This is a genomic window from uncultured Paraglaciecola sp. (assembly GCF_943787955.1).
Lineage (GTDB): Bacteria > Pseudomonadota > Gammaproteobacteria > Enterobacterales > Alteromonadaceae > Paraglaciecola.
Genome location: NZ_CALSOK010000010.1, coordinates 407948 through 465618, shown reverse-complemented (window position 1 = coordinate 465618; position 57671 = coordinate 407948). Strand labels below are relative to the sequence as shown.

Sequence of the window (57671 nt, the reverse complement as noted above, 5' to 3'; positions counted from 1 at the left end):
ATACCGCGCCTCCCCAACAGTTGTCAGAAATAATAACAAAATCTTTGTTTTTTAATAATTCTTGTTCTTTTTTAACAATTTCTTTTTTTTGAAACACTCTAATTTTACGAAGGAAGTAGGTGTTCAAGTTTCTTATAAAATTCATAAATTAGCATTTCGTATGTATGTATGCAGAATAATCGTAACACTGATTTCATCACTCAAGGTTTTATTTCTTAGCTATTCTTTTATGAGTCCGCTATCAAGTATTAAATAAAACAAGGTTCATAATTTAAAATTTATCGTTTGTGTTAAAAATACTTTAGCTGTAACGATAAAAAGCATTATTGATATATGCTCACCCTAGAAAGAGTTGGCACATTTCCTAGCAAAACCAGACTTAACTGGAGATAAACGCCAAAAGGGTAAAGGTGACACGTCATGTGACCATTAACACCACTATTCTCGAGTACTTATCTTGGAGCAATGTTGCACCATGACTCAAGTCGACTTAAGTGTGTAGCATGTGAAGGGCGATGGATCATTCGCCCTGACATTTTCATCAACTCGCTAAATAGCGGTTGAGCCACCATCAACAGGTAAAGTTACCCCAGTGGTAAAACCTGCTGCGTCAGAGCTTAAATACAATACAGCACCCACCACCTCGTCCACTTTACCTATTCGGCCGACAGGGTGCATCGCACCAATCGCAAGGGCTTTCTTTGCGTCACTTGCCACCGCACGACGATACATATTGGTATCAATTACAGCTGGGCAAATAGCATTGACTCGGATATTTTTTTTTGCATATTCAACTGCTGCTGACTTAGTGAGTCCCACTACAGCGTGTTTACTCGCAGCATAAATACTCATCTTCGGCGCAGCACCTAACCCGGCAATAGAAGCAGTATTGACTATCGCACCACCGCCAGTTTTAAGCATCATTTGAATTTCGTGTTGCATACACAACCATACCCCTTTGACATTAACGTTCATAATTTTGTCAAAAACGTCCTCACTGCCATCTGCCAATTTACCTGACTCGATATCAATACCCGCATTATTAAACGCAATATCTAGACGACCAAATGAGGTCTGGATAAAGTCGAAAAGGGCTGTCACCGATGATGCCTTACTGACGTCACAGGCATAGAAAGCGGCTTTGTAACCTTGGGCACAAAGACTCTTTGCCACTTGTTCTCCTTCCTTGTCTATATCTGTCAATACCACCTTGGCACCTTGTGCTGCAAAAGCCCGAGCGGCAGATTCACCAATTCCAGCGGCAGAGCCTGTGACTAATACAACCTTGTCTAAAAACCCATTCTGATTAACCATTTATGCATTCTCAATTTTTTAGTAGTCTGAAGACTATCAAGTCGAACCTAAAACAAAAAATTGGTTTTCTAGATGTTGTCCTATCAATAGAATGAATGCTTGAAAAATGCTTAATCACATAACTGATAACGTTGGCAGATAAATAACCGCTTATTAGGTTTAATCTGGTTGAGCATTTGCTCACCTTTTTGCTGAAATGTCTCCGCAAACTTTATGACTCGATTAGCATAGCTTTTTAACAATCTTTGTTTATTTTCCTCATCGATAAAACTGAAGGTTAATGAGTTTTCACCTAAACTAATCAACTCCTGCCATGATAAATTAAACTCCTTTACAGCCACATAGTATTCGTCTGTCATGGTCGAGTCCCACATGCCTCTGTCGTCGGTTGATAGTGCTACGGGTATACCTGTTCTTAAATATTCAGGGAAAGGGTGCTGATTGTATTGGCTGACAAACTCAAGTAATAAATTACTGATCAAATTAATTTCAACTAAATATCTATTGTCGCGCATTAATAACATAGTCTGAGGATCCGTAATCAGATTAACGCCATGACCGATACGGTCTGCGCCTAAGAGTAAAGTATCACGCACATGAAAGTTAGGCTCATCCACCTCCCCTGCATGAATGGCTAATTTGACTGCAGGTATAGTTTGTCGAAGTTCACGCAAGGTCTTTAAAAAACGCAATGGATAACCTTTATCATTGTCTTCTCTGCCAACCATATTAAGACCCACCAGCACATCTCGATTTCTATCAGCCAATCGATATATGCGCTTTAAGTTTTCTTCTGCATCGGGTGTAAATCTTAATAATGAATGTTGCAATCTTGCTGTCACACCAGATTCAACAGCATCGTTTTTCGTTAACCGCTGGCGAAATAAGTCTATAACGTCATCACCTCCATAAACACTGCCATCAGGTTTAAGTTGGTTAAATGCACTAATTTGAGTTTCTAAATAAGTCAGGCCCTCATCAGCAAAAGCCTGCATATTTTTGACTAACATTTCAGCCAGTAACGTGGGGTTACGCCCTAAATCATTAAGTCTTAACCAGTGCTTCTCAAAAAATTCTGAGCGTCCTTCAAAGGTCTTATCCAAGCGGATACTATGTAACCATGCTGTTTTTTGCTTATGATTTAATTCGCTCAACAAGTGGTACTCAGATTTTTCACACTGGCTTAATGCGTTGTAATGACTGTGTTGAATATTACGAAACAGTAAAGATTGCGGCGCCGAACCAAATTCATTTGTACCATAACCTTTACAATGCTTTATAACGGTGCGCGTATAATAACGATACCCCCCGTTTTGTTCAGGCTGAGTGGCCAATTCATACCACCACTCACTGAAGTTGGAGCCTCCTAGATGATGATGTAAATCACCACCTTTTGGCAGCAAATACAAAAAATTATAAAGCTGTTGGGGAGTAGCTGTTTGTTTAAATTCAGTAAACCAGCGGTCTGAATTGTTACTCCTCACGGAGCTAGAAAAAATAACCAAGACTAGGCTCAAAATACACAACATCAACTTTTCACTTCGCTGCTGCATTGCTCTTCCTGAAGTCAACCAATCATAAAAAAAAATGACCATGACATTATCCGTTCTCTGTAAGTCTATTCATTAATCTAAGCAAAAATTTGACCCATGAGTCAAATAACTTCAGCAATTTCTATTCTACTTTCCCTTTCACCATGCATTCATGGAACGCTTCATCGGCTGATGTTAGTGTTAATCCAACAGCCTATAAAGTGAAAGCATTAAAGATCGTCAGGTTACTGACACCAATTAAAATAGCTATATATTATTACGCATCATGAAAGTGTCGGCATTGGATATCAGTTGTATACCCGACACCGAAATTCCAACATGATCAGCTGAGCCTAGTTTAATGGTGGTTGGCACAAGACTGCGAAACATATCTTTAACGTCTAAGGCTATAAAATCTTGCATATAAGTTAAAGTCTTGGGCTAGATACTGTGTTTAGAAGCACTGTTACGTTATAAAAGCCATGGTGTTTTATTAATGAAGACATGAGTCATAGCTGAATCGTCTTATACCCTAGCTAGATAAGGCGTATTGGTCATCTGAATATTGTTATGATCTGTCATTGAATAATACACTCGGATAAGCGAAAAAATGACAACTATTCAACGCAAAGAAACCAAACCACGCATGAGCCGAATTGTTATCCACCAAGGCACTATTTACCTTTGTGGACAAGTGTGTGCCGACGCTGCCCAAGACATTGAACATCAAACCCAAACAATGCTCGATAAAGTAGAGCGCCTACTAGTAGACGCTGGTAGCGATAAACAACACATGCTTTCAGCCACAATCTACATCAAAGATATGCAGGACTTTCCGGCCATGAATATGGTGTGGGACAACTGGGTACCTGAGGGTCACGCACCTGCAAGAGCTTGTGTTCAAGCATCCATGGCTAGACCTGAATTATTAGTTGAAATATCTGTCATTGCCGCGAAAAAATAGACAGCAGGTTCACCCTGATATTTTTGTCATCTCAATAACATTTTGTGAGATCCATCACCGACGGTTAAACGATTGACACGGCCCTTATGCCAGCCCCCTATCTTATGGCTAGAGCGTGTGTTGGATAGTGAGGTTAGTACCGGGAGCGGGGTGAGTTTATTGGCTAATTTGTCAATGAAGAAAATTGAACTCGTCGGCTTAGACCTGCTTTTTTAGCCACCATAATGTATACCAACCAACAACCAAGCCTGACAGTACATTGGCCGCAGCAATAGCGACATAAACCGATTTAATATCAAAATACATACCAGCTATGACACTCAGTGGCACATACAACAGTGCCGTTCTAAATAAGTAGTAGCCTAATGAGCTGATCGGTCGGCCTAGCGCATTAAACGCAGCGGCTGAGACAATCACAATGCCATATCCCCACAGTCCAATTGTGGCGATACCAAGATAGCTAGAAGACTCTTTTGCAATACCAGCATCGGAGGATAATGTTTGACTGATAGGCTCAGCCAAAAAATATAATAACGTTAATATAAAGGCTGACCAAATGCAGCACATAAGGTAACAAAACTTCACAGCTTGCAGTACCCTGTGCTTTTTATTCGCCCCCCAATTTTGCCCCACTATGGGCGCAATAGAAGCAGACAATGCAAACATTGGGATACAAGCAAAAGTCTCAATTCGCGTAGCCACACCAAAAGCAGCGACTGTCTCAGCCCCAAAAGTTGCAATAACACCAGTAACGATAGTCACGCCAAAAGGATTAACAGCACTGCCAAGACCTGCTGGTATTCCCACTTTTAATACTTTTTTACAGGATTGAATCATTTCAGATAATGCGGGCACCAACAAAACAATCATTTTTTCGCGGTAGTAGGCAATGTATAAGGCCAATATCAAAGAAAATACTCTTGCGATAAGAGTGCCGTATGCTGCACCTTCTATATTAAAAGCAGGAATGGGCCCCCAGCCAAAGACTAAAATAGGCGTCGCGATGATATTGATTACAGCAGCACCGATCATGATAATACTTGGCCATACTGCATCACCTACCGCCCTAATAATTGCATGGGCAACCATAGGGATGACCAAAAACGGCATGGAGATGTACCAAATCCACATATAACGTTCAATCATCAAAAGCACCTCACCTTGCGCCCCCAAGACCATAAACAGAGGTTCAATAGTCAACAACCCAATTATTGAAATAACCATCACAATTAACGTTGCAATAATTAAACTATCAGTCGAGAGGCGTTTAGCTTGTTTCTCATTTTTAGCACCCATCGCTTGCGAAACCACAGCCGCGGCTCCTGCACCTAAGCCTATGGCTAAACTTGCGATGGTTATAGTAATAGGGAAAGTAAATGACAGTGCAGCAAGTTCGTTTGTGCCAAGCTTACCTACAAAGTAAGTATCAACAATAGACACAGACATAGTCGCCATAATGCCCACTATCATAGGCAAGGTCATAGCAGCAATAGCAGTCCACAGAGACCCTATGGTTAAATCACGCGAAGATTGACTCATGGAGTTCCTTGTATTTTTCTGAACAACCCACTTGTCTTACTACAAAATGAGCAATGATCGTAGTTACGTAGTTAAACTCAAATAGGAGGCTTTATTTGGTAAATCATTTTGTAAAGGCACAACTCTCCTTTTTAGCTTAATTTTTGCAGACACCGCATTATCCAGTTTTTTAACTGTGACTCACTTAAGCCACCAGAAATACTATCGACCTCTTTACCATGATGAAAAAACACCAAAGTAGGAAGACTGCGAATAGTCGCTTCCGATGACACTTGCTGCGCTTTTTCAGTATTCACTTTAGCAAATAACAAACCTTCAGACTCTTTTGCAACAGCACTAAAGACCGGTGCCATTGTCTTACAAGGGCCGCACCAGCTTGCCCAAAAATCGACAACGACAGGCAAGTCATTTTTTTCAATGTAGCGATAAAAAGAAGCATCAGATAATTCAATTGGACTCGAAGAGTAGGCCGCTTTTTGACATTTACCACATTTAGCCTGTGTATGACTTTTATCTTCTGGCATACGGTTTATCGCGAGGCAATGAGAACAAACTATGTGCATTGATTTTCCTATAAGTCGTCTATTAAAATTTAATGGAATGGTGATTTCAATCACACAATACCAATTTATTGTTCACTCTACTGACTCTTTTTTTAATATCGAGCTGCATACTATTAAGTCCACCAACTGATTGTAAAAAAGCATCAACTGATAACTTCTGTTTGCTATCGAATTGATGGTAGCAGTCTAATATTCGCTGCACTTTCCACTGATGAAACGTACCAATGGCCCGCTTATGTGTCGTATCTCCAATAGTAAAATTGTGTTCACCTATGGTTCTGGGAATTTCGGCAATATGCGGGTTTTGGTCAATCCACGTATCTAAACGCTTCACTGTGTTAGACAACACTGGCCATTGTTCTTTAAACATACGATTAAGCAGCTCAAGCAAAGTATCAGGTATGACATCATCATCTAAAAATACACCTTCAATGTCTTGGGGTTGATTCATCCTTTCAACCCATTTAGCCACATTAGGTGCTATTTTTCTCATTATGGCTGCGGGTGCAGGATCTCGATATAAATGTGCATATAAGGGCCCCATCAACCCAAAATCACCTAAACAAGGCTTACTCCCTAATAGATAATCATGTTCGCAAAAGTGTTTATCCAGCAGAGGTAATACATGATTTTCATACCAATTTTCAATTGCAGGAATGCTCTTATCCGTTATCCCTAACAAAGGTACAAAACCCTTGAATTTCGCACCAATTTTTTTGCCTATAAAGGCGCGGATAATCTTTGGCATATTCGGCGTAATGACTTTACCAAACTCCTGATAAACAAACGGGAAATTGGCCTTATTCCAACGATAATGCATAGCCGGTATGACTAGCCATTCATCTGCCCAAGTTTCAAATAAGTAAGAAACCAACTTCTGTTTAGCGGTTGTGGGCATAACCGAACGTTGTGGATGACGTTGCTCTAAAGTGTCGATAATATTTGAAGTGTCTTGTAAATACTCATTACCTGGCGTTTTCAGAACAGGCACAAAGCGCACCCCTGTTTTGGGCACAATAATACTTTTGTAGATCTTAAGTGAAGAAAACACTTCGCTATAAGGCAAATTTTTAAAAATCAAATAGGCTCTTGCTTTACCTGTGTACAAAGACATAGGCGCACCATAAAGTGTGTATTCATTTGACATAATTAACTCATCGGTTGGTTAAAATAGGTAACTAAGAATTAACCCAAGCATAGCTATTTTACTTGCAAACAATGGCATTTCTTTAGTTGATGGTTAACTATACAGTCTGCACAATCATTTCATGAGCGGCAACCAGAACAGCTCCTGATTTTTGGTGTGGCGATCAAACATTGCCACTTTAAATATACCTTTGGACATTCTGACAATCTAGGCCAACCAGTTCTTCTGCCAGCCACTTGACAAGTGCATTTTTTATCAGAAAAATTGATAACCCAAAGTATAACAAGACACGATTTATGTTTAACAGATGAGGATAGAACTTAATACGTGCTCAAAAACTGCTTCAAAGAGCCTAACATTTCTGCATGTTTAGGGTTGGCTTTGGGTACATTACAAGATGAAACGTGTTCCGGTATTGATGTGTCAAATTGCATATCAGATAATTGCTCTTCGTTTATCACCACATCTGCATGGCAGACATCCGCATCCAGAGAAATTTCAAATAATGTATCAGGGCCTGAGTTGACTGCAATAAGGTTTTTAACACCTATTATCGGCGTAGTTATATCTGCCATTGAGTGAGCTGCAAAAATCGGTAGGTTGAGCGGCGCACCTTTTTCAATTAAATCTCGAACTGAAAAGATAACCTCAGTTAATTCAAATGCTGAAAAACGCGCAACACTTGGATACTTGTAGGGATTGGGTCCCTGGGTTGCATAGTCGCCATCTAACACTTTAGCCAACTTCTGTATTCCCCAGATATTGGCTATTGACTCTACACTTGATTCAAGCGCTAACGCGCCAGAAAATAACATTAACCCTTTAACTGATTGTGGATTTTGTAAAATATACTCAGTGGCCAAAGCTCCGCCTGTGGAAAAACCACCTAAGTAACGTTGTTCACCTAAACTCGCTGCATACTCATTCACCTCCAACACATGCGCTCGCCAGCGGTCTGCTAATCCAGAGTCTTGCATATCTGCATCGGCTTGATTTTTACCATGGCCCGGTAGCAAGACAACAATCACGTTATTGCCTTGCTGGTGAATGGATCGAGCAATAGAACGGAAAAAAAATGGTGAGTCACTTAACCCATGAAACAATACCACCACTTTTTCTGTGACTTTATTATGATGTAAAATATAAGGGGCGTTACCGTCATTTTTTAAGCTATCAGAACAAACCCTAAACACATTCTCTTCAGGGGTAAGACAGCCACGAGTGGTGCCAAGTTGACCTTGGTAAATAGCATCAAATTTATCAAATTCGAGCTTAATAGATACGGAAGTTGCAGAAGATACAACAAAAGAATAGGTGTTAGCCACCAATATCAGCAGCGGTAAAAGTAACTTCATTTTGTGAAAATTTTATTATTTAATATCCTCATACTATATCCATTCGCCTAGCAATTTACTAATTTGTCAGCAAAAAAATGGCGCTTGTAAGCGCCATTTTTAATTTGAATAAAACTTATGCGAAATAAGCTTCTAAATCGTCAGTACCGCCGATTAACTTGCCACCAATAAATACTTGAGGCCAAGAATCGTTGCCAGATAGAGCTTTTAGTGCAGTAAATGAAACGTCTTTACCCATAATCAATTCTTCATACTCAAAACCTTTTGCATCAAGCAATGCTTTTGCTTTAGTACAAAAAGGGCAACCAGACTTAGTTAAAATAGCCGTCGCTACAGAAGCCTTAGCATCAGGTGCAACATAGGCTAGCATGGTATCAGCATCTGATACTTCAAAAGGGTCGCCTGGTAAGTCTGGCTCAATAAACATTTTATCTACTATGCCGTCTTTAACCAGCATAGAATAACGCCAGCTGCGTTTACCAAACCCGATTTCAGATTTATTGACTAATAAACCCATACCATCAGTAAAATCACCATTTCCATCTGGAATAAGCATCACATTATCTGATTCTTGTGCTTCTGCCCATGCGTTCATAACAAATGTATCGTTTACAGACACACACACAATCTCGTCTACACCATTAGCTTTAAAGGTTTTAGCCAATTCATTGTAACGAGGTAAATGAGTAGAAGAACAAGTAGGAGTAAAAGCGCCAGGTAAAGAGAAAACAACGACAGTTTTACCTTTAAATAACTCGTCTGTAGTGATTTTAACCCACTCGTCGTTAACACGAGCAGCAAAAGTACATTCTGGTACTGCTTGTCCTGATTTATCTGCAAAATTTGGGTTAGACATATTGGTCTCCTATCTAGGGTTAATAAAATTAATTTTTCTAATATACATACTGTTTTTAATCATTCAAAATAATTATTATCGATTAAGGCAATCTATTAAATTAATCAAGAGTCTATTAATTAATCACTCTTTAAAAAAATCTTCAGATTGCTCACTTAACATTGCCTCAATATCTTCAATATCAAAGTCAGACAGTTTAATTATTTCCTGATCTTTGTTCGCACCACAAGGAATGGACTTTTCCTCGTCGGCCCACTCACCTAAATCAATTAACTGACATAATTTACTGCAAAACGGACGAAAAAGATTACTTTGGATCCATTCCACATGTTTTTTACAATTGGGGCAGTTGACTTTATTTGTCATGAGAGTAAATCACCTCGATCAGGTCAATGGAAACATTTAGCAACACGCTAACTTAAAGCTCACTTTACTGTCTACAGATGCGCTACCCTGCATAGTAGGGGTAAAAAAAGTAAAACGAATAGCATAGCGATATTTATTTCCTGACAACATTGGGAAATATCCGTCGTCAGTTGAACTCAAAACTCGAATCAACTCATTTTTATCTTCAGCAATACCTTGATAAAACCCTTTTTCCGCTTCAGCTGCACTAAAGCGTCCTCTTTCGCGCAAAAAAGACAGGGTCATTTCAATCGCCTGCTGAATAGGCGTGAGTTCCTGGAGCCAAATATTGATATCTCGCAGTTTGTTTTCACTCGGTAGATGCAACCAATAGTGTAAGTTGGGTAAATCAAAACTACAGGCCCCCCCAGGAATTGAGAAACGCTGCCTTATAGACGCCAGAAACCGGTCTTCTTTGAGTTCTGCACCCACTTTTTTATTGCTTTTTAACGACTCACGTAAACGAAGAATTTTGCGTAATGCAAATTGTAAGGCATCGTCATCAATATTTGGATGTTGCGACCATATAACTAAGTTTTTTTCGTGAGACTCAATATCTTTAAGTACGTCGTTTCGCAAATCGATGCGTTCTGACAAATCGAGTAAGGTAAAAAGACAGTCTAGAAAATTAATATACTGCCAATCCTCACTGGCCATTTTACCTTGCTCGAGCTGCTTAAATAACTGCTCAAACCTAAGGTAAGTGCGTACCTTTTCATTGAGTGGAAATTCGTAAATTGCTTGAGACATGGTGACCTGTTTATATTGGTTGTACTGCGAGGCTTAGATTAAACAAACATTGTAAAGAAGTTTTAGTCAAATCAATAGACCAAAATCAATTTGTCTTTAACAAGCCTATTCTTTTTGCTTAGCCATTTGCAGATACCTTTTGTGTAATTGCGCAACTTGTGTAGCTAAATCATTAACTTGACCGTTATTATCAATGATATCGTCTGCCACAGCCAAACGCTGCTGCCTAGTTGCCTGAGCACGCATAATTGCAAGGATTTGTTGTTCATTTGTTTTATCACGTAACAGGGTTCTTTGTAGTTGGGTTTGTTCATCTACATCGACAATAACCACCCTGTCGACTTGCTCATATAATTTACTTTCAACCAATAATGGCACACTTAAAAGACAATAAGCCGATTTGGCTTGTTTAGTCTGTAACAACATTTGTTGCCTGATGGCCGGATGCAAAAGTTGATTGAGCCAATTTTTGGTTTCGATGTTGTTAAAGACTAAATTACGGAGTTTAGCTCTATCCAAAGTACCTGAAGATGATCCACCTGACTCATTTAAAACAAACTGACCAAACTTATGAACTATGGCTTTTAGTGCTGGCGAACCTGGTTCTACCACTTCTCTGGCAATCACATCAGCATCAATCACTTCAATCCCATACTTTGCAAACAAATCAGTAACAGTGGTTTTACCACTACCTATCCCACCACTGATACCAACAACATAATTACTCATGCCAAACACCACTCACTGCAACATCCACTGCCAATACTGCATAACAATCCAATCGCCATATAACAAAGTTAACCAGCCAGCAGCAGCTAGATAAGGGCCAAAGGGAATGGGTTGATCTTTGTCTTTACCTTGTATTGCCAGCAGACTCACTCCCACAACCGCACCCACAAATGAAGACAGTAATATCACTACGGGCAAATGTTGCCAACCTACCCAAGCACCTATTGCAGCCAGTAATTTGAAATCGCCATATCCCATACCCTCTTTACCGGTCAGTAATTTAAACGCCCAATACAAGCTCCACAAGCTTAAATAACCCACAGCAGCGCCAATCAACGCATCTTGGCTCGACACAAAAGGACTTTCGATACTGAGCAGCAAGCCTAACCATAACAACGATAAGGTTAATTGGTCTGGCAATAACATAGTATCTAGGTCGATAAAAGTCATAGCAATCAGTAACCAAGTGGCTAGAACAGCGGCAAGGCCCACCAAACCAAAACCAAAATGCCAGGCGACCAAAGTAGATAGCAGGCCAGTGGCCAATTCAACCAAAGGGTAGCGACTTGAGATGGGATTTTTACATTGGCTACATTTTCCTTTGAGCAGAAACCAACTAATTAAAGGAATATTTTCCCAAACTCTGATTTTATGTTGGCATTTTGGGCAAGTTGAATCAGGTTTAACTAAATTGAATGGCGGCTCTTTGGGACGGCCAGTCAAAGGCGAGGCTTGATTTTCTAAAACCGTATACTCAGCTATTTCCGCTTTCCACGACCGTTCCATCATAACGGGCAAACGATAAATAACCACATTCAAAAAACTGCCTACCATCAAACTGATAATAAACACAAAACCCATAAAAAAGGCAGGCGAGTCAGCCATTAATTGAAACGATGCGTGCATAAATTAACTTATAAAAAATGAGTGATACTTAATAAATGACACCAGCTTGCCAGAATTTCAGCTGGCATGCCATGGCAGAGGTAATAGTAACTTAAAAAGATTAAAATGACTTAAACCACATTACCCATTTCAAATATGGGCAAGTACATGGCGACAATCAATCCACCAATCACTACGCCCAAGACTGCCATGATCATTGGTTCCAGTAAACTGGTTAACCCATCAACCATATCGTCTACCTCTGCTTCGTATATGGTAGCCACTTTGCTTAGCATCTCGTCAACCGCGCCGGCTTCTTCACCTATCGCTATCATCTGTACCACCATTTCAGGAAATACAGAAGTAGAACGCATACCAACATTCATAGGAATTCCAGCTGACACTTCCTTTCTAACAAATAAAATCGCATCACGAAATACCGCATTACCTGCCGCCCCTGCCGCAGAGTCCAATGCCCCCATTAGAGGGACACCTGCCGCAAAAGTGGTGGCTAAAGTACGCGTAAACCTAGCAACAGAGGCTTTTATAAGAATGTCGCCAATCAAGGGTATCTTTAGAATTTTTTTATCGACAGCATCTCTGAGTTTTAGAGATTTTTTATGGGCTCTGGCAAACAAAGTCCCAGCAGCAAATATCACACCGGCAATAATCAAGCCGTAGTCTTGCATCCCTCTAGATATACCCAAAACAAACTGCGTAAAGGCAGGTAGCTCTGCGCCAAAACTAGAAAATATTTCTTCAAATTGGGGTACCACAAATATCAGTAGAATAGTCGTAACAATAAAAGCCACGACAACCACCGCAATGGGGTAAAACATGGCTTTTTTAATTTTAGATTTAAGGGCTTCAGATTTTTCTTTGTAAATTGCAATTCGGTCGTAAATCGTTTCTAAGGCACCGGATTGTTCGCCGGTTTCTACTAAGTCGCAATATAAATCATCAAAATAATCAGGGTATTTACGCAACGTCGCTGAGAGCGGATTACCTGCGCTAACACTGGCACCTATTTCCCCTAACAAGGTGCGCATAGTTTTATTGGCGTGACCCGAGGCAATCATTTCTATCGTTTGTATTAAGGTGACACCGGCACTGAGCATAGTGGCAATCTGTCTAGATAATAATGCAATATCAACAGGCTTAATTTTCTCGCCGCCACCAAATAAAGGTTTGGCGAGTTTTTTGATCCTTCTGGCAGAAATGCCTTGCCTACGCAGTTGATTTTTAGCTTCAACAATAGACATGGCAGAAATTTCGCCTTTGACAACTTGCCCCCGACGATTCGAGCCACTGTAAACAAAAATGGTGGGCGAAGTAGCCATAATTTACTTTACCTGATTAAACACAAAATAAAAAAAACCCGGAAAATCCGGGCCTGTGTCTCTGAAAAACGACAAACTTAGCAAAGTGTAGTTGGGGCACATACTGCAGCCCATGTAATCACTTTTGTCGTGGCGTTCTGAGTCGGGGTAATTGTAAATGTACCGGCTCCAGTAATAGTTGAGTCAGACGCTTTTGTGCCTGTAACCACACCGTCTAGAGTGGCTACACCGGTGGTTCCAGCTGCTGCAACTATGTTAGCCGGAACACCATTAACACCGCCATCACAATCTGCTAAGGCAGTACCCATTTGCACACATATTTCCACCGCAGTTTTGGCAGCGGCAGTGGCGTTTGTCACTTCAGTAAAACGCGCTTTTTCTGTATAAGACTGATAAGCTGGCAAAGCAATCGCTGCCAAAATACCGATAATTGCCACTACAATCATCAATTCGATTAAAGTGAAGCCGCTTTGTTTTTTAACGTTGTTAGTCTGAGTCATGTTCATGGTGTTATCTCCGACACATTTTGTGTCAATTTAAGTTTTAAACGTTTTGCCAGTTGCCGAATTAGGGCGTTGTTTTTGAATTCCTATTCAGTATAGAAGGAGTTAAGCATCTGACAAGTATGCAGATACATACTTAAGTGTTAGTCATTAAACTCCACAAATAAAATCTACAGCCTCAACACCCAATTAACAAGTTAATTAATAGTTGGCTTGAATACACAGCGAAGCTAAACGAAACGCAACCAAGTGTTATTTATCCTCGTTTATTTTCTTTGTAAGCTGCCGTTTGCTGGCTCATTTTCATACCAGATGCCATATTTATCACCCTGATATTTGAGACAATGAAATAAATACGCTGTTGAAAGCATGAATAGGCCACCGACTAATGCCGCTTCATTTGCAAGACCTAAACAGCAAAATATAAAACCACTTATATGCCCAGCAACCTCAATTCGAGTTGCTGATTGCCTACTGGGTCGAGTTTGTAAAAAGTTAAACACAAACCAACATTTTAATATAAAGGGTAAAGCCTTCCAGTTATCTGATTGTTTATCCATTATAAATTTCTCCTGATTCAAAGTTGATACATCAACCTCAAGCGCAGCAGCGAGACATTTAAGAGATTCTAAACTTGCATTTTTACCACTTTCAATTCGTTGAATTGTTCGAACATTTAAACCAGACATTTGAGCTAATTGCTCTTGTGAAAGGTGGAGGCTAATACGTAACTCTTTAAGGATCATTTAACTTACCTCTGCGCATAAGAATCACAAGTATGCATAAATTTCCTTAGTGTCGGTTACGAATTTAAACCGACACTCCCATGACAGTTAGGGATTACCCCATGCTTGGCGACTAATATTCTTTATACAATGACTCTTATACAAACACTTTCACAAGCACTTTCACCCGATCTTTTCACCCGTTTTTTTATAAGCACTATTGTCAAATCTTCGAAGAATGGATTTCTATTACTCTTAAGGACAAATCTATCGCTTGAACATGTTTAGTAAGTGCCCCTGACGAAATAAAATCTACACCTATAGCAGATAAAGCCTTTAAACTTTCAATAGTAATATTACCCGACACCTCCAGTTTGCATTGCCCTTGGTTGACAATCACCGCTTGCTTAAGCATATCCAAACTAAAGTTATCTAGCATCACAATATCGGCCTTAGCCTCAATGGCTTGGTGTAGTTCTTGAATATTTTCTACTTCTACTTCCACAGGTAAATCAGCGTGATGTTCCCTTGCTTTATTAACAGCTGCTTGTATCGAACCACAGGCTAGAATATGATTTTCTTTTATAAGGTAGGCATCATACAGACCAATGCGATGATTTTTACCACCACCACAAGTCACCGCATATTTTTGCGCTAAGCGCATACCAGGCAATGTTTTTCGGGTGTCTAATAATTGCGTGTTAGTTCCGGCTAACTCTTTCACACATTTAGCAACGACAGTGGCCGTGCCTGATAGTGTTTGTAAAAAGTTTAACGCGGTGCGCTCACCTGTTAAAATTCGCCTAGCATTGCCCAACACCCTCACTATTGGCTGATTTACTTTTAGCTCGTCACCGTCTTTGACATACCAGTTCAACTGAATATTTTTATCAATACGAGCAAAAGTTTCTGTGACCCAACCAGCGCCAGCTAATACACAATCTTCACGGGTGATAATATCAGCGGTAATGCTTTGTGTGACGGGGATAAGATTAGCGGTGATATCACCGTGGTCGACATGTTGTCCATCCAAATCTTCTGATAACGCGATTTCAACCGCTGCTTTTATATCAATATTTTGCATAGTTTCTCTTATAACAATGGAGCAAGGTCTATAGATTTCGTAAAATCAGCCATTCACCTTTTTGGGAGAATTCTAATTGTTTTAATGCGCTCATTCCCAGCAATATTTCATTCTCTTTAAAACCGGGATTTAAGTTAGCTCTGACATTAGCTAATTGAATATCACCAATAGACAATCGTTGAATATTTGTTTGGGCCACCTGAAGCCTTCCATTCGCAGTTTGCACCCAAGACGCCCTGCCCTTTTGTAAATTAAGTTGTTCAGCCAAATGCATAGGTACTGATACATGAGTGGCACCTGTATCTAATAAAAACACCACCGGTTGACCATTAATAGCACCGCCACTGACATAGTGCCCAGCCCGATTTTGTCTAAGTCGCACCTCTTGCACACCTTGACTAAATGAGGAAATAGGCTCGACATTAGGATTAAATTGCTTGGCAAGTTGATCATCGAACAACAGCGTTAACAAACCCAAACCGATGATCCATGCAACAATCAACATACCTTTACCCACTTTACTTTGTTGCATTGATTAGTTCACTCTTCATAAAATTTGTCTGCGTTTGCAGATCCACTTTGTTATCATAACAACATCAAGCCACTAAAGCCGCTACTACCTTGATCAAGAAAGCCATTTTAACACAAGCTGAATATTGCCCTACAACTCATTGGGACGAGCGCCCTGAGCAAACTAACATTTCGCTGCTAGTGGTACACAATATTTCATTACCACCGAATGAGTTTGGTGGTGACTATATAAAATATTTTTTTACCGGCTGTTTAGATCCTCAATTACACCCCTATTTTTCGAGCATTTACCAAATGCGCGTGTCTGCTCATTGCTTAATTAAACGGGATGGGCATATTTTACAATTTGTGCCTTTTGACAAAAAAGCATGGCACGCAGGTCAGTCAAGTTTTCAAGGCGTAGATAACTGTAACAATTATTCAATTGGCATTGAGCTTGAGGGTGCTGATCATATACCTTATACCCAACCTCAGTATCAAAGTCTGAGTGAATTAACCAAAGAATTGATGGAAAATTATCCTGCGATCACTCTAGGGCGCATTGTAGGCCATAATGATATTGCACCCGGCAGAAAAACTGACCCAGGTATCGCTTTTGACTGGCCACAATATCGACAAATGATATAATTGACATGCTAAAGCTAACTAAGACATAACAAGAGATAAAATCATGACATTAATCAGCTTATTGCTGGTACTACTGGTAGAACGCGTCACCACTAAATCCAAATATTGGCAAGCAAGGTTTTACACGGATAAGTACTTACAAAGTATTCAGTCACAAGGTTGGTTTAACTCGTCTTCAAAATCTTGGGCCTTAGCTCTGATTATTTTTGTACCTGTGATTATTGTTTACTTAGTGGTGCAAAAATTTGCTGGTGGATTATTGGAGTTTATCATTAGCACTGCCATATTGATGATTTGTGTGGGTTGCCCCGCTATCCGCGCTACCTATAAATGTTTTTTACAAGCCGCAAACAGAGGAGATTTGCAGGCATGCAGTATGTACGAAGATCAAATAAATGGTGATAACAAAGAGACTGTCTCGTTTGGATTGAGCCTAGTTTGGCAAAACTACCGCCACTATACTGCAGTTATTTTATGGTTTGCAGCCTGTGGTGCTGCAGGGGTTGTTTTATACGTATTGATCAGAGAATTAGACTCAAGGTTATCAAATGATAATGACCCAGTCGGTAATCAAGTAAAACGATTATTCAACATTGTTGACTGGGTACCTGTACGTATAACAGCTTTGGGATTTTTATTGGTTGGGCACTTTTCTCGTGCTTTCCCTACTTGGTTAGGCTATCTACCCGACCCAGCAGTCCAGGCAAAAACCCTGTTGTTAGATGTATCAAAAAAAGCCGAAGAGATTGAACCAGATGAAAATGATTGCACCGAAGAACCCTGCACTTTAGTTCGTTTGGCTAAAAGAAATGTCATGTTTTTACTGGTGATTATTGCATTACTGACCTTAACTGGTTGGATTAACTAAAAGGTCAGACCAGAGAAACTGCATCCTATACAATTGATTTTTATTGACTTTATTTATTTCACGCTCGATTTCATTGCTCGTTTGTAAAATTAGCATTTACCCAAAGGCCATTGTCTAATAAGCTATTGCGGGTTTATGGTATTACCAATTTACCAAACAACAAATTTATCGCTGTTACGAACCGTGGAATAATTAAATGCGCCGAGTGCAATCTAGAAAATTATCTGATGATATTATGGAGCAGTTAGAATCTATGATATTGGACGGTAGACTGCTGGCCGGACAAAAACTTTTATCAGAACGCACTCTCGCAGAACAATTTGCAGTCTCCAGGCCTTCTGTAAGAGAAGCGATTCAGAAGCTCGAGAACAAAAATTTAGTGGAACGCAAACAAGGCGGGGGGACTTTTGTTAAGCCTCGCCTCAACGAACTGATTACCGAGCCTCTTCTACTACTTTTATCTGATAAACCAGAAATGCAATTTGATTTACTTGAATTTCGCCATGCGCTAGAAGGCATGGCGGCTTATTATGCAGCGCTACGAGGCCAACCAGAAGATTGCCAAGCGTTAGAAAACGCATTAGACGCACTTCCAGATGACTCAACCGATAAAAGCCAACAAGCCAGAGCCTTAGTTAACTTTTATCTGACCATGGCTAACGCTGCCCACAACATGGTTTTACAGCACGTGATGCGCAGTCTGCAGTCTATGCTGCAAGACAATATTCAGCGAAATTTAGAGGTGTTAGCCAAACATGCTGATGCACCTCAAAATATAAATCGTCAAAGGCGCAACATAGTCAAAGCTATTTTAGCAGGTGATCCAGAGCAGGCCCGCAAGGCTAGTAATGAACACTTAGCTTACATAGAAGACACATTACTGAACATTAATCGACAAGACATGCGTATGCAGCGTGCGTTGCGTCGAATAGAAGTGAATTAGAGTAAAGTAAATTAACTATTTCATTGGATGTGTTAAGACACATTCAAGGATGAAATGAATAACAACTTATTGAAATATTAATCAAAGCAGATGTTTTATATTTGTTTTATTTAGTAATCATAAGTTCCTACATAAACAACTTTAAAAAAGGAAAGCACCATGGCTGATATGATGCATCCGGATGTGGATCCACAAGAAACGCAAGAGTGGTTAGACTCTCTAGAAACCGTTTTTGAAGAAGAAGGCGCAGAACGCGCGCATTTTATTTTAGAGGCGCTAATTGATAAAGCTCGTCGTAGTGGCGCGCATTTACCTTATGATGCAACCACTGCGTATATCAATACGATCCCGGTAGTGCAAGAGCCAACAATGCCCGGTGACCAAACTATTGAAGCGCGTATTCGGGCTGCAATTCGCTGGAACGCTTTAATGATCGTGTTGCGTGCCTCTAAAAAAGACTTAGATCTTGGTGGCCATATAGGTAGCTTTGCTTCATCTGCCATGCTGTATGATGTCGGTTTTAACCACTTCTTTAAGGCTCCTAACGACAAAAATAGTGGCGACTTTATTTTTTATCAGGGTCATATTTCTCCAGGTATCTATGCTCGTTCTTTCCTTGAAGGCAATTTATCAGAAACCCAATTAAATAACTTCCGTCAGGAATGTGATGGTCAAGGCATTCCTTCTTACCCACATCCTCACTTAATGAAAGATTATTGGCAGTTTCCTACTGTGTCTATGGGCTTAGGCCCCTTACAAGCTATCTACACTGCGCGTTTTTTAAAGTACCTGACTAACCGTGGTATCAAAGATTGTTCTGAGCAAAGAGTGTATTGCTACCTAGGTGACGGAGAGTGTGATGAGCCAGAATCACTGGGGGCTATAGGTTTGGCTTCACGTGAAGGTTTAGACAACTTAACCTTCGTGATCAACTGCAACTTGCAACGCCTGGATGGACCAGTTCGTGGTAATGGCAAAATAATTCAAGAACTTGAAGGCACTTTCCGTGGCGCAGGCTGGGAAGTAGTTAAGGTCATTTGGGGGAGTTATTGGGATGCGCTTCTGGCTCGTGATAAGTCAGGAAAACTGTTGCAATTAATGAATGAAACCGTTGATGGCGAATACCAAAACTGCAAAGCCAAAGGTGGCAAATACACTCGTGAGAACTACTTCAACAAGTATCCTGAAACAGCAGCATTAGTCGCCAATATGTCTGACGAAGATATTTTTCGTCTTAACCGTGGCGGTCATGATCCAGTTAAAGTATACGCAGCCTACCAAAAAGCAATGGACACAAAAGGCCGTCCAACGGTTATTTTAGCCAAAACTATTAAAGGTTTTGGTTTAGGAGCATCAGGTGAAGCGTTAAACATCGCGCACAACGTGAAAAAAATGGACGTGGATTCCCTTAAAAAATTCCGCGATCGCTTTAATATCCCAGTTGCAGACGAGGCTATTGCTGATTTACCTTATTTTAAATTCGCTGAAGACAGTGAAGAATATAAGTATATGAAAGCTCGTCGAGAAGCATTAGGCGGTTCATTACCACAGCGCCTTGTTCAAGCAGAAGAACAACTTGAAATGCCTGAACTAAAAGCCTTTGATGCTATCTTGAAAGGTTCAGGGGATCGTGAAGTATCCTCTACCATGACCTTTGTACGCGTACTAAATGTCTTATTGAAAGACAAAAAAATGGGTAAACGTGTCGTTCCCATTATTCCTGATGAAGCCCGGACTTTTGGTATGGAGGGTTTATTCCGTCAAGTCGGAATTTACGCCAACGAAGGTCAAAAATACACGCCTCAAGATGCTGATCAAGTGGCTTATTATCGTGAAGATAAGAAAGGTCAGGTTTTACAAGAAGGTATTAACGAACTAGGTGCTATGGCTTCTTGGGTCGCAGCAGGTACCTCCTACTCTACGTGTAATGCCACTACTATTCCTTTTTACATATACTACTCAATGTTCGGGTTCCAGCGCGTAGGTGATTTAGCTTGGGCAGCTGGCGACAGCCAAGCCCGTGGCTTTTTATTAGGAGCAACTGCAGGCCGAACCACCCTTAATGGTGAAGGTTTACAACACCAAGATGGACATTCACATGTTCAAGCTAATCTGATACCTAATTGTGTAACCTATGACCCAACTTACGGATATGAAGTAGCAGTAATCGTGCAAGACGGCTTACGCCGGATGTACGCTGAAAACGAAAATATTTTTTATTACCTCACCTTGATGAATGAAAATTATCAACACCCTGCTATGCCAGAAAGTAAAGACGTAGCCGAACAAATCATCAAAGGTATTTATAAATTAGAACGAATTGAAGCTCAAGGTAAGGCCAAGTCTAATGTTCAATTAATGGGCTCGGGGACTATCTTAAATGAAGTGCGTAAAGCGGCTCAAATATTGAGTAAAGACTACAATATATCGTCCGATGTTTACTCTGTTACTTCGTTCAATGAGCTAGCCCGTGAAGGTCAAGACGTAGTTCGCTGGAACATGTTAAACCCTGAAGCAAAACCGGTCACTGCTCATATTGGTCAAGTTATTACTAAAGACGCAGGCCCTGCAATTGCAGCAACCGACTACATTAAAGGTTATTCAGATCAAGTTCGTGCATTCATCGACACTGACTACCGCTGTCTAGGTACCGACGGTTTCGGTCGCAGTGATAGCCGTGCGAACCTACGAACTCACTTTGAAGTGAACGCTGCTTATGTTGTTGTGGCTTCTTTGTACGAATTATCTAAACGTGGCGAAATTGAGAAGAGTGTTGTAACACAAGCAATTAAACACTTTGACATCGATACAGAAAAACTTAACCCACTTTACGCTTAATAGTGTCTAGATAAGGAATTTTACATATGTCTGATATTCAAAAAATTCTAGTCCCTGATGTAGGTGGCGAAGAAGTTGAAATCATTGAAATTTGTTTCGCTGTTGGCGACACACTTGATGCCGACGAAGGTATTGTTACCGTTGAAACTGATAAAGCATCAATGGATATACCTGCTCCTTTTGCAGGTGAACTCGCCAGTTTGTCGGTAAAAGTCGGTGACAAAATCAAAGAAGGTGATGTGATTGGTGAAATCAAAGCAACGGGTGCAAGCGCTACAGCCGATTCTCCTGAAGTTGCGCCAGCCGCTCCCGTAGCAGAGACAGTTGTCCCGGTTGTTGCAGTGCCTGCTCCAGAAGCTACCCCTGCGACATCTGCTGTAACCACAGCGAGTGCACTAGTTGAAGTAGCGGTGCCTGACATCGGTGAAGACGGTGAAGTAGACGTTATCGAAGTACTGGTGTCTGTTGGTGATGTGATTGAACAAGAAGACGGTTTGATTACCTTAGAAACAGACAAGGCCACCATGGATGTACCCTCCAGCCATGCTGGAACTGTTAAAGAAGTGTACATCTCCACTGGCGATAAAGTGAAGCAAGGTACACTTGTGATTAAACTTGAGACTGCCGGTGTTGGAGCAATAGAGACTGCTCCGGTCGCTAAAGAAGCGCCAGTAACTCAAGCGGCTCCAGAAAAAGCGGCTTCAACTGCACCAGTCAAACCAGCACCTGTCTCAGCAACACCTGTTGCGACTAGTGGCGGCAAAGCACACGCGTCACCTTCAGTTCGCAGAGTAGCCAGAGAGTTTGGTGTGAACTTAAGCTTGGTTTCGGGTACCGGTCCTAAAAAACGTGTGCTAAAAGAAGACGTTCAAGCCTATGTTAAAGCAGAATTAGCCAAACCTCGTTCGGCCAGTGGCAACGCAGTGGTTGCAGGAAATGTTTTGCAAATCGCGACGGTTAAACCTGTTGATCATGCTAAGTTTGGTGAGATTGAAGTCTTACCATTAACCCGTATACAGAAAATATCTGGTCCTTTCTTACACCGTAACTGGGCAACTATCCCCCATATTACTCAGTTTGATGAAGCGGATATCACAGAGGTAGAAACGTTCCGTAAAGAGCAAAATGCTTATCATGCTAAGATTAAGTCTGGATTAAAAATTACACCTTTAGTCTTTGTGATGAAAGCAGTGGCCAAAGCATTGGAGAAGTATCCAGCCTTTAACTCTTCTTTATCTGATGATGGTGAAAGTTTACTTATTAAGAAGTTTATTAATATCGGTATTGCAGTTGAAACACCGGGCGGTTTAGTCGTTCCCGTTATTAAAGATGTCAACAAAAAAGGCATCGAACAGCTTTCTAAAGAGTTGATCGAAATTTCTGGAAAGGCTCGTGAAGGCAAGTTAAAAGCAACGGATATGCAAGGCGGTACATTTACTATTTCGAGCTTAGGCGGCATTGGTGGAACAGCATTTACGCCTATTGTTAATGTGCCTGAAGTTGCTATATTGGGCGTATCTAAATCAGAAATGAAACCTAAGTGGAATGGAACAGAATTTAAACCACGCCTCATGGTGCCATTAAGTCTGTCCTACGACCACCGGGTAATCGACGGTGCAGTAGGTGCGCGCTTCTCTACCGAAGTTGCAGCAAACTTAACTGATTTACGTAGAATAATACTTTAGTCAAGAACGGGTGGCAGTTTTCAGTTACCCTGTTTCTAAAGCCAAAAGGCAGAATTTATTCACGACATGTTAACTGCAGTATGAGTCAACATGTCGTTCAAAAAAGAATTTGAGGAACATATGAGCGAAATCAAAACTCAGTTAGTTGTATTAGGTGCAGGCCCAGGAGGCTACGCAGCCGCTTTTCGTGCTGCTGATTTAGGTGTGGAAACGGTTATAGTTGACGCGCGTGTAACCTTAGGCGGTGTATGTTTAAACGTCGGCTGTATACCCTCAAAGGCACTGCTTCACGTAGCCAAGGTGATTGACGATGCCAAAGACATGGCCGGTCACGGTGTTTCTTTTGGTGAGCCCATTATCGATTTAGACAAAGTGCGTGGTTGGAAAGACAGCGTTGTTAACCAGTTAACCAAAGGTTTATCTGGTATGGCTAAAATGCGTAAAGTAAAACACGTCCAAGGGTATGGTAAATTTACCAGTAGCAATACCCTTGAAGTAGAAGGCAAAGACGGAAAGACGACTATCACCTTTGACAATGCTATCATTGCAGCAGGCTCCGAGCCAGTTAGCTTGCCGTTTATTCCACAAGATGATCCTCGCGTAATTGACTCAACTGGCGCACTTGAGCTCGCTGACATCCCTGAAAAAATGCTAGTCTTAGGTGGCGGTATCATTGGCTTAGAAATGGGCACAGTATACCGTGCGCTGGGTTCAAAAATTGACGTGGTTGAATTCCTTGACCAGCTAGTACCCGCGGCTGATAAAGATGTAGTGAAAGCCTATCATAAATACGTTAAAAACAAATTTAACGTTATGTTAGAAACAAAAGTCACAGGTGTTGAAGCTAAAAAAGATGGCTTGTATGTATCTTTTGAAGGTAAACAAGCGCCCGCAGAGCCCGTGAGATACGATAAAGTATTAGTGGCAGTTGGCCGTCGTCCGAATGGCAGCATGGTAGACGCAGAAAAAGCCGGTGTAAAAGTAGACGAGCGTGGTTTTATCAACGTTGATAAACAGCTTCGTACCAATGTGTCTAACATTTTTGCTTTAGGTGACGTAATAGGGCAACCCATGCTTGCTCACAAAGCAGCCCATGAAGGCCATGTAGCGGCGGAGGTTATTTCAGGCATGAAACACTACTTCGATCCTAAAGGTATCCCTTCAGTTGCTTATACCGATCCAGAAATGGCATGGGTAGGCGTCACCGAAAAAGAAGCCAAAGAACAAGGCATAAAATATGAAACCGCGACTTTCCCTTGGGCTGCTTCCGGTCGTGCTATCGCATCAGCACGCACTGAAGGTTTGACTAAATTGATTTTTGACAAAGAATCACATCGTATTATTGGAGGCGCTATTGTGGGTATTAATGCGGGTGAAATGTTAGGTGAAATTGGCCTAGCAATTGAAATGGGAGCCGATGCAGAAGACATCGCATTAACTATCCATGCTCACCCCACCCTTAACGAATCAATCGGCCTAGCCGCTGAAATGTACGAAGGGAGTATTACTGATTTGCCTAACCCTAAGGCAAAGAAAAAGTAAAAGGCTGTGATGATTTAAAAAAGGGCCGTTGGCCCTTTTTTATTATCTGTTCTAAAACCACTGCACACACTCCCACACTCCCACACTCCCACACTCCCACATTGAACCTTTATCCGCTTTTGCAGTTAGCTTGTTCAATCGGTAAACTCATATTCCTTTGTAAAAATCAAACAAGCCAGTCTACAAAGGCTACTGCACGGTATTAGTCAGTAAAGCACCTCTAAACTCAGGTGTTGATTTTAGAGCTGTTGATAAAAACCTGCGGGCTCAAGGTGATTTTTTTAGCCCTGTTAACGGGGTATGGTTAACACAAACCGCGGTCCCAGCAGATAAGTCTCGTTATGGGTCGTGCAACGTTTTATATGATGACAGCCAAGAAAACTTGACAACGTTTATCCAAAAGTCAGCGAACACTGAAGCTTAAAAAGTTGCGAATACGCAAAGCATTAGGCGATATGTATAACAGCTACATGCATACCGGATTAGCCAATAAAATAGGCATTGCTCCACTTCAATCGCTTTTAGCGACCATCAGCAACGTTGAGAATATGCTGCGGCTTTCTACAGTACTGGGTGAATTATACGTATAATGGGTAGGCGACACATTTAACTTTTATACCTCGCCTGATGCTAAAGATCCTGAGATGATGACCAGCTATCTTTAATCCGAGGACAGGATGAGTTCTGCTTGCATGATATTGATGGCTGCTAATTTGCGGCCTTATTACTGTGTGCATGCAAAGTGACTGCTCAGATTTCGCGCAACATGTTATTATTAAGACACAACGTTATATGTAGCTTTTGAGGCAATCATTGAAGCAGATTGAAATTTTTGAAATTATCAGCCCATGCATTGGTATTTGTCAGTCTGGGCCCAAAGGTTTCTGTATAGGTTGTTTTCGTTCAAGAGAAGAAAGAGTCCATTGGGTAAAGTTAGAACAAGATGTTCAAAGTAAAATAATTAAAGCCTGTGCAGCACGTAAAAAAAGAGCCAAAGCAGCCAAGGTAAATAAAAAAAGCATAACCGATTCATCACTGCAACTGGGTTTTACAAACGACACATTTACTCAGAACACCCCATACAATAAATAATGTGATGATTTGCTCCCACATCACGTAAATTAACAACGAGGTTCACAATGTCCAGACTTACAACAGCACTCATCACAGGCGCATCGGAAGGTATAGGCCGTTGCTTTGCAGAGATATACGCAAAGAATGGACATGACTTAGTGTTAGTGGCTCGTAATGCAACTAAGTTAATGGATTTTGCCGCCGAACTAAAAGCAAAATACTCAGTTGATGTGCATGTATTTGCCGCCGATTTGATCCCAGTTGATGCAGCACAAAAATTATTCGATGCGATCACATTAAAAGAAATAGAAATCGATATATTAGTGAATAATGCAGGTATGATGCAAGTCGAAAAGTTAAACCTTAGCGACTCACAGCAGCTAAATAATTTGTTGCAATTAAATGTCCAGAGTTTGGTCAATATGACGCAACAATTTGTCAATCCCATGCTCGCACGAGGGCAAGGAAAAATTGTTAATATAGGCTCTATTGCTAGTTTTATGCCCACACCTAATTTTGCAGCATACGGTGCCAGTAAAGCTTTTGTCTTATCCTTTTCAGAAGGTATCGCTGAAGAGCTCCGTGGCACTGGGGTAACGGTTACGTGTGTATGCCCAGGCATGACAGAAACCAAAATGCTCAGTCATGCTGATGGCATCGAAAAATTTATTCCAAAGTTTTTAAAAGCTGATCCGATGGAACTTACTGCACAAGCCTATAAGGCAAGTATGAAAGGTGAAGTAGTATTTCTAGATAAGATAGCCAACAAATTGTTAGTGCAATGGGCCACACATTATCCTAGGTGGATGGTGCGCAGCGTCAACGGATTGTTTGCGCGCTTTAAGTAGATCCCAAAGGCCTTATGAGATCCAGTATCTGTTTACTTATATCATCATATAATTGGCTTGGTATGGTATGCCCCATTCCTGGGTAGGTTTTTATTTTGGCATTGGGTATCGCTTTAGCTGTCGCATATCCACAAGCAACGAGAACTAAGGGGTCGTCCTCGCCATGTATAATTAAGCTGGGCACCTTTAAAGTATTCAGTGCTTGCGTTCTATCCGGCGAGTCCAAAATGGCAGCTAGTTGACGGGTGTTGCCCGCAGGATTAAAACCTCGTTGTAAAGCCCGCGTTATTAAACCAAGCACCTTTGGTTGATCAAATGGATAGTGTTCCCCCTGTATCAACCGCCAGACGTGCATCCCAAAAGTCACCGCTTTATTGACATCTTTGGGGGGTGGTTTGAGCATTTTAAAACTAAACGCCGTAGACGGTTTAGGTAACTTTCTGTTGCCGGTGGTAGACATAATAGAGGTAAGAGTTTTGACTCTGTGTGGATGATGGATGGCGATTTCTTGAGCAATCATTCCTCCCATAGATGCGCCTACTATGTGTGCACTTTCGAGGTGTAATGCATCTAATAAGCCTACTGTGTCGTTCATCATATCAGACAATAAGTACGTCGCTCCTATCGGGCGCTTAAACACAGCATTTGTCAGTAAAGCAAGACTGGTGGGAGGAGGGTTTGAGTCCAACCAAGTACTTTTGCCGTTATCACGGTTATCAAATCTGATGACCCAGAAGCCCTGTGACGCAAGTAATTTACAAAATTGTTCGTCCCAATAAATCATTTGAGTGGCTAACCCCATGATCAATACTATCGCGGGATGACTTTTGTCTCCAAAACTATCGTAATTAATATGAATATTGTTAGCGGTAACCAACTGTTCGGGGTGGTGAATGATAGGATTCAAAGGTGTCAAAACTCCTCGTAAATTAAACGTACTTTAGCTTGCCTGAAAACTGTTTCTTTTCAAGTTCATCTTTTTTATAGGGCTGCCAACTCGCTTCTGATTGTGACAATCTATTCGCGACAATCCATACAACCTGTGGATTATGCCCTAAACCAGAATGACTGCCCCTTACCTGAATGTTCTCTGCTTGATGATTCGCTTCAATTCGGTGATTGATACAAGCTTGCCAATGAACAACACCATCACTTTTAGAGTAAAATGCAGAATTAGGCACCGGGGGTGGCGTAAACATTTGTTTCACAACATCAGGATTAGATTGAGAAACATTACCATTTATCAATTCAAACAATCCTTCAACTGCGGGAGATGATCCATGAGATCCATTGAATGGACTTCCCAATGTAATAACTTGACGTATACAATCAGGAATAATTCGAGCAAGCTCTCGGGCTAAAATACCCCCTAAGCTCCAGCCTATTAAACTCACCTTTGCGTTGTGGATGACCGATAATTCAATCACTCGATTTATCAGTTTATCACTTAATACTTGTTCACCACCGACTATATGAGTACCTAAATTGCGCCCAAGCTCCCAGCCATAGGTTGCATAACCTTTACCTTTTAAAAACGCACGTATGGGTTTAGTGGAAAAATCACTGGCTAAGAAGCCAGGGGAGTACCATCACTGGGTGACCGTCACCAGAGGGTGCCCTCTTTAATAAGGGCAGTGCAGCACCAAACGCACTAAGCTCAATTAATGTTCTGCCTTCGCTGAACAAATGAAATAAAGAGGGTCTTGGAATTTTAGGTAATACATGTTTCATAACAAATCCTATCATCTAGTGTAACTTTTAACTTTTCATAAGCCCATCAATGGTGGCTTGGCCAGCTAGTTTTTCCATTACTGCCAGTTCTAACTCATTAGCACTTTCGCGAATGTAACGTGCAAACATATCTAAATCAGGCATTAAATTGGCTGAGCTTGTAGGGCTAATAGATAGGGTGCCGTTATAACTGCAAATAGGTATGATCAAACCCATACCATCAAAAATTGGGGCGGTACCCATATTAACAACAAGCTTATGACCGGCAAGATAAATGGGGATTTGTGGCCCAGGTACATTGGCAATAACCACATTGAATAAAGGATTATGGTGTTTGGCTATGGCCGCACGGGAGTAAAACCTCGCTGCCACACCTGCTAACCCAAACGGAATTAACTCAGCGTATCCCATTAAACTTTTTGCATCGATAGCATCTTGGTAAAGCTTACCGACCATAGTATTAATTTGAATTTTCTCCAGTCGCTTAATGGGATCTTCAACATCAGTAGCCAACTGCACATACATAGCAGATACTTGATTACCCATTGCATTTTTTTCTTCTGGGGTTCGAGTAGATACTGGCACCATGGCCACGAGTGGTTTAACGGGTAATTCCTCTTTTTCTAACAAGTAACGCCTAAGCGCTCCAGCACATATAGCCAATATCACATCATTTAAGGTTGCCCCGTCTACTGCCTTTCTGAGTGTCTTAACTCGGTGAATATCTAGGATAATCGAATTCCACACACGCTCCATTTCAACGGTGTCGTTGAACCTTGTTTTAGGTGCATTAAACGGCATAGTAGGCATTTTTATGCCTTGCGCTCGAGTCATGTAACCTGCTTTTAGGGTAGCTTTACCAGTATCCCACAGCAAACTTGGTAGCTTAGTGGGCCGCGTTATAAAGTGATAGGCGCTTTTTGCCATCAATCCAACAGGTCCAGGGGGGTCTTTCTTCTCTTTGGCTGCCGCTGGCTTTGGTGTCCTTGGTATCGGTGATACGTCAAATAACATAGACATCAAGTCGGCACCAGACTTTCCATCAAATCCACAATGATGCACTTTGCTGATCAACGCCACAGACCCTTTAGGCACTTGAGGGATAGAGTCCAAACCTTCGACGAATATAAATTCCCATAAAGGGCGATCACGGTTCAGTTGTTGGGAAAATAATCTGGATGCCAAATAACGAAGCTCTCTCCAACCACCTGGACGAGGCAAGGCAGTACGATGCATATGCATATTAATATCAAAATCAGGATCTTCAACCCAATAGGGCCTGTCAAGATTAAGAGGCACTGTCACCAATTTTTGGGTAAGTTTGTCGACAGTATGCACACGTTCGCTTACATATTGTCGAAAGTCATCAAATGTAAGAGAGCCTTCCATAACAGCCACACCACCTATATGCATAGGTATTTTGGGTGTTTCAAGATATAAAAAAGAAGCGTCTAGACCAGAAAGCTCTTCCATAAATATGCCATTTACATTGTAAAGCAACTGTTAAAATACTCTATATTCTTACAAATAAAAATCAACATCTTTATCCATACCCATGTATACAAATCTAAATAAAAGAAACTCACTTTTCAAATCACGTATGTTTATACTAGGCAGGTCTTTTATTTAAAATAACTAACTATGTCGTTAATTCATCCTGTAGATATCGCGAGAGTCGCCAGTCAGTCATTTACCTTACCAGATATTTGTCAGCGTATTCGTGCAATGTTAGATGATGGCCGATCTGATTTTGAAGATATAAGTCAGTTCATCGCTTTGGATCCCTCTTTATCTAGTAAGTTGCTTAAGTTAGCAAATAGTCCATTATTTCGTTTTGAATCGCAGATTGATTCTTTAACAAAGGCCGTCAACATTATCGGGGGCGAAGCTTTATATAACCTGTTTGTAGCAGAAACAGCCAGCTCTGCATTTGAACACTTTAGCAATGACGTAATTGATTTAAAAAAGTTTTGGTTACAAAGCATTTATGCGGCTTTAGTAGCAAAACATTTGACTAAGATGGTCAAAATCAGAGGTAGCGAACGTTTTTTCCTGCTCGGTTTATTACACAATTTAGGCGAGTTGTTAGTGGCGGTACAAGCTCCAAATTTAGCCATTAAATGCAGCAAATATGACGAAAAAACGTCGCCTTGGAAACTGCAACGGCAGGTCTTAGGTTTTGATTACGCAGAATGTAGCGCAAAACTTATGGAATTTTGGCACTTACCTAGTCAATTATATATTCCTGTGATGGAACTACATAATGAAAATAAAGCACTGGAACACAAAGAGGTAGCCATTATTTACACAGCGGTTCGTGCTGGTGTAGCCATGACAAATGACAATTTTTATTCAGCCAGCCAACTGATCTCTACTCTAGTTTTGAAACACTTAAATCTTGATCAAGAAGATTTAAGTGATGCTATTAAGTTTGCATACATGGAAGCTGATGGTGTTTTAGCGGCCATGAGCCCTTCTCTTCACTCATATAGATAAACTCTGAGATACATGTATTTACTGCCAATTTTGCATTTTATGTTTCCACAAGCGAAATAAATTTATATATAATCTCTGGTTAATTCTATAAATGATCAATATTTCACACCATGAAGTCGATAATATTCCTTTTCACCTTACTCACGGTAAACGATAGTTTTGCTAAGCAAGACATTATGGGCTCTGTTTATCTAGCAGATAGGGTCGCTTTCGATGATGAGTTATCCATCATTGGTGAGTTTGGTTTTTTGATAGCCAGTGGAAATACTGATACGTCGACTATCGCCGCAAAGGTAAATACCAGCCAAGAGTTAACTGCTTGGAGTTATCAAATCATTAGTCATGCTCTATACACACAAAACCAAGAAGAAGCGAATGGTGAAAAAAGTAATGCAACATCAGCACAAAAACTATTTTTATCTGGCCAATTGGATCATAAACTAACAGAGCCTGATAACCGACTTTTTATCTATGGCGAATATGAAAACAATCGATTTAATGGTTTTCGTTTCCAAGCGGCATTAACAGCAGGATGGACTTCAAGGCTCTGGCATGATGAGCAAAGCGAGTTCAAATATAGTGTGGGTCCAGGTTATGCCATTTCTGAATTAGAAGAAGACAACACAGAAAACATCACCAAAAATATTATTGTCAGGGCTGCGATAGAGTACAAAAGAACGTTTACTGACCATGCTACATTTCGGCAATTTATTAGCTCTGAAGTGGGCCAAAAATTTACTAAAACTAAATCAGAAACGTCACTATCAACAAAATTGACAGGGGCACTAGCGATGAAGCTAAATTTTGTCATGAATGTTAATACTAGCGTTGGCTCTGATATTAAAGAATTAGACACTGAAGCAACCGTCACGTTGGTTTATCAATTTTTTTAAAACTAGGCTAAGCTTCTGCGACGCTATGAAAATAGACGCCTACTGGGTTTTGGTTACACACAAAAGGATATAGAAATGAACAAATCTTTAATTTTTATTGGGTTATGTGCCGCAGGAAATGTATTTGCTGCAGACGAAGTAAAGCCCTTTACGATGGATGGCGAATTTGGTTATATTGCAACAACAGGTAACACTGAAACCACCTCTATTAAGGGCAAATTATCTGTTCATCAGGAACTGACCCAGTGGAGCAATGACTTCACAATAGAAGCCCTTTATAAGAAGGATGAGATAAGCGGTGTGGAACAAACAACAGCGCAAAAATACTTTGTATCCGGTCAAGGCAATTACAAATTAGAAAACCCTGATCATCGTATCTTTGGTTTTGCATCTTACGAAGATGACAAGTTTAGCAGCTTCAATTACCAAGCAACATTGGCAGCAGGTTGGTCACAAAAGCTATGGGAAGATGACAAAAGCCAGTTTAATTATAGTATTGGTCCTGGTTATTCTTTTTCTGAAACCCCCGATGGTGAAGATCAGAGTAGTCTAATCGTCAGAGCAGCGTTGGACTACCAATGGAAAATATCTGATACCGCTAACTTTAAACAATTACTCAGTACTGAGGTGGGCAGCGACAATACTAAGTCTAAGTCAGAAACATCAGTGTCTGCCCAAATCAGCGGCGGGGTATCGCTCAAAGTGTCGCTTATCCTAGATCATAATTCTGATGTAGCGGATGACATCGATAACCTAGACACTCAGACTGCTGTTACTCTGGTCTATAGCTTTTTTTGAGTAAACCACAACCGATGTATTTTTTATCTGGCCACCTATTGCGCCAGATAAAAAATTGCCATTTATTCAGAGGTAACTATCGCTATGAATAGCTCATAGGCAAAACAATGAGTGATTAAAAAAACTGAACCTAAAAGGGGCTGTATTCAATTTGTGCACTCCCCCCAAATTTAGCTGTGCCCAAGGGTTTTCTCGAATAACTGGATAAAAATTTCTTCAATGAGTCATGCTTTATTAAATCGCTGCCTGTATTGATCAGGTGAGACCTGAAACCAGCGTTTAAATGCCCGCCGAAAATTTGCACTATCATGGTAATTGAGCAAAGCAGCAATAGCCTCTACTGACATGTGACTGTCACGTAAATAACCAGTTGCTTGTTGCGATATAATTTCATCTCGAATTTGACGAAAACCTGTACCTTCGGCCCGCAATCTTCGGGCCAAAGTTCGCTTGCTTATAAACAGTTGAGCCGCTGCCTCATCTTCACATAAAACCCCTGGGGGTTGAGAAAGCATCATTTTTTGAATGTGGTATTTACATGTGTCCTTGTTCGAATGCAACTCTGCTAACATCACTTCACATTGACACAATGCCAACAAATAATCCTCATGATTAGCGTTTACATTAGGTATTTGACACAGATGAATCGGTATTTTAACCAACGTGTGTTGTGCCGAAAATTCGAATTGTCCAGGTAAATAGTCAGCATAATACTGGCTATAACTGGGTTCAGAATGAGTGAAGCTTGTTTTTGCCTCAACTAACGGCCGCCCTACTATATGCTCAGCAAACTCGAATAATGTCGTAGCAGAAGCCTCAGATAAGCAACGGCAAATATCTGTGCTGACGTCTAAATCAATATAATAATGACACTCTAACCACTCTTGGTTCGTTATCAGCTCCAGTCGCGAAAAATTCATACGCGTAGGTATGTAAGTTTGAAATGCTTTTAACGCCGTTAACAAATTAGAGCTGCTGTTAGCCAAAAAACCCATAGCACCATGTGTAGCCGGAGTAAGCTGATTACCTAACTGTAAACCAAAAGCGTCGTTATCAGATAAACGCAAAGCATTGTCAAGTATCTGAACTTGCTGCTGGGAAGTCAGTAGTGTGTCTTGTTGCATAAACTGCGTGACAGAAAGCTGAGTCAACTCCAATAATGAGGGTAAATCCCTGCCTTGCAATTCTAAAACTCGTGCTATCAGGCGTGAATAATTAGAGGGTATACAAGGAATATTGGAAACAAATCTTTGAGTCTCTTCAGCATGATTAGTCACTATATTACCCCTCCTAATTGAATTTCAAAAACAACGTATAACAATAAACGGTAACGTCAGTGTCTTCTAATGACCCCAAATTGTCAAAAAATGACCTACCAACGACTGAAGCAAAACCATAACCTTACATAGTTAATTTACACGCTAGAGATATGTCAAAGTGGCATCACTTTCTTGCAATCAAAAGTCACCCGCGTTTAACGGAGAACCCCATGGGCCATATCACGTTTATAGAACACAATGGCAATCAACACCCCGTTGATATTGAAGTAGGTAAATCTCTAATGAAATTAGCCATAGAGAACGCTGTGCCGGGCATAGATGCCGATTGTGGCGGTCAATGCGCTTGCGGAACTTGCCATGTCATCATTGACGATAACTGGTTTAGCAACGCCGGCAATATTACTGAAGAAGAAACGCTAATATTGGATATGACACCGGAAAAAGCTGACACATCACGTCTGTCTTGTCAGATATCAACCACTGAAGCGATGGACGGAATGCTTGTGCGCCTACCAGAGTTTCAAATGTAAGCACCCATAATTTATTTTAATAGCTACCTTAAATACTCAAAAATCAGAAAAGGGCCTTTATATGGAGAATATGACATGAATATTTTATCTCCGGTTATCGAAAAGAGTGCTGCGTTAATCCCTATACACCTACAAATCAAAAGCGCCCATATATTACAGAAAGTCAAACAATGCGTGATAAAAAGCAAGTCTGCCCCAGTATTTATTGAGACCCTAATACCTGATGTGACATCGCTCGCGTTAGAGGATATAGATGTTAGTAACCCTTTTCTATTTAGACAAAATCGTTGGCAGTCTTACTTTAAGCGCCTGCGCGATGAGTGCCCAGTTCACTATCAAAAGAACAGCCCTTTCGGGCCATTTTGGTCTATCACACGATACGAGGACATCATGTTTGTAGACAAACATCATGATCTATTCTCTGCAGAGCCCATCATATCGATTGGCGGCCAACCAGAAGGACTCGCTATCGAAACGTTCATCGCTATGGATCCTCCAAAGCACGAGCGACAACGCCAAGCTGTGCAAGGCGTTGTCGCCCCGAAAAATTTAAAGGAAATGGAAAGTCTCATTCGCGCTAGAGCTGAAGATGTATTAAACAATTTACCCATTGGCGAGCCCTTTGACTGGGTGCAAGAGGTATCGATTGAATTAACATCAAGAATGCTTGCCACGCTATTCGACTTTCCCTACGAAGAGCGACACAAACTGGCCTACTGGTCAGATGTAGCGGCAAGCAGTCCGGAGTCTACTGGCGGAACCGGCTCAATAGACGAATCCTTTCGTGTGGCTGCACAGGTTGCAAAAGAGTTTTCACAACTGTGGCATGACAAGGAAGCTAAAAAAGCAGCAGGTGAAGTGCTTGGATTCGACCTCATTAGCTTGCTACTCGCCAATGAACATACCAAAGACTTGATCAACAGACCTATGGAGTTTTTGGGTAATATTGTATTGTTATTAGTTGGCGGGAACGACACCACTCGAAACTCTATGACCGGTGGCGTTCATGTTTTGAATCAGTTTCCGGAGGAGTTTGTAAAACTCAAAAACGATCCAGGTTTAATACCTAACATGGTATCTGAGATTATTCGTTGGCAAACACCGCTAGCATATATGCGCAGAGTGGCCAAACAAGATGTCCAGCTAAACGGCCAAACAATTAAGCAAGGCGACAAAGTTGTTATGTGGTACGTATCCGGTAATCGTGATGAACGAGCCATCGATCTGCCTAACCAATTTATGGTTGATCGTAAAAATGCCAGAAAGCATCTCTCATTTGGCTTTGGTGTTCACCGCTGCATGGGTAATCGCTTAGCGGAAATGCAATTGCGTATACTTTGGGAAGAGTTATTAAAACGTTTTGAGCATATTGAGGTGGTCGACAGTCCACAGTTCGTTCAATCAAACTTTATCAAAGGTTATACCAAGATGATGGTGAAAGTCACAGCGAAAACATCATGACAAAAAAATGTACCATTACTGACACATGCTACGCGGCGGCAAACTAACATCTAGCCTTGCCTAAGAAGGCTGGGAGCGTGATATTTTAATATGATAGGGTGCAACGGAGCCTTCAGTTCATTGCATCACTAAGATGTGGGTACATCTTTCATAATATTTTTTAACAGAATCAAAAGGGCACATTATCAAATGAAAGCGGTATACGATTATATCATTGTTGGCGGTGGTTCAGCTGGTTGTATTTTAGCGAATCGTTTGTCAGAGAACCCCCAAAATAAGGTGTGTTTGTTAGAAGCTGGACCACAAGATAAAAGCTTTCTCATACATATTCCAGCAGGTTTTCTCGCTTTAGTGGCGTTTAACAAACAATACAATTGGCGCTTTGAAAGTGAGCCAGAACCTGGGCTAAATAATCGTAAGATTTTTGTGCCTCGCGGTAAAACTTTAGGAGGCTCTAGTTCCATAAATGGCATGGTCGCCATTCGGGGCCACAAAGAAGACTACGATGAATGGGAAAGTTTAGGGAATACTGGTTGGAGCTTTAAAGACTTGTTGCCAATATTTAAAACCATAGAAGGTTATGAAGGAGGCGCCGACACCTTTCATGGTGTTGATGGTCCACTAAAGGTATCCACCAGTAATTATGCTAACCCTATGTGCGAAGTTTTTTTAAAGGCAGCAGAGCAACAAGGATATCAAAGAACCACCGATTTCAATGGTGCAGAGCAGGAAGGTATTGGCTTATTTGATGTAAATGTACACAAGGGAAAACGTTGTAGCAGTGCGACAGCTTTTTTAGACCCTGTTCGAAATAGACCAAATTTAGATATCGTAACGAATACCTTAGTAGAAAAGATATTGTTTGAAGGAGCAGAAGCCGTAGGAGTTCAGGTGAAACAAAACGGTGAAAGGCATTCGATAAAATGTCGTAACGAAGTCGTGTTAGCCGCAGGTGCCATAAACACTCCACAAATATTATTACTGTCTGGCGTAGGTGCGGCAGCACAACTTACTGAACATAATATTCCACTGGTATTGGATTTACCCGGCGTAGGAGAGAACCTTCAAGAACATTGGCATGTAGGGAAGATTGATAAAAGTAGTAAAACAATTGCCTACGGCGCATCTTTTAGCTTTTTGTTTAGAAATCTACTCGCGCCCTTTGACTATATATTTCGAAAAAAAGGCTTATTGACATCAACCTTTGTTGAAGCAGGTGGCTTTATTAAATCGAAGGTAAACTTATCGCGACCAGATTTTCAATTTCACTTTAATGCGGCACACGCAGAAGATTCAGGAAGAAAAAACGCCCTTGGACATAGTTATACTTTACATACTTGCTTGCTCAGAGCCAAAAGCCGAGGCTGGGTTCGTTTACGAGATAAAAACCCCAAGAGCACACCCAAGATCCAATATAATTTTATGCAAGACCCAAACGACGTAGAACAAATGATCACAGCGTTTAAAATCACTCAAAAAATCATGAATGAGAAAGTATTCGATGAGTACCGCCAATCTAATACTTCCCCAAGCAAAGACTTAGTGGAAGACGAGGAAATTATTGAGCACATAAGAGCCAACGTCGATACCGTTTATCATCCAGTCGGCACCTGTAAAATGGGACAAGGTGCAATGTCAGTGGTTGATGAGATGCTAAGGGTAAAAGGTCTGCAAAAAATTCGTATTGCTGATGCCTCTATTATGCCCCTAATTACAGGCGGAAATACCAATATTCCGACGATGGTTATCGCTTATAAAGCAGCGGATATGATATTGGAGTCACAAACAAGTTAAGCATAATATTGAAGTTGAGGTTGAGGTTGAGGTTGAGGTTGAGGTTGAGGTTGAGGTTGAGGTTGAGGTTGAGGTTGAGCAAATAACTAGATAAGCAGATTAGCTCGACTCAAGCTTTCAATCCATGCTCAAGGGCCAATAAGGGATAGATGTAAAGGGTGAAAAAAACATTATTTCTCATAAAACGCACAACATGCTTTGGCGCTTGGATATCAGCTGACAGCATGTAAGTGGTATTAGACGATTCAGAAATGAATCATCGCACCAACTTCTGAACGCTCGAGCTGTTTGAAAAACTATGGTTCACCTTTTGCGCGAACTACCGTATTTGTAATCCAACTCGACTTCGCATCTCAAAGGTTCAACATTAGCCCTAAAGACAGAAGTCACTGCGGGTATCATCCTGTTACCATGTTAAAGCTCTATATTTATAGCCATCAATAAGAGAAAATAGAAAACAAAATACAGACTCTAATCCAATTTATTTAAAATTGTTTTTACTTCAGCAATTTGATCTGCAGTGCCTTTTTGCAAGATTTCATCGAATAATTCTCTTGCTGAATCGTCTTCACCGATCTCAATGTAAGCATGAGCCAAGTCTAACTTAGCGCCTAAGCCGTCATCGGCGTCCACATCTATCATTTCGAGATTATCTTGTTCATTGACAAAGGGCTCTAAGGGGATATCTAAATCTAATACCTTATCCATTTCATCGTCAGCATCAAAGCTTTCACTAAGTAACGCCTCAACATCCAAAAAGTCTTCAGTGTCTTGTTTACTCACATCGAGGTCTTCACTTTTTGGCGTTTCATCCAATAAAGCGGCGATATCGAACCCTGTATCATCTTCATCTAATGATAAGTCATTGTCCAAATCAATAGATTCGAGCATTTCATCAAAGCTTGAGCCTTCAAGCTCTTCTATGATCCCATCATCCTCAGTGGCATCAGTTTGCTTTTGGTTGGATTTGACTTCATCCTCGACTAACCAATCCCCCAACCCCGGTAAATCGTCTAATTCATCAGTGCTATTTTGTGATGACTCAAACGATAACCCATCGATAGTGTCGTCGAATGCATTATCGAGTTCACTATCGTCAAAATCGTCAATAGATTCACTGTCATCTTGAGTCGGGGGGGGCGAGGAAAATGACTGATTTGATTCATCTTTAGTGACAAAATCATCCGCTGAGAACGCGAGATCATTAAGTGAACTACTAGTAGCAGGTTCGTTAGATGTAAGAACGTCTGACTCTTCTTTCTCAAAATCTTCTAAGGCTTTTTCTAGTTCGGCTAATTCTTCAGCTTCGACTAACGGCTCTGACTCAGCTAATTCTTCAGCTTCAATTTGTTGAGCCTCATTTAAGACTTCAGATATATCCGCTTCTGTATCAAGTTTATCGACCAATACTTCTTCTATCTCTGCTACTAAGTCATCAAGCGCCTGAATATCAAGCTGCGACTCTGCACCTCCGAGTAATTGTTGAGCCTCATCGTCATCGTCAGATAACATAGAACGCATTTGTACCAGCTCATCAAGTAGAGTGTCTGTAACGCTGTCCAACTCTTTACTTTGAGCAGTAATTTCTTTATCTGGCTTCTGTAAAGCTTCCTCATTGATATCGTCTGAATCATCTAATAAAGGATTTTCGATGATTTCATCTTCTGACTCATTAAGTAAATCATCAATACTGATCTCTGCTGGCTCTTCTTCATCCACCGCAGATTTAGCAAACGTTTCATCATCAGGTACCAGTGGTGGCTCACCCTCATCTTGTTTCATATCATCAGCGTCAGCGTTAACTTGTTGTTCATCTTCCTCGAGCAATATTTTTTTAAGCTCAGAGTTGTCATCGTTGTCTTTAACATCAGCTAATAAATCGTCATCTTCATCAAATAAACTATCTAGGTCATCATCTTCTAGCTCATCGACACTTTCAGAGTTATCGATCAGTGAATCTTCTATGTTATCCCCTAAAGCATCCTCTACCAATTCTTCAAGTTCTTCAGATAACACATCATCAAATAGGTCGTCATCGCCAAATAAGTCACCACCATCCAATTTATCATTGTTCTGTGGCGACACCTCGGCACTTAATGCGCCTGACAAGTTACCCATTTCAGTGGCGAAAGGATCCAAAGAAAGGTCGTCCGAAGAATCATCTTCTGGCTTAACAACCGTAGGAACTTTTCGCTTAATCATCCAATAAGCAAAAGCAATGAGTGCGAATAAAACGGGTAAGGTGAACAACAATATAATTGTTATCGTATTACCTAACCAAGAGTTGTTTTTTTCTGCCATTTGTGCAGCTTTAACGGCATCATCTTGACGAGACTTTTCTAACAACTCTTCAATGCTTTGACCCATTTGATTCATTTGCAGAGACTTTTTTTGTTCCTCACTGCGCATTTCATCAATGTCGGCATTCACTTTACTGAGTCTTTCAGATAACTTTTTATTATTATCCAATATGCTTTGCACACTGTTTATGGATTCGGAAAATTGCTTCCGAATAGCAGTGAACTGGCGATTTTGAGCCTCGTCAATCGCTTCTAGTTTTTGCTCCATCAATTCCTTGGTTTGCTCCAAAGCTGCGGCATTTGATGTTTGTTCTATTAGTTTATTTGATATATTTGACTTAAAGCTCAATATGTCTAGCTGGGCTTTTTGTTGCGCTTGCCTGTTATTAACATTAAAAATATAAGCCTCAGATGGCATTTTCAATATCGAACCATCTTTCAACAAATTAATATTTTGTTGTTCAAAAGCGTCAGGATTAATCTCGTATATGGCTTGCATAACCTGATAGACAGACAAAGAGCTATTAGAACGATAATTTTGAGAAATTTGCCATAAAGTGTCCGAAGAAACTATGGGTCCATAAGTGTCAGACTTTGTACCTGGTTGGATTTGAAGTTGTGGCTCAGAATACCTAGGAGAAGAATTTTTAGGACCTCTTACATTACCCTGTTGAGAATTGGCAGCAGGAATAACGGAAATGAAATTCAGTACAATTAAAAGCTGTATTGCTATTTTTCGCAAATTCATATGATTCCTTCTGGCCCCAAAATATAGCTCCTCGTTATGAATGACGTCACGACACAACGCTACACTCAACTTTGCACAATATCTTCGTATGTTCTTTTGAAAATAAATAAAAGTGATTATCTATATAAATTAACTAGTTATGCAATTTCACATAGTGTCGCTTTATTGGCATTAAACACATTTATTCCAATTAATTTATGTTTGTAAGCAAGTCGTATTCCAAGTTTGAAAACGCAGCATAAATATATAACAACTATAAACCAGTTGGTCTGTTTGATCTAAAATGGCGAGCTGATTAGGAAAGATACTCATTAAGTATCTTATCGGCAATAGAAAAGAATGGATGAGGGCCTGTCACACAGGCCCTTATATATATTTACATGTAATCTCGGATAAGCACTTCAGCAATCTGCACACTGTTGGTTGCCGCGCCTTTACGCACGTTATCTGACACAACCCATAGATTAATGCCGTTAGGATGTGTGATATCGTTTCTGACTCGACCTACATGCACATCATCATTACCGCTGGCGCTGCTCACTTGGGTAGGAAATGCATCTCTATCAGTGTGTAACACTATGCCTGGCGCATTGGCTAATAATACTTTTACTTCTTCAGCGTCTATTGGCGAGCGAGTTTCAAGGTGAATGGCTTCACCGTGACCATAAAAAACGGGGACACGAACAGCAGTCGCATTCACTAAAATAGTATCATCACCCATTATCTTTTTAGTTTCCCACACCATTTTCATTTCTTCTTTGGTGTAATCATTATCCATAAAGACATCGATTTGTGGAATAACGTTGAAAGCAATTTGGCGACTAAAGGCTTCAGTTTTCACTTCTTTGCCACTTAGCAGCGCCGCAGTTTGATGAGCTAACTCGTCAATTGCAGCCTTCCCTCCCCCAGACACTGACTGATAGGTGCACACATTAATACGCTCAATGCCAACAGCATCGTGAATAGGCTTTAAAGCCACCATCATCTGAATAGTAGAGCAATTAGGATTAGCGATAATATTACGATTACGAAAATCAGCTAATGCTTGCGGATTCACTTCAGGTACCACCAAAGGAATATCTGCTTCATAGCGAAAGTGAGACGTGTTGTCGATAACTACACAACCGGCTTCAGCGGCAATAGGTGCGAATTTTTCTGAGACACTGCCACCAGCAGAAAGGAAGCCTAGTTGTACCTGACTCCAATCAAATTCATCAGCATCTAAAACGCTAATCTCATTTCCCTTAAAGGTCACCTTTCCACCAGCAGAACGAGCACTGGCTAATGGATAAAGTTTGTTGATTGGGAAACCTCTTTCTTCAAGAATTTCGATCATGTGTTGTCCTACTAATCCAGTAGCGCCCAACACGGCGACATCAAAGGCCCGAGACATGGTTTTTTACTCCTAAACATTTAAATTATGGGTGGCATTGAATTATGTGAACCACCTATATGGCGGGCAAAAATCCAACACCGTAGATTGCCTTCGAATTTGCAAAATTTCCAGTGTTTAGCGCAATTGCAGAAAACTCTCTTCTTATAGGATAGTGTTTTCGGATATATCTAAACTGATCGGCACTGTGCATGTTTGCTCTGAAATATTGGTCATCTGTCTCAATGTTATACACATTTAACACTAACTGGTGCAATACTTGCCAAAAATCTTGTTTTTCACTGAGCTGTATGGGATTAGGTTGTGCTTTGGGTAAATAATCAGATAATTTTTTGTCAGCTTGAATACCTAAATGTTTGCACAAAGCCAAATATAGCATTTCTGTCCCTCTGGCCTTGCCTTCAATGGTATGACCCGCAATATGCGCAGTAGCCAAAGCAGTGTGTGGGATTAAATCAAGATTGATACTGGGTTCGTTCTCCCACACATCAAGCACTAAATTCAGCGACTTACCTTGCTCAAAAAGTGCTAAAGCCGCTTGATTATTGATCACCTCTCCTCGACAGGCATTGATCAAAATCTGATTGTCTTGTAGAGCTGCCAGTCTCACTTTATTAAATAAATTTTGTGTAGGATAAGGCCCGTCCTTAACCCAAGGTACATGCAAAGAAATGACGTCGCACTGCATGATATCTTTCATAGATACGAATTCTCGTGCGTCACCCGCATCATCTAGAAGCGGATCACATAATTTATGCTTAATACCCAAAACAGTTAATACTCTTGCCAAAGCGCTACCAACATGACCTGCGCCAACAATACCCACTGTTTTGTCCACCAATTGCCAGTTAAGCCTTTTACTCATAACCAAGATTGCGCTTAACACATACTCCGCTACAGCCACCGCATTACAACCGCCAGCTGAAATAAAAGGAATATTTTGACTAGCCAAATAATGTTGGTCTACATGATCGGTACCAGCCGTGGCCGTGGCTACAAATTGCAGTTGCTTATTTTTTAGCAGTAACTGTTCATCTACCTTAGTGGTCGAACGTACCAACAATACATCTGCATCGGCTAGCATGTCAGCGTTTAATGTTTTGTGAGAAAATACTTCACACTCGCCAAGTTCAGAAAAAAACTCTGCCGCGTAAGGCATACTGTCTTCGTAATAAATTTTCATGATGGTTACTTAGGATATATAGCTAGAAGTAGCAGTATTATGCCAGCAAATGGAATATTTAAAACAAGGGTGTGTTTTATCACTAATTTATTGAGACGGCTAACACATTATCAAAGGAAATCATACGTTTATCTGAAAGCAAGTAAAAACCATTTCTTACCCTTGAAACAGTCTATGTGGTGAGTTTCAGTATGATAGTAGGGTTGAGCAACAGTCATTCACTCTATTACTTCAGTCAAAAAATCTCGATACAAATTTAACACGTCTTGTGGCGCCTCTAGTTGTGGGTAGTGCCCCACGTCTAAGGCAGTCGTTTTTGCATTAGGAATAATGTCGATATAATGGTCAAGCATGTGTTGCCCGGAGATGGGGTCGTGCACACCATTGATAAAATATAAAGGCACCACTGTGCTGACCATGCTTTGTACCCAACGTTTTCCATGTTGGTTGCGTTCATCTATGTAGCTTAATAACTTGGGTAACACCTTCTTACCATTATTATGTTCAATCAACTGCCACAAGGTATCTATTTCATGGGTATTTGGCTGACTGTTAGCAGCGAATATTTTATTAAACCCCCTCGCTAAATTTGCCTTATTCATAAAGTGACTGGCTAAACCACCCAACCGCCCCTTCAATAACTTCTGGGTAAACAGAGGGCGGTGATGAGAAGCAAACAAGCCCCCATTTAAAAAACAGATAGACAATATCTGAGCCGCGCTATGAATATCGTCCTGTCGACTTAATAGTTCTTGCGCTACTGAATCACCGTAGTCGTGAGCCAGAATATGATATTGCTTAACACCTTTTTTACGCAGCAGCGCCTGCACAATGTCGGCTTGCTCCAGCAAACTGTACTGATGTTTTGTAGGTTTATCAGATAAACCAAAACCTAACAGATCTACACTGAGTAAACGGTATTGCCCGGCTAAATGTTTCCACTGAAAATGCCAATCCCAAGCAGCACTAGGAAAGCCGTGAATAAACAATATGACGTCTTTGTTTTCATCTTTGTTAAAGTTAAGAGATTGCCAATGAGCGATACGATGGCCGCATAACTCAGTGAAACTTGTCTGTTTTTGATAATTTTCGAAGGTAAGTTGCTTCAAATTTTATTGGTCATATCCAGGATTAGTGCGGTCTAATTTACGCAATATTCCTGGCCATGCCAAGGCGCCACCAGCAGAACGAGTGACTTGTTTAGCCTGAGCCTGAATGCCGGCCAAAATATTTGATGGTATAGGGATCAGTTCTTGGCCACTGGCCTGAGCTTTGAGCTGAATTTGGCAAGAGCATTCTAGTAAATACATATATAAAAACGCATCGGCAATACTGTCTGCACAAGTTAACAACCCATGATTACGCAAAATCATGAAATTGGTGTCACCCAAATCAGCGACTAAGCGGGTTTTCTCATCAGGGTTAAGCGCCACACCTTCATAGTCATGGTAAGACAATGAAGAAAGTGCAAACAAGGATTGCTGACTTAGAGGCAACAAACCTTGTTTAGTTGCAGACACCGCAATACCCGCAGCAGTATGCAAGTGCATGACACATTGAGCATCCTCACGTGCTTCATGCACCGCACTATGAATAGTAAATCCTGCTGGATTAATTTCATAATCTGAGTCCATCACTTTATTACCTTGCAGGTCCACTTTGACCAAACTCGAAGCAGTGACTTCTTCAAACATCAAACCATAGGGATTAATTAAAAAATGATGTTCAGGCCCGGGTACGCGAGCGGATATATGGGTAAACACTAAATCATCCCAACCAAACATGGCCACAGCACGGTAACTCGCTGCTAAATCGACTCGAGCTTGCCATTCTTGCTCACTGACATGTTGTTTTACTGAAGCTGCCATTTGATCCATTTCCAGTTGAATATTAATTAGCTTAAGATAAACTATTGAGCATAACTTAAACTGTCGCCAATGTGACAATTGATACTCTTTATGCAATCAGATAACGTCCGACAATTCCTTTCACAAAATGCGTGGTTTGCTTCTTTGCCAGACCCCTTAGCCGATAAGTTGCTTGAAAAAAGTAAGGTGAAAGTCCTTCACGACCAACAAATATTGCATCAAAAAAATGACTCTGCGGACGGATTTTATTGTGTGCTTACCGGAAGAGTGCGTATCAGTAATTTCACAGTTGAAGGTAAAGAGCTAGTATTAACGTGGATCCAGCCAGGAAACTGGTTTGGCGAAATTTCATTAATCGATAGTCAACCTCGCACCCACGACGCTCATGCTGAGGGCTCAACCACAATATTGAAAGTACCTAAATCCACTTTTGAACAATTATTCAAAGAACACCAAGATTGGTCCCAATATATTATGCGCCTACTGTGTCAAAGAGTCCGCGCCACGTTCAGTCTGATAGATGAAACTGGCTGCCTATCATTGAAAGGGCAATTATGTAAAAGGTTAAGTATGATGCATCAGGGCTTAGAAGAACAACAATCAAAAAGCTTGCAGATTAAGATTTCTCAAGATGCGTTAGCGCGACTTATTCATAGTTCAAGGCAAACAGTGAACAAAATTTTACAAGGTTTACAAACAGACAAAGTCATCGTATTGCGTTATGGAAAAATCATTATTTTAGACAGAAGAGCCCTTGAAACATTAAGTCAGATTTAACAGTAGAGGCTTTAAAGTACCAAATTAACAATCAAAACCAATATACCAATCAGCCCTAACACAAACAAAACACCGACTATTACAAAAGGTACAAAAGACGGTTGCTCAAAATCGTGCTTATAGTTGGCATCACTTTGTACGCCCAACACACTTGCAGCGACGCTTTTAAAGACTTGCCATAAATTAGTTTTTACCATCTATGTTTAATTCCTGTGTGTGTAAACCTACTCACTTGTGTTAAGCAACCCTTTTCAACTTATCAACTCGATGCAAAGTGTGCCATATCTAGGGGCAGAAGTAATGATAGTTTTAGGCTCTGCTGAGGGAGTGACTCTATTTATGACGGTACCAAACAGTAGCCACAAAATACATTCAACGAAACGGTAGCGCTAATTTTTTAACTTGCTCTGCACTTGATTAAAGGGTCGTTGGCGATTGCTTCAATTTATGGCAATCGCTATGCTATCAGCACGTGTGTGGTGAGTAGTAACAGATTCTTTAGCTCTGAATAAAAAACAAGGCACATTTCGCACCATCATCCCGCGCGGCTGCCGTGTACACTTTATAAGGGCAAGCTAAAGCTGTTGTGATTTTTTCTAACAAATCTTGGTGAACATCCGAGACTGATGCACGCGGAATGGCCCACAGGGTGAAATATAGGGACATATTTCATAAAACAAGCCGCTTAATGTTTGGCATACCAACTTACTCACTTTGCAGCGACGCAACTGTGGGTTGTGAGCGCATAATCAAACACGTTTTACTGTGTTTATCGATAAAGCCAACAATAGATTGGTACCGGGCAAGATGGACTAAATGAAAGGTGATATTGAGAATATGTTGTACTTTAATAATGCCAATATTACTGAATGTTCATCTCACAAAACCGCATCATGACTGGCAAACATATCTTATTCAGCTAAAAGTACTGGAAAAGGTACTGGAAAAGGTACGGCAAAAAGTAAAAACTGGGTTTTGCTGATTAAGGCCATATTGCAGCTACTAGATACATTTGCCGTCAATGGTAATGATAAGAATTTATTCTGATACTATTAATACTACTATGGCTGTTCAGTTAATTTATTAAACAAATAAGTGTAATTTAACTATGTCAGAAATCTATATCACCGAAGATGGTAAAGTCCGATGTGCTTGGTGTCAGGCAACGCCTCAGTATGTTGAGTATCACGAGAATGAGTGGGGCTACCCCGTTACCGATGATCAGCGACTATTCGAAAAAATCTGTTTAGAAGGATTTCAGTCTGGTCTGAGCTGGTTAACTATTTTGATAAAGCGCGATAATTTCAGAGCCGCTTTTGCAAATTTCGATTTTAACCTTGTGGCTAATTTTACCGATAATGATGTTGAGCGTTTAGTGCTAGATGCTGGCATAGTTCGCCATCGCGGTAAAATTACTGCCACCATAAACAACGCTAAACGCGCGCAAGAATTGATGACAGAATTTGGTTCTTTAGCTCATTACTTTTGGCGATTTGAGCCAACGCGTGATGAGACTATTGCCCCAGATTTTATGGCGACATGCAAAGAATCCATCGTTTTATCTAAAGATTTAAAAAAACGCGGCTGGAAATTTATTGGCCCCACTACTATGTACGCTTTTATGCAAGCAATGGGGATGGTGAATGATCATGCCCAAGGCTGTGCTTTAAGGTTAAAAGCGATGCAACAAAGGGCGGAGTTGGTTCGTCCCTAGACTGAAGGACTTTGCTTAAGTGGCTCTATGATAACTGGCCTGTTCATTTCCTGATTGTTAGAAATTACAACGCAGCAATATGCAATAAGGTTTCAGGATGAGATTGTACTAATTTCAACAAGGTTACTGCTTGTCTGTTGGGCGCACTGCGCCCTTGCTCCCAATTTTCTAATGTTCGCACTGATGTGTGCAGATAATTAGCAAATACCCCACGAGACATATTAAATTTTTCACGAATAGACAAAATTTCATTTGGTGAAATCATCAATTCATTGGCTATTACTACTTCGTGCGTTTTTAAGGTTAACTTCCCCTCACTATGCTCTTTTGCCTCACCAAGAGAAGCTGTTAGTTCTGCAAATAAATCACGTTTGTTCATGTTTCCACACCTGCATAAAGTCTTTCAATTGTTTCTTTTGATCACTTGTTAAATCAGATATTTCATTTTTGGCATATATGGTCAGCAAATAGAAACGATTGTATTGGTCAAAGTAGTAGTAAATCACTCATGCTCCACCGCACTTCCCCTTCCCTTTTGCCGCTACTCGAACTTTTCGTAACCCGCCAGCACCTTGTATCGCATCCCCTTTCTTTGGTTCTGCTAACAATGAACATTGAAATATTTGATAATCATCGTTTGATAGATACTCAGTAGGATGCCTTTCAAAAAGACTTGATTAGACAAATATTGATTTCATAAATATAATATACGTTTAAAGCGTATAGATGACAAACAATCTTTTGCTGAGTTAATAGGACATTTCGATAACTGGAACGAGAATTCGCGTGTTCTTCAAGAAATTAAAAGCATGTGCCGTACACACTGGGATCCATTCCTGATTTCAAACAGCGTCCCGCGCGCTACTAAAGTTTTTAACCGCACAAAATGGCTTAGTTTATGTGCGCCAACCGCGTTGTTGCTAAAATGTGTTCTCTCCAACTTCCGTTCAAATGACTTCTCTGTTATTTGCCCCTAAAATTAGCTTTTTTGTGCTGAAACGTTAAATATGGTAGAGGCAGTGGCTAGCCACCAAAAATGAAAATTAAGGAATTAGAAAAGTTCTTTTTTAAATAAATAGTTATCGAGGCTGCTATCCTAATTTATCCGCGTAATATATTGATTTAAATGTGTTTTCACTGATTTTTACAATGGGGGCCTTGATGTGGGTAAAGGTTTTTATCACCCAGAATCGGAAGTTCAAGTTTGCCTCTTTCAGCTTTTTGCCGTCGGTATTTTGATATTATGCAATTGAAAAATAAATAGTTAACATATTGATAGCATTATCAAAAATGACAGCGTACATTTATGCAACAGAAGTAGGTATCCCTAGCAAGGCTAGAGTGCAATTCTGACAATTGATGGTACTTAATTACAAAAACACATAAAGGATATATGACATGAAAAAAATGATAGTCCGACTCGCGGCAGCAGTAGCTTTAGTCAGCATGACAACTTTTGCAATGGCAGCCGACTGGAACAAAGAACAGGCTACGGTTTGGTCGGTAGTTACACAATCTTGGGAAGATGAAGTTGCTAAAAATGGTAACTGGCCAACAAATTATGTTCACAAGGACGTAGTGGCTTGGGGTGAATCATGGCCTCAGCCCAGAGAAGCAGAGTCTATGGCTAAATGGTCACGATTTGGCGAAAAAACTGACACAACCCTTATATATGAATTATTTCCTGTATCTATCGTAGTGGTAGGAAGTACCGCAATTGTTAACTATAACACGGTTTCAGTAGGCAATAACTATGAGGGAAAGCGTGAGCGATCGACACAAGGCCTGATTGAAACTCTGGTATATGATGGTAAGAGCTGGAAGTTCCTGTCTTTGACTAGCTTTGAGATTAACTCTGAAAATTAGCCAACCAACGAATGCATGAAGAGCGGATTAGCCCTAAACAAATCAACGGGTTTGTCTGTCTCTTCTTTTGTTAGGAATAAATCGGATCAGATCTAAATTAATAAAATTTTTCTTCTTTTTTCCATCCGACTGGCCAGCCCCTGCTCCCTTCCTTTAGCTTTTTTCTGTAAGGTCTCCACCCCCTTCAACAAAACGTTTACTTCCGAAAACCAAACCTTTATTTACCGATTGGCGGATATCGTCCAGTAATTGTCCTTTCACATGCTCGTTAAACAAAAATTACGGTGGGTGTTTGAGTAACCTGATTAGTCATCAAGACCCAAGCATGAATAGCGACGTAGAATTTATCAGCATACTCCTCAACCATGTGACATAGGCTTTCATATCACCAGTAAAGATCACTTGCCGGCTGTTACCCCGTCGAATAACATGTTCTGGCACGCCAACCAGTGAGACTCTTGGCTTCCTCAGCATAAGAATAACTTAGTTGATGAGATTCAATTAAGTTAAGCCTTTAATCTGGATCTGCCCCCTTTTATTAATTTATCATCCAATGCACATCACATTTACTTAGTAGAAACCGCCTTGTCTAATCCATTCCCCTGTAACCTAAAAAAACGTGCAAGGTAAACCACGCAATTAAAAGTGAGTTTGCCACCCTAATTCAACAACATTGTTGGTCTGTCGGTCAAAAGGCAAGCGCCCAGACGAGTAACTAACGAATAAACCATTGGTACCACTAAGACTGTAAGTCTTGAATTGGTAGCTATCTAAGTTGCCATTTTTTACTATTTCGGAAGGGCTGAGCTCTTTGTAATAACGATAGTTGAAGGTAAATACGATGGGTGTGCCGCTAATTTCTGTTAACGGAGCCCATAGTGAGACTTCACCTGAAAAGCGATAATAACTGGTATTATCGCCGGCCAGTGCTCGCGGTGTTTTATTATTCGGGTCAATGGTATCTACGCCCAAACGAACGGCGGGTGTCACACTTAATGCGCCTAACCAGGAGTTGTCGCCCCAGTCTTCATATTGGGCAAAAACAAAGGCACTGACTTTAGTTTGCGTCGCTTTAAATTCTTGATCGGCTTCATAACCAAGGTCGACACCGAGCTGGTAATTTTGATAAGAGTTTAAAAACTCGCTGGTACTGGCCAAATAATTGAGCCCTTTCTCATTAGCCTTACAGTTTTCTGGAGTTAATTCAGTCACTCCACCTCCACATTGAGCCGCAGCCAAACTCAAATCAGATAGAGCCTTCGCAAACTCCTCGCCGTGCTCAGGAATATCAGTGAACCAGTTGCCGTTAAGGGTAAGTTTAGCCTCAATGAAGTTGTGGGGGTTTTTGGCGGCGTCTTGAGTCAGGGTGCCCGTTGCCTTAAAATCGGTGGCAATACTGCGATTCCAACCATTTTTCGATTCGATTCTCTTCTTATTAATACTGTGGGCATACTCAAAAGTAACGGCGAGTACATTGTCGCCGTCTTCCACGTCCAATGACTTGAACTTAAGACCGATAGGAGGTGTCTCTCCAAAGGCTTTATTTAAGGCTGAGTTTAAGAATTGTGGTTGGGCAAAACCTTCCTTTAAGCCTTCTTTAAGGGCATTTTTATCTACTTTATCCCATGATGCCGATTCTGCGGCAGCCTTAACAAGAGCAGTACAACTTTCCGGCGGTAGAGCCGAAAATTTATCGCATATTGTCGCTGAATGTTGCTGCAAATTTTGCTCTAAGATGTCGCTAAAGATATTAGGTTGAGCTACTGCAGAAAAGGCGGGTACTAAAGTTAATGCGCAGATTAACTTCATGATTATGTTTCCCCAAGAAAATGATATGCCTCATCAACCGGGTCACCCAAGTCTTTTAGTAGCTTCTCAGGATCCTTTAATACTGCATATATGCTGTCTATCGCATTTTGCTGGGAAATACCCTCTTCATACTTGGCTCGGTATAAACTGGTCATTGCATCGTCGACCAATTGAGCATGTGCAAGCGCTTTATTGTTAGTCATTTCGACACTTTCACCCGAAGCAGATTTAATTAAAAACCTTGTTGACCATTCTCCAGAAGGGTGAAAAGGTGAGCTTTTTTGACCCAAATGCCATTTTTCAAAAAACCACAAGCTTGTGTGCGCGCGATTGTTGTTACTCCAGCTCATTGTAATAGTCCTTTTGTTGTTATATTTAATTCACTTCCACTGTATCTCAGGGTCAGGTCTTCAACTTTGTGCAAAATACAAGACCTAACCCCTCTAACTAAAATCATACACTAACCGAGTAGAAATGGAATTACACTTGGAGTGGAATATTATCCACCAGTCAGTTTGGAATTATAAAGACAGATATGGACGCACCCGTGATGTCAACGTATTACCTATCTCTTCATGCTGATTTTCAGCACAAATTACGTTCTTAATTAGCTTATACCGCTAGTCTGTTGTGCTAAAGGTAGTCTCAACCTGCAGGGTCACAGGGTCAGGTTCGTTGAAAAATAGAAATCAGATGAGAGATTGGATCACCGTATTTTAGTGACAACTCCTTACCCGATTAAACGCAAGGTGTTCTAATTCCGAATTACTTGCTATACCTATTCGTATCCCTATCCATAAAACGTCAACACTTGTTCAAACAATCATCGAATTTTTAGATTTATTGATATACTAATGGCAACATATTCGACAGAGCAGACATACTGTACTTACTATATGTGTTATCAGTGTTGTGGTATTAATGTTGTCATCTAATTCATTACCTATTAAGTCTTTAGCCAATTATTGAATGGATTTTTTTACCTTAGGTTTAACATTAACAGGGGAATTACATGACCTCAAAGCTTCCTGATAAAAGGTCGAGCGCCCAAGATGTTCAGGCATTTATTGGTAAAGTCAAAAACACACCGCTGGCCACTGGTGTAGGCAAGGGCAGATTAATATTTGCAATGGATGCCACGGCAAGTCGTGAGCACTGCTGGGATATGGCGAGTCAACATCATGCGGCTATGTTTGTAGAGGCATATAAGGTAAGTACACTGAATGTGCAGCTTTGTTATTATCGGGGGATGGGTGACTTTACAGCGCTTCAGTGGACACGCAGCGCGGATGACATTAAACAAGCCTTACTGTCGGTGCGATGCCTAGCTGGACAAACCCAGATTGCCAAAGTACTCACGCATGCATTGTGTGAGACTCGCACCAGCAGAGTCAACGCGCTGGTATTTGTGGGTGACTGTGTTGAAGAAAACCCGGATACACTTGGCGCCTTAGCAGGGCAGTTGGGCATACTCAACCTACCTTTATTTGTTTTTCAGGAAGGAAAAAATCCAAAGGTTGGCAGTATCTTTTCACAGCTAGCGACATTGAGTGGCGGCGCACATTGCCAGTTTGACCAAGGCAGTGCTAGACAGTTAGGTCAGCTGTTAGCAGCGGTTGCGGTGTATGCGGCGGGCGGAAAACCTGCCCTAGAAAGTCATTTATTGAGTCAGGATAAGAGCGTGCGCCGGTTATTGCAGCAACTGAAATAATCATGATTAGATAGCCGCCAATAATCCAATTATTCCCACGGAAATAACCACACCGTAAATGAAAATATGATGGGCTTTGCGGCTTAACGGGTAATTCAAATAAGTGAACACACTATGTTAGTATTTGTCGCTTTAATAGCGGTTGTCATCATCGGTTATATCTCAGTGGGATATATTCAAACGCTGAAACAGGAACAAAGAAAAAAAGCCGGTGCGAAAGTCGGTGTGCTCGCGTTTATCTCGGGGCTGATCTTACTAACGGTTACTGGGAAACTTTATATTTTAGCAGCACTGGGAACAGGTTTGATTGTATTGGCTAAGCGCTTGTTTCCCTTTTTACGTTACTTTCCGCTTTTTCAAGGTCTTTTCCAGAAAGCTAAAACTAAACACAGTGCGGGTTCATCCAAGCATTCTACCGTTGAAACCAGTTTACTCAAAATGACCCTCGATCATGAAAGTGGTGAAATAGAGGGTGAATTATTGGACACGGTTAGCGAGGGTAAATATCTGTCTGAATTTGAGCTGCCAGATTTAATATCTCTGTATATCCTAGCGGGTAAGCAATATCCTGATTCTATTGAGATTTTGGCTACCTATCTTGATCGCAAATATGGTACTGACTGGCGCGAAGCTGCCAATCCAGGAAAGGGTTCTCAAAAGAACGGGCAACACTCTCACGAAAGCGATAGCATTGAGATGACTATCATTGAAGCTTATGCAGTGCTGGGTCTTGATAATAACGCAACGGAGGCAGAGATTATTGCCGCCCACCGCAAACTGATGTTGAAGCTCCACCCCGATAAGGGTGGAAGCAATTATCTGGCAACAAAAATAAACCAGGCTAAAGATTTACTCGTGAGCAGCAAGGACAAGTAAGCGTTAACCGCTCATGCTTCTACATTTGTGCTGTCTAGCACTTATTTGGACGCAGTGCTTCAATAATCAAAGGGTATTTAAGAAGTCATAGTTGACTTCCATCATCGTCATAAAAGCATCAACACTACCTCTATCATCATTGATAAAATTAAAGGTAGTACTGTAACGATTGCAATAAATTATTGTGGGCTGTAATGGTAATTTACAGCCGAACATCTTTGCTAAAAATCAATAGATAAAAGGGGGCAAGATCCGAATTAAGCAGATTGATTTTTTCGTCATCCAACTGGCTGGCCCTGCTTCCCTTCCTTCCACTTTTTTTGTGTAAGGGCTTCAATTTCTTCAACAAATCGTTCACTTCCTAAAGCCAAATCTTTATTCGCCGCTTGACGGTTCTGTTAATTTTCCTATTCGCTGTTAATTCGCGTTTATACTTAAGCAGGCTTTATAAGTGATGACAACAACCAGTTGACAGTTATCGTGTATCTATGTGAATGTAATACTGAATTTGAATAAAATTCGAGTGATTTAGGTAAGGGTTTAAATCTAAAAAATAATTCATTAAAATCTAAAGGACATAAAAAATGAAAAATGTATTAGTAACATTATTACTCACCGCGTTCAGTTTTACAGCGTTTGCACAGGACAGACTCGAGATTTACCAAGACTATGATTTGGGTACAGAAATCACAGTCATGACTACGGTAAAGATTGACGCAAATATGGAAGATATTTACTTGGCTGGTTTACGCAATAGTTGGGTAAAAGCAGTGAATTTGCAAAAAGAACTAGGGACAATTAAAGATTGGAAAATATTGGCCAGTGATTTACCCCAGAGCGGCGAATTTAATATGATCTTAATGGTCATGTTTGAAAGTGCTGCGGATTTAGAGCCAAGCAAGAAAAAATACACCGCATTTATGAAAAAATGGAGTGAGGAAGCTCGCAAGCAAAGTAACCAAATATCGGCTAAATATCCTGAGGTAAGAACGCTTACCGGTGAATATAGGATGAGGGAGATAATACTTAAATAATACAAAGGGGCCAACAGGCCCTTTTTTATGGCTTATATTTATATCCTGGCTAAGTCCAATGATTCACTATCTTAACGGCACAGGATCCGAAGGTTTAGACAGTAATAACGCCTATCTCAATCTGTTTCGTGTGTTGAAAAGATAGACCTTCATATCGTTCGAGTGTCGGTAATAGCTCCTTTCTAGGAGTTCGGCCAAGCTGCATATGGCACTCAACTACACCAACCCTTGTTGTTCACATATCAAATGACTATTCTAAAAAGAAAAGTTAAGAACGTATCTGTTGATCAGTTGCAAGCTTCTCATGATAGATATTTTATAACGGTTTTAGCTGCGCTGCAGTCTTAAAATACCTGTACTACATACTTATCACACGCCTTAACTAGTCTGTTAACCATTAGCTGTTCTGAGGGGGTGTATGCCAAATCATATTTGGACATGATGCGGTTAAAATGCATTACATACTGGCATCTATACAGATGGTTTGGAGGAAGCCAGTCATGGATACCTTTCGCACCTTTTTGCCGATTTAAAGTCGCATGAGCCAATATCAAATTATCAGTATCATTGGCAAATAACGCTTTTCGTGCCCTGCTCCATTTATTGGCCCCATGACCATGAGCAAACTTAAGTGGGACGATATGATCAAGATCTAAGTCTTTAGATATTGTGAAGGTGATATTAGAATAAGGATCATACCACTGCCCTGCCAGTACTTGGCATTGCCTAGCTGACCTAAAAGAAACCGGCTTGGTTGATGTTTTTATCAGTAACTCATGGCGGGTATTCTGGCAATCTTTATCGTTGTCTAACCAATGGGGCCACTCACCTCTATCGTAAAGCCCGGCATAAGGCCTGCTTTGCCCAATAGCTTCATCTGTGGCAACAGCTATCTGCTTTGTGCTCGCATTGGGTAAACGCCCACCAGCCATTATACAATTAGTAAGGGTATTGAATGGCTTATAATGTTTGGTCCTATTGAATGACCCACTGCTTGAGTCATGGCATATGCCAGATGAGGACGGCATAACCTTGGGTAGATTAATGGATTGTGCAGCCAACCTATGAATGGGGGTAACAAGGGCAAGAAATAACAAAAAACACACAGTTTTAAAAAAAGTTACAGCTTTCATTTACAACTTAAATAAGAAAATTCGCCACCATAGTCTGCCACACGAACAAAATAAAAAGCGTCTTTTTGCATCTGCTTTTAGCGTTAAACACTGATCGGCAAAGCCATTGTAAAATACCGTTCACAACAAAGGAATGAAATTATAGATGTCAACATTAAAAATGCATGAAACTCTAACAGATACAGAGCGGTTGCTCTTCAAATTATAAGGCTAGCCTGTTCGAGGTCAGCGGCCATCTCACATCATGGTGCGCCTGCCTAAATAGGTCAATGTTGTGAATGTTTTTATTGACCAGGTCTAAGGGGAGTAGCAATGTAGCCGAGAGCTATCATAATGATAACCAAAAAATAGAGAAGTAAGAAAGTTGCTCGAAAACAAATAAATACTCCTCAATATAAATTGGCGCCCTTTTTTGAGACAGACACCGCGCACCACAAAGAGTCAAAATAATATTTCTTTGGTGCATTCGCGTCTTTTTACAGGTGTGCTGCACCAAAAAAAAGCATGTCAAACACTTCATAAAGTAAATTTTGACATTAGGTTTTTATGTATATATTTTACATTGATTGTTGAACCACAGAGCAGTAAAAAAAGCATGAGAAAAATTATGTTAAACAGCACATTGGTATTTATTTTTACGATGTTATTTCAATCTTCCATTTTGGTGGCAAAAGAGAATGCAACAAGCGAGTACACCTCAAAATATCCATATATATTTCACCTTGTCCAAAAAGAGTTATGGGAAAAAACGCTAGCAAACAAGAGCACTTATTACCCTCCCACTTACACCCAAGACAAATTCACTCACGCCACGGCTAACCCAGATTTTTTACTGATTATCGGTAACCATTTTTATAAAGATGTAGTCGGGGATTGGTTATGCCTGAGAATGTCAGTTGACACGTTACAAGCCACCGGCGTAAAAACCATATTTGAAGGCACTGAGCCTGTAGGTGACAAACAACCTGATTTTCCAGGTACTGACAGCGAGCTTTTTCCGCATATTTTAGGGGGGATATCCCCGTCTGCAGTGATGCAAGTACATACTGTTGCAAGGGCCAGCGACGGTACATTTTTATCTGTGTCTGACATAATTGATGGTGAATGATATGCATAATAATAAGAGTTATTTTAACTTGCCTGCAAATCTAAAGCGTTTGTTAGCAGGAGGGTGTTTACTTTTAAGTTTTGTGGTGAGCACTGCAAGCTTGGCTGGCACCACTTTATATCACATTGTGAGCCAGCAAGAATTAGCGACCCTAACCAAAGATAATATTTATACACCTTTGAACTTTGCCAAAGAGGGCTACATCCATTTTTCTAAATTGTCACTTATCCCTTATTACGCCAATGAGCTTTACAAGGGTGAGAGTGCCAAAACGTTATTTCTGCTAAAAGTGACCTTTAGTGATGATGACAAAAACCTAAAATGGATTGGCGATAATCCTGACTATTATCTTGGATTAGATTTATCCATGGTCGAGCAGAAAACGCAATTTACAAAAGACCAGAATAATCAATGGGTATTGCCCAAACAAGAGTTATAAGAACAAGAGGGATTGTGCTTTGAGTCGTCTTTGAAACATTTGAAATCTATTGAAGAGAATACTAATGAAGAATGGGTTGGTA

General features: G+C 40.7%; 57 protein-coding genes (1 of these 57 cut by a window edge). 24 read left to right on the top strand and 33 right to left on the bottom strand.

The genetic code is table 11. The annotated features are described in order from the left end of the window. The 4 genes from Q0Y52_RS09840 to Q0Y52_RS09825 form a co-directional block, all read right to left on the bottom strand. A protein-coding gene (locus Q0Y52_RS09840) for a DUF1919 domain-containing protein (RefSeq protein ID WP_297821069.1) crosses the window boundary here: on the bottom strand, window positions 1–97 show its 5' portion. Its footprint begins 557 nt before the window's first position; only the first 97 of its 654 coding nucleotides appear in the window; its start codon is at window positions 95–97; the stop codon falls past the left edge of the window. Between the two features lie 452 nt (window positions 98–549). Then, window positions 550–1314, bottom strand: coding sequence for an SDR family oxidoreductase (locus Q0Y52_RS09835; protein ID WP_297821067.1), 765 nt, complete (start codon window positions 1312–1314; stop codon window positions 550–552). A 110-nt stretch (window positions 1315–1424) separates the two neighbouring features. Further along, window positions 1425–2867 (bottom strand): adenosine deaminase, encoded by a 1443-nt coding sequence (locus Q0Y52_RS09830; protein ID WP_297821064.1) that lies wholly within the window; start codon window positions 2865–2867, stop codon window positions 1425–1427. A gap of 246 nt (window positions 2868–3113) precedes the next feature. Further along, entirely contained in the window at window positions 3114–3269 is a 156-nt protein-coding gene (locus Q0Y52_RS09825) for a hypothetical protein (RefSeq protein ID WP_297821062.1), read from the bottom strand. A 187-nt stretch (window positions 3270–3456) separates the two neighbouring features. On the opposite strand from Q0Y52_RS09825, the gene Q0Y52_RS09820 reads away from it, so the two are divergent. Further along, the gene (locus Q0Y52_RS09820) at window positions 3457–3810 is read left to right on the top strand and encodes a RidA family protein (RefSeq protein ID WP_297821060.1); all 354 of its coding nucleotides are present in this window, start codon (window positions 3457–3459) and stop codon (window positions 3808–3810) included. A gap of 198 nt (window positions 3811–4008) precedes the next feature. Here the strand turns inward: Q0Y52_RS09820 and Q0Y52_RS09815 are convergent, their stop codons facing one another. The 14 genes from Q0Y52_RS09815 to Q0Y52_RS09750 form a co-directional block, all read right to left on the bottom strand. Further along, window positions 4009–5349: an MATE family efflux transporter gene (locus Q0Y52_RS09815; RefSeq protein ID WP_297821058.1), complete on the bottom strand. Its 1341-nt coding sequence runs from the start codon at window positions 5347–5349 to the stop codon at window positions 4009–4011. Between the two features lie 131 nt (window positions 5350–5480). Continuing rightward, entirely contained in the window at window positions 5481–5912 is a 432-nt protein-coding gene (trxC, locus tag Q0Y52_RS09810; RefSeq protein ID WP_297821056.1) for a thioredoxin TrxC, read from the bottom strand. 46 nt (window positions 5913–5958) lie between these two features. Then, window positions 5959–7059 carry a glutathione S-transferase family protein gene (locus Q0Y52_RS09805; protein ID WP_297821054.1) on the bottom strand — a complete coding sequence of 367 codons (1101 nt, stop codon included), beginning with the start codon at window positions 7057–7059 and terminating at the stop codon, window positions 5959–5961. A gap of 320 nt (window positions 7060–7379) precedes the next feature. Next, window positions 7380–8414 (bottom strand): alpha/beta fold hydrolase, encoded by a 1035-nt coding sequence (locus Q0Y52_RS09800; RefSeq protein ID WP_297821052.1) that lies wholly within the window; start codon window positions 8412–8414, stop codon window positions 7380–7382. Window positions 8415–8529: 115 nt separating this feature from the next. Continuing rightward, a complete protein-coding gene (locus tag Q0Y52_RS09795) occupies window positions 8530–9270 on the bottom strand; it encodes a glutathione peroxidase (protein WP_297821050.1) in 741 nt (246 codons plus the stop codon). A gap of 123 nt (window positions 9271–9393) precedes the next feature. Further along, window positions 9394–9636, bottom strand: coding sequence for a DNA gyrase inhibitor YacG (gene yacG / locus Q0Y52_RS09790; RefSeq protein WP_297821048.1), 243 nt, complete (start codon window positions 9634–9636; stop codon window positions 9394–9396). A gap of 36 nt (window positions 9637–9672) precedes the next feature. Next, the gene (gene zapD / locus Q0Y52_RS09785) at window positions 9673–10425 is read right to left on the bottom strand and encodes a cell division protein ZapD (RefSeq protein WP_297821046.1); all 753 of its coding nucleotides are present in this window, start codon (window positions 10423–10425) and stop codon (window positions 9673–9675) included. Between the two features lie 105 nt (window positions 10426–10530). Beyond that, on the bottom strand, window positions 10531–11154 hold the full coding sequence (gene coaE / locus Q0Y52_RS09780; RefSeq protein WP_297821044.1) for a dephospho-CoA kinase: 624 nt from the start codon (window positions 11152–11154) through the stop codon (window positions 10531–10533). 12 nt (window positions 11155–11166) lie between these two features. Beyond that, on the bottom strand, window positions 11167–12060 hold the full coding sequence (locus Q0Y52_RS09775) for an A24 family peptidase (protein WP_297821042.1): 894 nt from the start codon (window positions 12058–12060) through the stop codon (window positions 11167–11169). A gap of 110 nt (window positions 12061–12170) precedes the next feature. Then, complete coding sequence (locus tag Q0Y52_RS09770) at window positions 12171–13379, bottom strand: type II secretion system F family protein (RefSeq protein WP_297821039.1); 1209 nt, start codon at window positions 13377–13379, stop codon at window positions 12171–12173. A 77-nt stretch (window positions 13380–13456) separates the two neighbouring features. After that, window positions 13457–13885, bottom strand: coding sequence for a prepilin-type N-terminal cleavage/methylation domain-containing protein (locus tag Q0Y52_RS09765; RefSeq protein ID WP_297821037.1), 429 nt, complete (start codon window positions 13883–13885; stop codon window positions 13457–13459). Window positions 13886–14148: 263 nt separating this feature from the next. Further along, window positions 14149–14628 carry a helix-turn-helix transcriptional regulator gene (locus Q0Y52_RS09760; RefSeq protein ID WP_366939275.1) on the bottom strand — a complete coding sequence of 160 codons (480 nt, stop codon included), beginning with the start codon at window positions 14626–14628 and terminating at the stop codon, window positions 14149–14151. Window positions 14629–14830: 202 nt separating this feature from the next. Continuing rightward, entirely contained in the window at window positions 14831–15691 is an 861-nt protein-coding gene (gene nadC, locus Q0Y52_RS09755) for a carboxylating nicotinate-nucleotide diphosphorylase (RefSeq protein WP_297821035.1), read from the bottom strand. 28 nt (window positions 15692–15719) lie between these two features. After that, window positions 15720–16223 (bottom strand): retropepsin-like aspartic protease, encoded by a 504-nt coding sequence (locus Q0Y52_RS09750; RefSeq protein WP_297821033.1) that lies wholly within the window; start codon window positions 16221–16223, stop codon window positions 15720–15722. A gap of 89 nt (window positions 16224–16312) precedes the next feature. Between Q0Y52_RS09750 and ampD the strand changes: the two genes are divergently transcribed. From ampD to Q0Y52_RS09705, 9 genes are all read left to right on the top strand, one after another. Continuing rightward, complete coding sequence (gene ampD, locus Q0Y52_RS09745) at window positions 16313–16849, top strand: 1,6-anhydro-N-acetylmuramyl-L-alanine amidase AmpD (protein WP_297821031.1); 537 nt, start codon at window positions 16313–16315, stop codon at window positions 16847–16849. Between the two features lie 43 nt (window positions 16850–16892). Beyond that, a complete protein-coding gene (ampE, locus tag Q0Y52_RS09740) occupies window positions 16893–17717 on the top strand; it encodes a beta-lactamase regulator AmpE (RefSeq protein WP_297821029.1) in 825 nt (274 codons plus the stop codon). Between the two features lie 196 nt (window positions 17718–17913). Then, a complete protein-coding gene (locus tag Q0Y52_RS09735; RefSeq protein WP_297821027.1) occupies window positions 17914–18660 on the top strand; it encodes an FCD domain-containing protein in 747 nt (248 codons plus the stop codon). Window positions 18661–18819: 159 nt separating this feature from the next. Further along, entirely contained in the window at window positions 18820–21498 is a 2679-nt protein-coding gene (gene aceE, locus Q0Y52_RS09730; protein ID WP_297821025.1) for a pyruvate dehydrogenase (acetyl-transferring), homodimeric type, read from the top strand. A gap of 26 nt (window positions 21499–21524) precedes the next feature. Further along, entirely contained in the window at window positions 21525–23183 is a 1659-nt protein-coding gene (aceF, locus tag Q0Y52_RS09725) for a dihydrolipoyllysine-residue acetyltransferase (RefSeq protein ID WP_297821023.1), read from the top strand. A gap of 120 nt (window positions 23184–23303) precedes the next feature. Beyond that, window positions 23304–24725: a dihydrolipoyl dehydrogenase gene (gene lpdA / locus Q0Y52_RS09720; RefSeq protein WP_297821505.1), complete on the top strand. Its 1422-nt coding sequence runs from the start codon at window positions 23304–23306 to the stop codon at window positions 24723–24725. 428 nt (window positions 24726–25153) lie between these two features. Then, on the top strand, window positions 25154–25315 hold the full coding sequence (locus Q0Y52_RS09715; protein ID WP_297821021.1) for a hypothetical protein: 162 nt from the start codon (window positions 25154–25156) through the stop codon (window positions 25313–25315). 223 nt (window positions 25316–25538) lie between these two features. Beyond that, entirely contained in the window at window positions 25539–25817 is a 279-nt protein-coding gene (locus tag Q0Y52_RS09710) for a DUF1289 domain-containing protein (RefSeq protein WP_297821019.1), read from the top strand. Between the two features lie 47 nt (window positions 25818–25864). Further along, entirely contained in the window at window positions 25865–26647 is a 783-nt protein-coding gene (locus tag Q0Y52_RS09705; protein WP_297821017.1) for an SDR family NAD(P)-dependent oxidoreductase, read from the top strand. Here Q0Y52_RS09705 and Q0Y52_RS09700 read toward each other — a convergent pair. The 4 genes from Q0Y52_RS09700 to Q0Y52_RS09685 form a co-directional block, all read right to left on the bottom strand. After that, window positions 26640–27554 (bottom strand): alpha/beta hydrolase, encoded by a 915-nt coding sequence (locus Q0Y52_RS09700; RefSeq protein WP_297821015.1) that lies wholly within the window; start codon window positions 27552–27554, stop codon window positions 26640–26642. The two genes, Q0Y52_RS09705 and Q0Y52_RS09700, sit on opposite strands and share 8 nt — an antisense overlap. A 22-nt stretch (window positions 27555–27576) precedes the next feature. Further along, a complete protein-coding gene (locus tag Q0Y52_RS09695; protein WP_297821014.1) occupies window positions 27577–28074 on the bottom strand; it encodes a hypothetical protein in 498 nt (165 codons plus the stop codon). 133 nt (window positions 28075–28207) lie between these two features. Then, window positions 28208–28378 (bottom strand): hypothetical protein, encoded by a 171-nt coding sequence (locus tag Q0Y52_RS09690; RefSeq protein ID WP_297821012.1) that lies wholly within the window; start codon window positions 28376–28378, stop codon window positions 28208–28210. A gap of 27 nt (window positions 28379–28405) precedes the next feature. Continuing rightward, window positions 28406–29851 carry a wax ester/triacylglycerol synthase family O-acyltransferase gene (locus tag Q0Y52_RS09685; RefSeq protein WP_297821010.1) on the bottom strand — a complete coding sequence of 482 codons (1446 nt, stop codon included), beginning with the start codon at window positions 29849–29851 and terminating at the stop codon, window positions 28406–28408. A 168-nt stretch (window positions 29852–30019) separates the two neighbouring features. Between Q0Y52_RS09685 and Q0Y52_RS09680 the strand changes: the two genes are divergently transcribed. The 3 genes from Q0Y52_RS09680 (at window position 30020) to Q0Y52_RS09670 (ending at window position 32565) form a co-directional block, all read left to right on the top strand. After that, window positions 30020–30874: an HDOD domain-containing protein gene (locus Q0Y52_RS09680; RefSeq protein WP_297821008.1), complete on the top strand. Its 855-nt coding sequence runs from the start codon at window positions 30020–30022 to the stop codon at window positions 30872–30874. 110 nt (window positions 30875–30984) lie between these two features. Beyond that, complete coding sequence (locus Q0Y52_RS09675) at window positions 30985–31767, top strand: YdiY family protein (RefSeq protein ID WP_297821006.1); 783 nt, start codon at window positions 30985–30987, stop codon at window positions 31765–31767. 75 nt (window positions 31768–31842) lie between these two features. After that, on the top strand, window positions 31843–32565 hold the full coding sequence (locus tag Q0Y52_RS09670) for a YdiY family protein (RefSeq protein ID WP_297821004.1): 723 nt from the start codon (window positions 31843–31845) through the stop codon (window positions 32563–32565). A gap of 224 nt (window positions 32566–32789) precedes the next feature. Here Q0Y52_RS09670 and Q0Y52_RS09665 read toward each other — a convergent pair whose 3' ends face one another. Then, window positions 32790–33842, bottom strand: coding sequence for an AraC family transcriptional regulator (locus tag Q0Y52_RS09665; RefSeq protein WP_297821002.1), 1053 nt, complete (start codon window positions 33840–33842; stop codon window positions 32790–32792). 212 nt (window positions 33843–34054) lie between these two features. Between Q0Y52_RS09665 and Q0Y52_RS09660 the strand changes: the two genes are divergently transcribed. From Q0Y52_RS09660 to Q0Y52_RS09650, 3 genes are all read left to right on the top strand, one after another. After that, window positions 34055–34375, top strand: coding sequence for a 2Fe-2S iron-sulfur cluster-binding protein (locus Q0Y52_RS09660; protein ID WP_297821000.1), 321 nt, complete (start codon window positions 34055–34057; stop codon window positions 34373–34375). Between the two features lie 75 nt (window positions 34376–34450). Further along, window positions 34451–35836: a cytochrome P450 gene (locus tag Q0Y52_RS09655; protein WP_297820998.1), complete on the top strand. Its 1386-nt coding sequence runs from the start codon at window positions 34451–34453 to the stop codon at window positions 35834–35836. Window positions 35837–36025: 189 nt separating this feature from the next. Next, window positions 36026–37630 (top strand): choline dehydrogenase, encoded by a 1605-nt coding sequence (locus tag Q0Y52_RS09650; RefSeq protein ID WP_297820996.1) that lies wholly within the window; start codon window positions 36026–36028, stop codon window positions 37628–37630. A gap of 471 nt (window positions 37631–38101) precedes the next feature. Here Q0Y52_RS09650 and Q0Y52_RS09645 read toward each other — a convergent pair whose 3' ends face one another. The 5 genes from Q0Y52_RS09645 to Q0Y52_RS09625 all read right to left on the bottom strand — a co-directional run bounded on the left by Q0Y52_RS09645 (window position 38102) and on the right by Q0Y52_RS09625 (window position 45122). Beyond that, window positions 38102–40678 (bottom strand): FimV/HubP family polar landmark protein, encoded by a 2577-nt coding sequence (locus Q0Y52_RS09645; RefSeq protein ID WP_297820994.1) that lies wholly within the window; start codon window positions 40676–40678, stop codon window positions 38102–38104. 376 nt (window positions 40679–41054) lie between these two features. Next, complete coding sequence (locus tag Q0Y52_RS09640; protein WP_297820992.1) at window positions 41055–42071, bottom strand: aspartate-semialdehyde dehydrogenase; 1017 nt, start codon at window positions 42069–42071, stop codon at window positions 41055–41057. Window positions 42072–42126: 55 nt separating this feature from the next. Then, window positions 42127–43254 carry a 4-phosphoerythronate dehydrogenase gene (locus Q0Y52_RS09635; RefSeq protein WP_297820990.1) on the bottom strand — a complete coding sequence of 376 codons (1128 nt, stop codon included), beginning with the start codon at window positions 43252–43254 and terminating at the stop codon, window positions 42127–42129. 218 nt (window positions 43255–43472) lie between these two features. Beyond that, window positions 43473–44363, bottom strand: coding sequence for an alpha/beta hydrolase (locus Q0Y52_RS09630; protein ID WP_297820988.1), 891 nt, complete (start codon window positions 44361–44363; stop codon window positions 43473–43475). Between the two features lie 3 nt (window positions 44364–44366). Next, complete coding sequence (locus tag Q0Y52_RS09625; RefSeq protein ID WP_297820986.1) at window positions 44367–45122, bottom strand: class II aldolase/adducin family protein; 756 nt, start codon at window positions 45120–45122, stop codon at window positions 44367–44369. A 90-nt stretch (window positions 45123–45212) separates the two neighbouring features. Here Q0Y52_RS09625 and Q0Y52_RS09620 point away from each other — a divergent pair, with 90 nt between their 5' ends. Beyond that, the gene (locus Q0Y52_RS09620; RefSeq protein WP_297820984.1) at window positions 45213–45899 is read left to right on the top strand and encodes a Crp/Fnr family transcriptional regulator; all 687 of its coding nucleotides are present in this window, start codon (window positions 45213–45215) and stop codon (window positions 45897–45899) included. Window positions 45900–45910: 11 nt separating this feature from the next. Here Q0Y52_RS09620 and Q0Y52_RS09615 read toward each other — a convergent pair whose 3' ends face one another. Beyond that, window positions 45911–46096, bottom strand: coding sequence for a DUF2970 domain-containing protein (locus tag Q0Y52_RS09615; RefSeq protein WP_297820982.1), 186 nt, complete (start codon window positions 46094–46096; stop codon window positions 45911–45913). 911 nt (window positions 46097–47007) lie between these two features. Between Q0Y52_RS09615 and Q0Y52_RS09610 the strand changes: the two genes are divergently transcribed. Further along, complete coding sequence (locus Q0Y52_RS09610) at window positions 47008–47613, top strand: DNA-3-methyladenine glycosylase I (protein ID WP_297820980.1); 606 nt, start codon at window positions 47008–47010, stop codon at window positions 47611–47613. 64 nt (window positions 47614–47677) lie between these two features. On the opposite strand, the gene Q0Y52_RS09605 is transcribed toward Q0Y52_RS09610, so the two are convergent. Next, window positions 47678–47992 (bottom strand): type II toxin-antitoxin system MqsA family antitoxin, encoded by a 315-nt coding sequence (locus Q0Y52_RS09605; RefSeq protein ID WP_297820978.1) that lies wholly within the window; start codon window positions 47990–47992, stop codon window positions 47678–47680. 1019 nt (window positions 47993–49011) lie between these two features. Between Q0Y52_RS09605 and Q0Y52_RS09600 the strand changes: the two genes are divergently transcribed. Further along, window positions 49012–49479 (top strand): nuclear transport factor 2 family protein, encoded by a 468-nt coding sequence (locus tag Q0Y52_RS09600; protein WP_297820976.1) that lies wholly within the window; start codon window positions 49012–49014, stop codon window positions 49477–49479. 639 nt (window positions 49480–50118) lie between these two features. Here the strand turns inward: Q0Y52_RS09600 and Q0Y52_RS09595 are convergent. Both Q0Y52_RS09595 and Q0Y52_RS09590 read right to left on the bottom strand, forming a co-directional pair. After that, window positions 50119–51288 (bottom strand): hypothetical protein, encoded by a 1170-nt coding sequence (locus tag Q0Y52_RS09595; protein WP_297820974.1) that lies wholly within the window; start codon window positions 51286–51288, stop codon window positions 50119–50121. Window positions 51289–51290: 2 nt separating this feature from the next. Then, window positions 51291–51638 (bottom strand): hypothetical protein, encoded by a 348-nt coding sequence (locus Q0Y52_RS09590; protein WP_297820972.1) that lies wholly within the window; start codon window positions 51636–51638, stop codon window positions 51291–51293. 662 nt (window positions 51639–52300) lie between these two features. Here Q0Y52_RS09590 and Q0Y52_RS09585 point away from each other — a divergent pair. From Q0Y52_RS09585 to Q0Y52_RS09575, 3 genes are all read left to right on the top strand, one after another. Next, window positions 52301–52999 carry a VWA domain-containing protein gene (locus tag Q0Y52_RS09585; protein WP_297820970.1) on the top strand — a complete coding sequence of 233 codons (699 nt, stop codon included), beginning with the start codon at window positions 52301–52303 and terminating at the stop codon, window positions 52997–52999. A 114-nt stretch (window positions 53000–53113) separates the two neighbouring features. Further along, window positions 53114–53875, top strand: a complete 762-nt coding sequence (locus Q0Y52_RS09580) for a DnaJ domain-containing protein (protein ID WP_297820968.1) — start codon at window positions 53114–53116, stop codon at window positions 53873–53875. A 584-nt stretch (window positions 53876–54459) separates the two neighbouring features. Then, window positions 54460–54909 carry a hypothetical protein gene (locus Q0Y52_RS09575; RefSeq protein ID WP_297820966.1) on the top strand — a complete coding sequence of 150 codons (450 nt, stop codon included), beginning with the start codon at window positions 54460–54462 and terminating at the stop codon, window positions 54907–54909. Window positions 54910–55253: 344 nt separating this feature from the next. Here the strand turns inward: Q0Y52_RS09575 and Q0Y52_RS09570 are convergent, their stop codons facing one another. Beyond that, complete coding sequence (locus Q0Y52_RS09570) at window positions 55254–56042, bottom strand: DUF1524 domain-containing protein (protein WP_297820964.1); 789 nt, start codon at window positions 56040–56042, stop codon at window positions 55254–55256. A gap of 607 nt (window positions 56043–56649) precedes the next feature. Here Q0Y52_RS09570 and Q0Y52_RS09565 point away from each other — a divergent pair. Together Q0Y52_RS09565 and Q0Y52_RS09560 are read left to right on the top strand one after the other, a co-directional pair. Next, the gene (locus tag Q0Y52_RS09565; RefSeq protein WP_297820962.1) at window positions 56650–57150 is read left to right on the top strand and encodes a DUF952 domain-containing protein; all 501 of its coding nucleotides are present in this window, start codon (window positions 56650–56652) and stop codon (window positions 57148–57150) included. Window position 57151: 1 nt separating this feature from the next. Then, a complete protein-coding gene (locus Q0Y52_RS09560; RefSeq protein ID WP_297820960.1) occupies window positions 57152–57589 on the top strand; it encodes a DUF952 domain-containing protein in 438 nt (145 codons plus the stop codon). Window positions 57590–57671: the final 82 nt, after the last annotated feature.

Excerpts from the sequence above, each read along its gene's own strand:
- Q0Y52_RS09835 (WP_297821067.1), bottom strand. The coding sequence starts at position 1,314 with ATGGTTAATCAGAATGGGTTTTTAGACAAGGTTGTATTAGTCACAGGC.
- Q0Y52_RS09830 (WP_297821064.1), bottom strand. The coding sequence starts at position 2,867 with ATGCAGCAGCGAAGTGAAAAGTTGATGTTGTGTATTTTGAGCCTAGTC.
- Q0Y52_RS09825 (WP_297821062.1), bottom strand. The coding sequence starts at position 3,269 with ATGCAAGATTTTATAGCCTTAGACGTTAAAGATATGTTTCGCAGTCTT.
- Q0Y52_RS09820 (WP_297821060.1), top strand. The coding sequence starts at position 3,457 with ATGACAACTATTCAACGCAAAGAAACCAAACCACGCATGAGCCGAATT.
- Q0Y52_RS09815 (WP_297821058.1), bottom strand. The coding sequence starts at position 5,349 with ATGAGTCAATCTTCGCGTGATTTAACCATAGGGTCTCTGTGGACTGCT.
- trxC (WP_297821056.1), bottom strand. The coding sequence starts at position 5,912 with ATGCACATAGTTTGTTCTCATTGCCTCGCGATAAACCGTATGCCAGAA.
- Q0Y52_RS09805 (WP_297821054.1), bottom strand. The coding sequence starts at position 7,059 with ATGTCAAATGAATACACACTTTATGGTGCGCCTATGTCTTTGTACACA.
- Q0Y52_RS09800 (WP_297821052.1), bottom strand. The coding sequence starts at position 8,414 with ATGAAGTTACTTTTACCGCTGCTGATATTGGTGGCTAACACCTATTCT.
- Q0Y52_RS09795 (WP_297821050.1), bottom strand. The coding sequence starts at position 9,270 with ATGTCTAACCCAAATTTTGCAGATAAATCAGGACAAGCAGTACCAGAA.
- yacG (WP_297821048.1), bottom strand. The coding sequence starts at position 9,636 with ATGACAAATAAAGTCAACTGCCCCAATTGTAAAAAACATGTGGAATGG.
- zapD (WP_297821046.1), bottom strand. The coding sequence starts at position 10,425 with ATGTCTCAAGCAATTTACGAATTTCCACTCAATGAAAAGGTACGCACT.
- coaE (WP_297821044.1), bottom strand. The coding sequence starts at position 11,154 with ATGAGTAATTATGTTGTTGGTATCAGTGGTGGGATAGGTAGTGGTAAA.
- Q0Y52_RS09775 (WP_297821042.1), bottom strand. The coding sequence starts at position 12,060 with ATGCACGCATCGTTTCAATTAATGGCTGACTCGCCTGCCTTTTTTATG.
- Q0Y52_RS09770 (WP_297821039.1), bottom strand. The coding sequence starts at position 13,379 with ATGGCTACTTCGCCCACCATTTTTGTTTACAGTGGCTCGAATCGTCGG.
- Q0Y52_RS09765 (WP_297821037.1), bottom strand. The coding sequence starts at position 13,885 with ATGAACATGACTCAGACTAACAACGTTAAAAAACAAAGCGGCTTCACT.
- Q0Y52_RS09760 (WP_366939275.1), bottom strand. The coding sequence starts at position 14,628 with ATGATCCTTAAAGAGTTACGTATTAGCCTCCACCTTTCACAAGAGCAA.
- nadC (WP_297821035.1), bottom strand. The coding sequence starts at position 15,691 with ATGCAAAATATTGATATAAAAGCAGCGGTTGAAATCGCGTTATCAGAA.
- Q0Y52_RS09750 (WP_297821033.1), bottom strand. The coding sequence starts at position 16,223 with ATGCAACAAAGTAAAGTGGGTAAAGGTATGTTGATTGTTGCATGGATC.
- ampE (WP_297821029.1), top strand. The coding sequence starts at position 16,893 with ATGACATTAATCAGCTTATTGCTGGTACTACTGGTAGAACGCGTCACC.
- Q0Y52_RS09735 (WP_297821027.1), top strand. The coding sequence starts at position 17,914 with ATGCGCCGAGTGCAATCTAGAAAATTATCTGATGATATTATGGAGCAG.
- aceE (WP_297821025.1), top strand. The coding sequence starts at position 18,820 with ATGGCTGATATGATGCATCCGGATGTGGATCCACAAGAAACGCAAGAG.
- aceF (WP_297821023.1), top strand. The coding sequence starts at position 21,525 with ATGTCTGATATTCAAAAAATTCTAGTCCCTGATGTAGGTGGCGAAGAA.
- lpdA (WP_297821505.1), top strand. The coding sequence starts at position 23,304 with ATGAGCGAAATCAAAACTCAGTTAGTTGTATTAGGTGCAGGCCCAGGA.
- Q0Y52_RS09705 (WP_297821017.1), top strand. The coding sequence starts at position 25,865 with ATGTCCAGACTTACAACAGCACTCATCACAGGCGCATCGGAAGGTATA.
- Q0Y52_RS09690 (WP_297821012.1), bottom strand. The coding sequence starts at position 28,378 with ATGAAACATGTATTACCTAAAATTCCAAGACCCTCTTTATTTCATTTG.
- Q0Y52_RS09685 (WP_297821010.1), bottom strand. The coding sequence starts at position 29,851 with ATGGAAGAGCTTTCTGGTCTAGACGCTTCTTTTTTATATCTTGAAACA.
- Q0Y52_RS09680 (WP_297821008.1), top strand. The coding sequence starts at position 30,020 with ATGTCGTTAATTCATCCTGTAGATATCGCGAGAGTCGCCAGTCAGTCA.
- Q0Y52_RS09675 (WP_297821006.1), top strand. The coding sequence starts at position 30,985 with ATGAAGTCGATAATATTCCTTTTCACCTTACTCACGGTAAACGATAGT.
- Q0Y52_RS09670 (WP_297821004.1), top strand. The coding sequence starts at position 31,843 with ATGAACAAATCTTTAATTTTTATTGGGTTATGTGCCGCAGGAAATGTA.
- Q0Y52_RS09660 (WP_297821000.1), top strand. The coding sequence starts at position 34,055 with ATGGGCCATATCACGTTTATAGAACACAATGGCAATCAACACCCCGTT.
- Q0Y52_RS09655 (WP_297820998.1), top strand. The coding sequence starts at position 34,451 with ATGAATATTTTATCTCCGGTTATCGAAAAGAGTGCTGCGTTAATCCCT.
- Q0Y52_RS09650 (WP_297820996.1), top strand. The coding sequence starts at position 36,026 with ATGAAAGCGGTATACGATTATATCATTGTTGGCGGTGGTTCAGCTGGT.
- Q0Y52_RS09645 (WP_297820994.1), bottom strand. The coding sequence starts at position 40,678 with ATGAATTTGCGAAAAATAGCAATACAGCTTTTAATTGTACTGAATTTC.
- Q0Y52_RS09640 (WP_297820992.1), bottom strand. The coding sequence starts at position 42,071 with ATGTCTCGGGCCTTTGATGTCGCCGTGTTGGGCGCTACTGGATTAGTA.
- Q0Y52_RS09635 (WP_297820990.1), bottom strand. The coding sequence starts at position 43,254 with ATGAAAATTTATTACGAAGACAGTATGCCTTACGCGGCAGAGTTTTTT.
- Q0Y52_RS09625 (WP_297820986.1), bottom strand. The coding sequence starts at position 45,122 with ATGGCAGCTTCAGTAAAACAACATGTCAGTGAGCAAGAATGGCAAGCT.
- Q0Y52_RS09620 (WP_297820984.1), top strand. The coding sequence starts at position 45,213 with ATGCAATCAGATAACGTCCGACAATTCCTTTCACAAAATGCGTGGTTT.
- Q0Y52_RS09615 (WP_297820982.1), bottom strand. The coding sequence starts at position 46,096 with ATGGTAAAAACTAATTTATGGCAAGTCTTTAAAAGCGTCGCTGCAAGT.
- Q0Y52_RS09610 (WP_297820980.1), top strand. The coding sequence starts at position 47,008 with ATGTCAGAAATCTATATCACCGAAGATGGTAAAGTCCGATGTGCTTGG.
- Q0Y52_RS09605 (WP_297820978.1), bottom strand. The coding sequence starts at position 47,992 with ATGAACAAACGTGATTTATTTGCAGAACTAACAGCTTCTCTTGGTGAG.
- Q0Y52_RS09600 (WP_297820976.1), top strand. The coding sequence starts at position 49,012 with ATGAAAAAAATGATAGTCCGACTCGCGGCAGCAGTAGCTTTAGTCAGC.
- Q0Y52_RS09595 (WP_297820974.1), bottom strand. The coding sequence starts at position 51,288 with ATGAAGTTAATCTGCGCATTAACTTTAGTACCCGCCTTTTCTGCAGTA.
- Q0Y52_RS09590 (WP_297820972.1), bottom strand. The coding sequence starts at position 51,638 with ATGAGCTGGAGTAACAACAATCGCGCGCACACAAGCTTGTGGTTTTTT.
- Q0Y52_RS09585 (WP_297820970.1), top strand. The coding sequence starts at position 52,301 with ATGACCTCAAAGCTTCCTGATAAAAGGTCGAGCGCCCAAGATGTTCAG.
- Q0Y52_RS09580 (WP_297820968.1), top strand. The coding sequence starts at position 53,114 with ATGTTAGTATTTGTCGCTTTAATAGCGGTTGTCATCATCGGTTATATC.
- Q0Y52_RS09575 (WP_297820966.1), top strand. The coding sequence starts at position 54,460 with ATGAAAAATGTATTAGTAACATTATTACTCACCGCGTTCAGTTTTACA.
- Q0Y52_RS09570 (WP_297820964.1), bottom strand. The coding sequence starts at position 56,042 with ATGAAAGCTGTAACTTTTTTTAAAACTGTGTGTTTTTTGTTATTTCTT.
- Q0Y52_RS09565 (WP_297820962.1), top strand. The coding sequence starts at position 56,650 with ATGTTAAACAGCACATTGGTATTTATTTTTACGATGTTATTTCAATCT.
- Q0Y52_RS09560 (WP_297820960.1), top strand. The coding sequence starts at position 57,152 with ATGCATAATAATAAGAGTTATTTTAACTTGCCTGCAAATCTAAAGCGT.